This is a genomic window from Methylobacterium indicum, assembly GCF_001043895.1.
GTDB lineage: Bacteria > Pseudomonadota > Alphaproteobacteria > Rhizobiales > Beijerinckiaceae > Methylobacterium > Methylobacterium indicum.
The window spans coordinates 1-55537 of record NZ_JTHF01000185.1 but is presented as its reverse complement, the minus strand read 5'-3'; the positions used below and the strand labels follow the sequence as shown (position 1 = coordinate 55537).

Here is a 55537-nt window from a genome sequence, read left to right as displayed (position 1 = left end):
GCGATGGCGGAATCCGGCCTGCCGGCGAGCTACGCGACCTGGCTGATGTCGGCGACGCAGGTCGAGCGCGAGGTGGCGCGCAGCGGCGTCGAGGTCCGCCGCGTGCGGGTCGAGCCGGAGGCCTTCCTGGCCTGGTGCCGCGCGCGCGGCGACGCCCCCGACGCGAGGGCGCGGGCCGCCTTCGTGCAGGAGCGCCAAGGACACCAGGCCCCGGACGGCGCCTGAGCGCCCCCGGCGGTCAGGCGGCCGCCCCGGCCGGGGCGGGGTCGTGCGCCGACACCGCCATGGCGGCCGACAGGGCCGCCGCGATCGCGGCCTCGGTCTCGGGCCGTGGCCGCACCAGGGGCAGGCGCAGGTCCGGCGACACGCCCGGGCGCAGGAGCGCGAGGGCGAGCTTGACCGGGCCCGGATCGGTCTCGGCGGACAAGGCCGCGACCAGCGGCATCAGCCCGGCCTGGATGAGCCGGGCGCGGGCGTGGTCGCCCTCGCGCGCGGCCCGCTGCAGGGCGGCGCAGGCCCCCGGCACCAGGTTGGCGAGGACCGAGACGCAGCCCTGCCCGCCCAGAATGGTGAAGGCGGCCGCGGTGGCGTCGTCGCCCGACAGGAGCAGGAGGCCCGGGGCGGCCCGCTCGATCGTCGCCAGCCGGGCGAGATCGCCGGTGGAATCCAGGATCCCCCGCACCCCCGGCAGGGCGGCGAGGCGCGCCAGGGTCGCGGGCGCGAGGTCGATCCCGGTCCGGGCCGGCACGGTCTGGACCAGGAGCGGCAGGTCGACCGCCGTGACGATCGCCGCGTAGTGCCAGTAGAGCCCGTCCTGGGTCGGACGGTTGTAGTAGGGCGTGACCGCCAGGGTCGCGGCGGCGCCGGCCGCGGCGGCGTCCCGGGTGCGGACGACGCTCGTGCGGGTGCAGTTGCTGCCGGTGGCGGCGATCACCGGCACCCGCCCCGCCGCGGCCTCGAGGGCGACGCGCAGGACCCGGGCGCGCTCCGGCTCGGTCAGGGTCGGCCCCTCGCCGGTGGTGCCGGCGACCACCAGGCCTTCGCTGCCCTGCGCCACCTGCCAGGCGACGAGGTCGCCGAGCGCCCGCTCGTCGAGCCGGGTCCCGCCGGCCGCGAACGGCGTGACGAGGGCGGCGAGCGCGCCGCCGAGGCGGCCGGGCAGGCTCGACGTCGGGCGCGGGCGCCTCACGGGACGAGGGCCAGGGGCGCGCTGGCGAGGCGCACCGCGTCGGGCCGGCGGCCGGTCTCGGCGGCGGCGTAGGTCAGCGCGTCCCGGCGGGTGCGGAAGATGCCGCCGCACAGGCCGTGCGTCTCGACGGCGAGCCAGTGGCCCTCGGCGCTCTGGCCGACCAGGAAATCGAGCGGGAGACGGGCCGGGACCGGGGCCGGCGCGGAAACGTCCAGGGATCGGGGCATCGACGGGATCGGGTTCGCGCGGCCGTCCTTGGGCCGCACCCTCAAGGTGTCCCCCGCCCCGTAGGGATTCGAGGCGGACGGCGCGGGCGCCGCATAAGGATCTCGTTGGGATTCGCCCGCCGCGGGACCGGACGGGGTCGTTCGGCCGGCGGCTCAGGGGGCGAGGCCGTAGACCCCGTCGCCGAGCCGGTGGAAGACCGAGCCGCCCTGCGCGCGCTTCCACAGCCGGGTGTTGAGCGCCGCCACGGGATCGTGGCCCGGCAGGGTCAGGCCGCGGGCGGCGAGCCGCTCCCAGATCTCCGCGGCATGCATCGGCCGGCCGGCCGCCGCCAGGATCTCCTCCGCCGCCTCGATCAGCCGCCGCCCCTCGCGGCGCGCCGCGCCGCCGCCGACCGGACGAGGCTCCGCGGCGGGTTCGGCCCGCGGCGGCGCGGCGGGTGGGACGGGGGCGGCCGCGACCGGTCGGGATGCCGGGGGCACCGGATCCGGGTGCGGCGGGGCGGCCCGGGCCGGCTCCGCGACGGGGGCCGGGACGGGATCCGCGACGCCCGGCCGGGCCAGCCGGCGGCCGAGATCGAGGTAGAGCTCGTGCTCGGCGATGGCCCGGTCGAGGGCGGCGCGCTGGCGCCGCAGGTCGTCCAACCGGGCCTCCGTCTCCGCCTCCGACAGGAACATGCTTGCCTCTTGGAATATTCCATATTCCCAGACTGGAACGACATCCATCCAGAACAGTGAGAATAGGAATATTCCACGAATGAGCAAGCCCGCCGGATCGCCCTCCCCAGGGAATGCCGCTGCGGGCGATGGGACACCCTCCGCCCCCTCCCGCACGCCATCAATCCCGGTTTCGAGACCGAGACCAGGTGGATGAGATAGAATGAATTCGAAACATTCTATTTGCAGAAGGGGCATTCCATTGTTCCTCAGGATCATCGGCCGGCGCGAGGCCGACGAGAGGGGGATCGCCCTCCCCCGCCGGCGCTAGCCCAGTCACACGACCCAGGTCGAACGGCCTCCCGTCGAAGGTCCGTCGCAGGCGATCGCCGGGTCTCGGGCAGCCTCCCTGTACGTCCCGTCATGGACGCCGCAGGGACCGGAACGGCGCCAGCGCCCGGTGCACGACGGCCGCCATGGCGGCGAGCACCGCGAACAGAGCCGCCGGCGACGAGACGAGGGGGCTCGGGAATGTCGCCCGGCGCCAGGCCCGCTGGCGGCGGTCCGCCGCCACGGCGGTCCGGAGCCGAGTGCCGGCGCCGTCGATCGCGATCGGCTGCGACAGGGCGAAAAGCCGTCCACCAACCGGACCGGTGATGTCGGCGATGCCCGGCCCTGCGGTCGAGGATCACCGTCGGGCCCGAAGCCCGACAGCAGCAGCGCCAGGCCGACCAGACCGGCGGCGGCGAGGCCGATCCTCGCCCGCCCCTGCGCATGGGTGCCGAATCGGGTCCTCGGGCGCGTCAGCTGCCCGCACCGCGAGGGTGGCCAGGAGGCCGACACATGGGCCGGCACACGGGCCGTCGCCCCGGGAAGACGGTGGGACGGCACGAGGGCGATAGCGGCGCGCGACCCTGGCAGGCGTCGTCAGGGTGGCGGCGCTTGCTCGCGGTCAGCCCTCAGGCGGCTCCCGCCCCCGCCGCCGCGGCCTTGCGACGGGCGGCCTTCGGCGGCACCAGGAGCAGGCCCGGATCGGTCGGCATCAGCTGCAGGCCGGCCTCGTCGAGGCTGAGCGGGAGCTTCGGAAAGACTTCCTTGACGTGGGCCACGTCGGCCTTGAACGCCTGGCGGAAGCTGCGCAGGGAGGCGTTGTCGGCGCCGAACTGCTTGTGCACCGTGTCCCAGGTCAGGCGGAGGGGGCGCTGCAGGCTGCGCAGGCGGTAGCCGACCCAGAACAGCAGGTCGAGCTTGCGCGCCGAGCCCGAGAAGGCGCGGGCGGCCCGGATGTCGACCGGCAGGGCGTGCTGGACCAGGTTGTCGTAGAAATCCTGGTGGAACTGCACCGTCTTCGACCAGGCGATGCCGTCCTGGCCGTCGGCGCGCCAGAGGTCGAGCTGGCGGAAGGGCGGCATGGTGAGGGTCGAGGAGCGCGACTGCCCGTCCCACAGGCCGATCTGCATCGTGCAGGCGGCCAGCCGGTGCAGCTGCTCCTTGAACTGCCGGATCGTGCCGCGCTCGCCGCCGGTGACGGCAAATCCCATCTCGCGCATGAAGCCCGACAGGCTGTCGGCGACCTCGACCGTCGGGCTGCGCTGGCGCACCGCCTCGGTGCAGAGATGCAGGAGCACCAGCCGGGCCTTGGGGCCGTAGGGCAGCCCCTGCAGTTCCATCTGGCCGGTCGCCGGGTTCTTCAGCCGGCCAGCCAGGAGGCTCAGGGTGTTGCGCCCGTATTCCCGAAAGAATTCCCGCTCGTCGCCGGGGTCGCGGTAGGGCAGCCCGCAGAGCGCCAGCACGGAATGGATGTGCTGGATCGTGTCCGGGGTCACCGGCTCGGCCTCGATCACCAGGCGGACCGCGTCGCGGCGGCGCTGGTCGCGCCCCATCGCGGCGCGGGCATCCTGCTTGCGGCCGGCCTCCGCCCGCTCGGCGTCGCGCAGGGCCTGGCGGTGGGCGATGTGCTCGACGATGACCGCGTACAGGAACCCGCCGCGGGCCGCTTCCAGCTCGGCCAGCAGGTCCTCGTCGTGGATCGCCGCGATCTTGGCCTCGATGCTCATGCCTGACGGTCTTGCCTGACGCCTGCTTCGGGTTCCGCGGCCGTCCTCGCCGGCCCGTGGTCCAAACCGTCATGCACGATTCGGCTCCCGGGATTCCGTGCCCCGGGACGGGTTATCCCAAGATTCCGACGACTCGTCCCCGTTATCCCGCGCCGATTCCGGCACCGGCCCGCCCCGAGGGCGGTCCCAGGGCCGCCAGGAGGGCCGCCGGGAGGACCGTGCGGGCTCGAGCGGAGGCCCCGGCGCTCCCCCACTCCCCGGCCCGCCGCGGCCCTGTGGGCCGGCTGTGCACGACCCTGTGCACCGTCCTGGGGACCGGCGGTGGCCGGGCCGGCGCGCAAGCCTGTGGGCGGGGTGGGCAGGCCCCGGTGGAGCACCGGTGGAGGAGCGGCGCAGAGTTCGATACGGGGCCGGATCCCGGATCCGCCGGCCGCGCAGAGTTCGATACGCGAACGCGACTCGAAACCGACCGGATTCCGGGGACTTGGCCGGGCCCCGACGCCGAATCCGATGCGCGGGCACGCAGACTTCGATGCGCGAACCCCCGGAATCCCCGCAGAATCCGATGCGTCTCCACGCAGAGTCCGATGCCGAGCCACGCAGAGCAGGATACGCAACCGCCCCGCAAAGCCTTGTCACGGCGGGGAAATTCGCTCCTCCATATAATCCACATAACTGACTCTCTGAGAATCCATGACTGATAAGTCACCTATAGGGCCGAGACAGGGTTCGTTTTGAAGAACGATCGAGGGCGCCTCCGGCGTCGATCGGATACAATCCTCGAAAGACATGGAATTTATGGAATAAGCGAGCTTCTTCAGTGCCCTGCCCTCTCGCACCGGGCGCTTCCCCGGGGGCTTGGCGGCGCCTATGAGCGGGGTCGAGGCGCCGCCCGGGGCGGCGCGGACGGATGGCGAGCGACCATGAGCACCACCCCGATCGCGCGGCTTCTCGGGATCATGGCGCGCTTGCGCGACCCGGAGGGCGGCTGTCCCTGGGACCTGGCGCAGAGCCATGCCAGCATCGTCCCCTACACGATCGAGGAGGCCTACGAGGTCGCCGAGGCGGTGGAGACCGGCGACCCGGAGGAGCTGCGCGACGAGCTCGGCGACCTCTTGTTCCAGGTCGTGTTCCAGGCCCGGATCGCCGAGGAGGCCGGCACCTTCGGCTTCGACGAGGTGGCCACCGCCATCGCCGACAAGATGGTGCGCCGCCACCCCCACATCTTCGGCGACGCCAAGGACCTCGATCCGGCGGCGGTGAACGCGCAATGGGCGACGATCAAGGCCGAGGAGCGCCGCGCCAAGGCGGCCCGCGCGGCGGCGAGCGGGCGCCCGCCCGCCCCGGAGGGCATTCTCGACGGCGTGCCCCTGGCGCTGCCCGCCCTCGCCCGGGCGGAAAAGATCTCGCGCAAGGCGGCCGCCGTCGGCTTCGACTGGCCGGACGCGGCGGAAGTCGTCGCCAAGGTGCGGGAGGAGACCGACGAGGTCGTGCAGGCGCTGGCCGGCGAGGGCCCGGAGGCGGTGGCCGAGGAGATCGGCGACCTCCTGTTCTCGGTCGCCAACCTCGCCCGCCATGCCGGCGTCGATCCGGAGGAGGCCCTGCGGCGGGCCAACCTGAAATTCCAGCGCCGCTTCGCCGCCATGGAGGCGGAGGTGACGAAGGACGGCCGCCCCCTGGCGGGAGCCGGCCTCGCGACGATGGAGGAGGCCTGGGTCGCGGTGAAAAGGCGGGAGCGCCAAAACCCACCCTTATAGAGAGCGTCGGGCGATCGGCTTGACGGCCGATCGAATATGGGAAAATCTCTCATTCATGAGAGATGACCTCATGCCCGAGCCCGTGGCCGACTCGCGCGCCGCGCCCGGCGAGGCCGCGGCGATCGACCTGCGGCTGGCCGCCCGGCTCGCGTCCTTGCGCCAGGAGCACGGCCTGTCCCTCGACGCCCTCGCCACCGCGAGCGGCATCAGCCGCCCCACCCTGTCGCGGCTGGAGCGGGCCGAGACCAGCCCGACCGCCTCCCTGCTCGGCCGGCTCTGCACCGTCTACGGCCGGCCGATGTCGCGGCTGCTCGCCGAGATCGAGGCCGACCCGGCGGAGGTCATGCGCCACGACGCGCAGGCGGTCTGGGTCGATCCCGAGACGGGGTTTCGCCGCCGCGGGGTCTCGCCCCCGGCCCGGGATTTTTCCGTCGAGCTCGTCCACGGCACCCTGCCGGCCGGCGCCAGCATCGCCTACGCGGCCCCTCCCGTCGGCGGGCTCGAGCATCACCTCTGGATGCTGGGGGGCCGGCTCGACCTCGCCCTCGACGGTGTCGTCCATGCCCTGCTGCCCGGCGATTGCCTGCGCTACCGCCTCGCCGGCGCCTCCCGCTTCACCAGCCCGGGCCCGGACGAGGCCCGCTACCTGATCGCGATCGGCCGGCCGTGAGAGGACGCGACACGATGACGAGAATCGAGACCCTGTCGGCCGACGCGGCGGAGGCCGCCCTGCTCGACCTCGCGGCCCTGCTCCATGCCTGCGTCCTCGCCGGGGCCAGCATCGGCTTCGTGCTCCCCTTCACTCTCCCCGAGGCGGAAGCCTTCTGGCGCGACGGGCTGCCGGCTTTGCGCAGCGGCGCCCGCCGGCTGCTGGTGGCCCGCCACGAGGGGCGCGTCGTCGCCAGCACCCAAATCGGCCTCGCCGCACCGCCGAACGGTCGGCACCGGGCCGAGATCACCAAGGTGCTGGTCCATCCGCAGATGCGTCGCCGCGGCCTCGCCCGGGCCCTGATGCGGGAGGCCGAGGCGGTGGCCCGGGCGGAAGGCCGCTCGCTCCTGATCCTCGACACCCGCTCGCACGATGCCGGCGAGGCGCTCTACCGCTCGCTCGGCTACGCCGTCACCGGCGTGGTGCCGGATTACGCCTGCTCGCCGGAGGGCGTGCCGGAGCCCTGCACCTTCATGCACAAACGGCTTCAGGAAACCGAGCGGGACACCAGACCGAGCGGGACACCGGCGGCAGTCCGGACCCTGACGAAATTTTGATGCCCTGATCGCTTGCGCACAATCGAATGCTCGGGTCATGTCGCGCCGGGCCGAATCGGCCCCGCGAAGGGACGACCGACCATGACCCCCACCCCGATCCGGCGCACGCTCCTCGGCGCCGCCCTGCTGCTCGCCGCCATCCCGGCCGCCTCGGCGCAGGATGCCTCGTCCACGGCCGAGCAGACCATCGCGGCCATGACCAAGATCTTTGGCGACCATCCCGGCAAGCGCTCGAACCACGCCAAGGGCGTGGTGGTGGAGGGCAGCTTCACCCCGTCGAAGGACGCCAAGACGCTCAGCAAGGCGGGCGTCTTCTCCGGCGCCGCCGTGCCGGTGACCGTGCGCTTCTCCGACGCCACCGGCCTGCCGCAGATTCCCGACGGCGCCCCCGAGGCCAACCCGCACGGCCTGTCGATCAAGTTCAAGCCCGCCGACGGCTCCGAGATGGATGTCGTCACCAACTCGCTCAAATTCTTCCCCGTCGCCACCGGCGAGGAGTTCCGCGACCTTCTGGTGGCGATCACCAAGAGCGGCCCCGGTGCCGCGAAGCCGACCCCGGTCGAGCAGTTCATGGCCGCCCACCCGAACGCCCCGAAGGCGCTCGCCACCGCCAAGACCCCGTCGAGCTTCGGCCGCCAGGTCTATAACGGCGTCAACGCCTTCATCCTGGTCGATGCCGCCGGCAAGCGCACCCCCTTCCGCTACCGCATCGTGCCGGTGGCCGGCGAGGAGCTCCTGAGCGCCGACGACGCCAAGGCCAAGGGCCCGAACTACCTCGTCGAGGAGATGCCGGCCCATCTCGCCAAGGCGCCGGTGGCCTTCCGGATCGAGGCGCAGATCGCCCAACCCGGCGACACGACCAAGGACGCGACCGTGGCCTGGCCGGAGGACCGCCGCTTCGTCGATCTCGGCACGCTCACCCTGACCAAGGCGGTGCCCGACAGCCAGACCGCCGAGAAGGCGCTCCTGTTCATGCCCAACAACCTGCCGGACGGCGTCGAGGTCTCGGACGACCCGCTGATCGACGCCCGGGTCCAGGCCTACGCGATCTCGTTCGGGCGCCGCTCGCAGTGAGGTTTTTTGGCGCGCGGCGCGGCTCCAGGGCCGGCGCCGCGCGCCTCCCTCGGCCGCCTTGCGTCGGCCGGCCGACGCGAGGCGGCCGGGATTGGTCTCGCCGCAGATTTTCGCCGCAAAACCGGCCACCACTTTTGCGAAATCTGCTTATGCCGCTTCCCGCGCCAGGGGCCGGATGCGGTCGATCTCCGCCCCGATCGCCCGCTGGGCGCGCCGAAGTTCGTAATCGCCCTGCAGATTGATCCACACCTGGGGGTTCATCCCGAAGTAGCGCCCGAGCCGGAGCGCGGTATCGGCGGTGATCGGCGTCTCCTCCCGCGCGATCCGCTCGATCCGGGTGCGCGGCACCCCGCAGGCCTTGGCCACCGCGTAGGCCGTCAGCCCGAGCGGCACCATGAACTCCTCGCGCAGGACCTCTCCAGGATGGAGGGGGGGAAGCAGGTCTTCGGTTTCCAGTTCGATCGCCACGGGGCTGTCCCCTCCGATTGGGCCGGGTCGACACCCATGCCCGCGATGCAACTCTTCGCGTCAGTGATCGTCCGCGATCTCGACCGCTTCGGGCCCTTGACCGGTCCAGCGGACGCAGATGCGCCACTGATCGTTGATCCGGATCGCATGCTGCCCCGCTCGATCGTGCAGGATCGGATGCAGCTTGTTACCCGGTGGCAGTTTCAAATCGTCGAGTGACGTTGCGCTGTGAAGGTAGCGCAGCTTGCGACGTGCGACCTTCAGGATACTGGTCGGCAATCCCTTCGGCTGCTGATCGTTGAGCACCGCTTCGGTTCTTTCGTCGGAGAAGCTGCGGATCACGATGAGTCACCCCGACCACCTGATAGTATCATGATGCGATACCAACGACTGGGAAAGGCTTGATTTTTCGCGGTCGAAGCGCTGCCCTCCCTCGGCGTTGCCGGCCACGCTGATTCGCATTGCGTGCCTCCCGGCGGCGTCGCGCAAACCTCGCAGTCCACTCCCTCATGCCCCCCTTCCTCACGGCCAACCTGCGCTGGCTCGCGGCCGGGTTCCTGCTCCTGTTCTGCGGCTGCTTCGGCCAGACCTTCGTGGTCGCCCTGTCGGGCGGGGCGATCCGGCGGGAGTTCGGGCTGTCGGACGGGGCCTTCGGGACGCTCTATGCCGGCGTCACCCTGGCGGCGGCCCTGGCGCTGGCGGGGCTCGGCGGGCTCATCGACCGCTGGCCGGCGACCCGGGTGGTGAGCCTTGCCGCCGGCCTCCTGGCGGCCGGGGCCGCGCTCCTCGCCCTGTCGCCGAACCTCCCCGTCCTCGCCGCCGCTCTCTTCCTGCTGCGCCTCGCCGGCCAGGGGCTGATGCTGCAGACCGCCTACACGCTGCTGGGGCGCTGGTTCTCGGCCGAGCGCGGCCGGGCGGTGTCGCTCGCCGCCCTCGGGCTCAATGCCGGCCAGGCCTGCCTGCCCCTCGCCCTCGTGGCGGCCGCGACAAACCTCGGCTGGCGCGGCGCCTGGCTCGGGATCGCCGTGCTCCTGGTCCTCGTCGCCCTGCCCCTCGCCCGCCGTCTCGTGCGGCGCGAGCGGGTGCCCGTGGCGACGGGCGGCGCCGGGCCGAGCGAGGGCGCGACCCGGGCGCAAGCCCTCGCCGACCCGTTCCTCTACGGGTTGCTGCTGGCGATGCTGCCGCCCTCCTTCATCAGCAACACGATCTTCTTCCATCAGGTGCATCTCGCCGAGAGCCGGGGCTGGCCGCCGGAGGTGCTGGCCGCCGCCTTCCCGCCCTACGCGGTCGCGACCGTCCTGTGCCTGCTGCTCGCCGGCCGCCTGGTCGACCGGTTCTCGGGCCTCGCGCTGCTCCCGTTCTACCTGGTGCCGTTCGGCCTCGCCTGCCTGGTCCTCGGCGGGGTCTCCGCGCCGTGGTCCGCCTTCGCCTTCATGCTGCTCTACGGCGTCACCGACGGGATCTCGCTCACCCTGTTCGGCGCGCTCTGGCCGGAGGTCTACGGGACCCGCCATCTCGGGGCGATCCGCGGCGCCATCGTGGCGATCATGGTGCTGGGTACGGCTTTGGGCCCGTTCCTGGCAGGCGGGCTCATCGATGCCGGCGTGCCGTTCTCCGGCATCGTCACCGGGATGGGCCTCTATTGCCTGGTCGTCTCGGCCGCCTTCTGCCTCGTCCGGCGCCGGCTCGCGGCGCATCTGCGCGGGCGCCGGTTCGCGGCGGCGTGACCCGCGCCATGGACCGGGCCTACCGCTTGGGCCGGGACTATCGTTTGGGCCAGGTCCAGGACGGCGGGTCGTGGTCGGGCGCGAGGGTCTCGCCGAGGCGCTTCTCCAGGGTGATCCGCGCGGCGCCCTCCTGCTCCAGGGCCGCCACCAGGGCGGCGGCGTGCGACACCACCAGGATCTGCGTGTCCCGCGCGGCCCGGGCGATCAGCGCGGCCAGCGGCGCCAGGAGGTCGGCGTGCAGGCTGGTCTCGGGCTCGTTGAGCACCATCAGCGCGGGCGGGCGCGGCGACAGGAGTGCGGCGGCGAGCAGGATGTAGCGCAGCGTCCCGTCGGAGAGTTCCGCGCCGCGCAACGGGCGCAGCAGGCCGTGCTGGCGGAATTCGAGGGTGAAGTTGTCCTCGCCGCTCGCCACCGACAGCGCCGCCCCCGGAAAGGCCTCGGCGATGGTCGCGCCGAGGGCGTCCCGGTCGCCGATCTCCAAGATGGTCCGGATCGCCGCCGCGACGTCGGCCCCGTCGCCGGCGAGCACCGGCGTGCGGGTTCCGATCTGCGGCCGGCGGGCCGGCGCGTCGCGGTCGGTGCGGAAATGGTCGTAGAAGCGCCAGGCCCGCATCCGCTCGCGCAACATCAGCACGTCGAGGGCGTCGCGGGGATCGGCGCCGTGGGTCATCAGGCTGTCGAAGGCGGGCAGATCGTGCAAGGCCTCGGTCCAGGTGCCGGTGCCGTCGCGCAGCCGCACCAGGGGCCCGCGGCGCTCGGCGAAGACGTTGGCCCGCCCGACGATCGGCCCGGTCCAGACGCTCTCGGCCTTGATCTCGGGATCGTGGGAGAAGAACGTGCCGGCGAAGGACGGCGGCGGCAGGCCGAGGGCGATGGCGTAGCCGACCTCGTCGTCCGAGAAGCCGAGCTTCAGCTCGACGGGGCGGCGCCGCACCGTGCCCTCGACCCGCTGCGAGCCGTCGAGGACCCGGCGCCCGAAGGTCTCCGGCCCGGCCCAGAGCGCCGAGGCAAAGCCCCCTTCCCGGGCGAGCGACGGGATCGCCCGCCCTTGCGCGACCTCGGCGAGGAGCCGCAGGGCGCGGTAGAGGCTCGACTTGCCGCTGCCGTTCGCCCCCGTCACCACGGTCAGCCGGTCGAGGCCGAGCACGATGTCGCGCAGGGAGCGGTAGCCGGAGATGGCGAGGCGGTGGATCGGCATGGGCGACCTCTGGCTGATCCGTGCCGATCTACGCGCAACGCGGACACGGTCGGATCTGAGAGGTCACAGGTCAAAGTTTGCCGCAATATGACGCGAGAGGGCGCGACACAGGATGCCGCGCCCTTTCTCATCGTCGAATAGAGTCGGGCGCGCGACAGCGCCTTATCCGCCGCCCCGCAACCGCCGCGCCGCCCCGAACCGGTTGAGGAACCGCGGCTCTTTCTCCGGCGCGACCCGGACCACGAGATGCATCGCGCCCTCGGCATCCTCGCGGCGGTCGAGCACCTCGGCATTCTCGTAGAGCCAGTGAAGCTCTGCCCCTTGCGCCGGGTCCAGGATCACCGCGAAGCTCGTGCGGGTCGCGGCGATCCGGGCCTCGATCCGGCTCATCAGGCGGTCGATGCCCTCGCCGGTGAGCGCCGAGAGCAGGACGGGCTTCGGCCCCTCTTTCCCGTTCGGCCGGCTCAGGTTCATCAGGCGCTCGCGCTCCGCCTCGTCGAGGAGGTCGGCCTTGTTCCAGACCTCGATCACCCGGTCGGTGTTCGGCTCGATGCCGAGCTCGGTCAGCACCTGGGCGACGTCCGCTCCTTGCGCCTCCGCGTCCTCGTGGGCGATGTCGCGCACGTGGAGCAGGATGTCGGCCTCGATCACGTCCTCCAGCGTCGCCCGGAAGGCGGCGATCAGCATGGTGGGCAGGTCGGAGATGAAGCCGACGGTGTCGGACAGGATCGCGGTCTCGCCGTGCGGCAGCTTGATGGCGCGGGCCGTCGGGTCGAGGGTGGCGAACAGCATGTCCTCGGCCAGCACCTCGGCCCGGGTCAGGCGGTTGAACAGGGTCGACTTGCCGGCATTGGTGTAGCCGACGAGCGCGACGATCGGGTACGGCACCCGGCGCCGGGAGCGGCGGTGCAGGCCGCGGGTGCGGGTGACGGTCTCGAGATCGCGCTCGATCCGGGTCATCCGCTCCTGGATCATCCGCCGGTCGGCCTCGATCTGGGTCTCGCCCGGGCCGCCGAGGAAGCCGAAGCCGCCGCGCTGGCGCTCGAGGTGGGTCCAGGACCGCACCAGCCGGCTGCGCTGGTAGGCCAGATGCGCGTGCTCGACCTGCAGCGTGCCCTCGCGGGTCGAGGCGCGCCGCCCGAAGATCTCCAGGATCAGGCCGGTCCGGTCGATGACCTTGACGCCCCAGGCCTTCTCCAGGTTGCGCTGCTGCACCGGCGAGAGCGCGCAATCCATCACCACGAGGCGGATGCCGTCGGCCTCGATCCGCCCGGCGATCTCCTCGACGCGGCCCTTGCCCAGGAAGGTCGAGGGCCGGATCTGCTGGACGGTGACGAGGAGCCGGTCGGCGACGTCGAGCTCGATCGCGGCGGCCAGGCCCACCGCCTCGTCGAGGCGGGCGAGCGGGGCCCGGGGCTCGCCGCCATGGTCGCGCCGGGTCTGGTAGGGGCCGATCACCAGCGTGCGGGTCTCGGCCGCGATCGCGGCTTCCGGCTCGGCCTGGCGTTGCAGGCGGATCTCGCCCGGTGTCCGCGGTTCCATCGTGTCTCCGGCTGCTCCCGAAAACAGGCCGGGAGTCCATCGGATAGAGGTTGGATGGAGCGGGGCCGGAATCAAGCGCCGGAGGGCGTGCGGACGACGAAAAACAGGCCGCACGAGGCGGCCTGGATGAAGTCGACGTGCCGAGGGCGGCACGGATGCGCGCGGCGGGCCGGCGAGGCCCGGCCGCGCGGGGTGCAGGCTGCGAGCGTGCGGCGGATCAGGCCTTCTCGGCCCCCTCCTCGCCCTGCTCGAACAGCTGCACCGGATGGCCCGGCATGATGGTCGAGATCGCGTGCTTGTAAACGAGCTGCGAGTGCCCGTCGCGCCGCAGCAGCACGCAGAAGTTGTCGAACCAGGTCACGACACCTTGCAGCTTCACGCCGTTGACCAGGAAGATCGTCAGCGGAATCTTGTTCTTGCGAACGTGGTTGAGGAAGGTGTCCTGCAGATTCTGAGCGCGTTCGCCCGCCATTCTTCTTGTCCTTTGAACCCGCTGCCAGTCCCTGTTGACGGGTCGGTCCGTGTTGTTGTGCTGCGGGAGGCGCGACGCGCCGCCCCGGGAACCGGCCGCCCCATTACACGGTGAAGCTCGTCCGGGCGCAAGTGCAGACTGGCCGCAGGGAAAGCTCCCCGGACCGTCGCACCCGCCGCAACCGTCCTTTGCCCGCGCTCCGTCGCGTCCCGGCCACAGGCCCGCCTAGCAGAAAGCCCCGGGCGGGGCACCGTCGCAAGCGGACCGGCGCGACCGCGGCGCCGTCAGGCCCCGTCAGGCGCCGATGCCGAGCGACTTGAGCTTCCGGTGCAGGGCCGAGCGCTCCATGCCGATGAACTCGGCGGTGCGGGAGATGTTGCCGGAGAACCGGGCGATCTGCGCCACCAGGTATTCGCGCTCGAAGATCTCGCGCGCCTCGCGCAAAGCCAGGCTCATCAGCTTCTCGCCGCCCGCCCCGCTCGGGGTGGTGGGCACGAGCGCGCCGACCTCGCTCGGCAGCATCTCGGTCGTGACCTCGGTCTCGGGATCGCCCTGCGTCAGGATCATCAGCCGCTCGACGTTGTTGCGCAGCTGGCGGACGTTGCCGGGCCAGTCGTGCGACTGCAGCACCGCCATGGCGTCGGCGGCGATGCGCCGTTGCGGCAGGCCGGTGGCGGCCGAGATCTGCTCCATGAAGAACGTGATCAGCTCCGGCACGTCCTCGCGCCGCTCGGCGAGCGAGGGCACCCGGATCGGCACGACGCTGAGACGGTGAAAGAGGTCCTCGCGGAAGCGCCCGCCGGCGATCTCCTCCGCGAGGTCGCGGGACGACGACGAGATGATCCGCACGTCGACATGGACCCGCGTGGTGCCGCCGACGCGCTGGAAGTTCTGGTCGACGAGGACCCGCAGGATGCGGTTCTGGGTCTCGCGGGGCATGTCCGCGACCTCGTCGATGTAGAGGCTGCCGCCATGGGCCTCCTCGAGCGCGCCCACCCGCCGCGGCTTGCCGTCGGCGGCCTCGACGCCGAACAGCTCCGCCTCCATCGTCTCGGGGGTGATCGTGGCGGCGTTGATCACCACGAAGGGGCCGTTCGCCCGCGACGAGGCGGCGTGGATGGTGCGGGCCGAGAGCTCCTTGCCGGAGCCCGGCGCGCCCGCGATCATCACCCGGGCGTTGGTGGGCGCCACGCGCTCGACGGTCTGGCGCAGCTGGTTGGCCGCCACCGAGGCGCCGACGATGCGGCTCGCCTGGCCCGACCGCGCCTTGAGGTCGCGCACCTCGCGCTTGAGCCGCGAGGCCTCCAGCGCCCGCTCGGCCACCAGGATCAGCCGGTCGGCCTTGAACGGCTTCTCGATGAAGTCGTAGGCGCCCGCCTTGATCGCCGAGACCGCGGTCTCGATGTTGCCGTGGCCCGAGATCATCACCACCGGCAGGTCCGGGGCCTGGGCCTTGATCGCGTCGAGCACCTGGAGCCCGTCGAGGCGCGAGCCCTGGAGCCAGATGTCGAGGAAGACGAGGTGCGGGCGGCGCGCCTCGATCGCCGCCAGCGCCTCGTCGGAGGAGCCGGCGGTGCGGGTGCGGTGGCCCTCGTCGTCGAGGATGCCGGCGACGAGCTCGCGGATGTCGGCCTCGTCATCGACGATCAGAATGTCGGCGCTCATGGCTTCAAGGCCTCCCCCGCGACGCGGGCGGCGGGCCTGAGGCCCCGCACCCGGTGCTGTATCGAATTGGGCTGTCGGATTGGGCGTTCGTGAGGTCCGGCGCTTCCGGCGGCGGGCCGGGGCGTCACGCGGCGGGCTCCGGAGAGGTCGCCGGGGAGGTGGGTGTCTCCGGGGTCTTGACCGGCCGGGCCCGGCCGGCCTCCGCCGGCTCGTCGCGGCGCATCTCCCGCAGGACCCGCATCCGCACCTGGCCGCCGCGCCCGCGCGGGTTGTCGTTCAGCTCGATGCCGCCGCCGTGCTCTTCCAAGACCTTGCTCACGATCGCCAATCCGAGGCCCGTGCCCCCCTCGCGGGTGGTCATATAGGGTTCGAGGAGCCGCTGGCGCCCTTCGGCCGGGAATCCCTTGCCGGTATCGGTGATCTCGATGACGGCGGCCTCGCCCTCCTCGTAGAGCCGCACCGCGACCAGGCTCTCGCCCCGGGTCTCTTCCGGCACCGCCTGCACCGCCTCGACGGCGTTCTTGAGGATGTTGGTGATCGCCTGCGACAGGAGCCGCGTGTCGAAGGCGGCGCTGACGCGGTTCACCCCCTCCTCCAGGGTGAAGGCCACGTCGGGATGGGCCACCCGCATCATGAACAGGTTCTGCTTGACGATCTCGGTCAGGTCGTTGCGGGCGATGGCGGGCTTGGGCATCCGCGCGAAGGACGAGAACTCGTCCACCATCCGCTTGATGTCGTCGACCTGGCGCACGATCGTGGCGACGCACTGCTCGAAGATGTCCTTGTCGACGGTGATGACCTTCCCGTACTTGCGCCGGATGCGCTCGGCCGAGAGCTGGATCGGGGTCAGCGGGTTCTTGATCTCGTGGGCGATGCGGCGGGCGACGTCGGCCCAGGCCGAGGTGCGCTGCGCGGTCACGAGGTCGGTGATGTCGTCCAGCGTGACGACGTAGCCCCGGTCGCCGTCCTGCGACTGCTCGCTCGTGGTGCGCACGTCGATGGTGCGCTCGCGGCCGTTGCGGGCGATCTGGATCTGCTGCTGGGTCGGGCGGGCGCGGGCATCCCCCGGCAGGCCGCCGAGCTCGGGCATCGCCACCGCCAGCGGCTCGCCGACGAGGTCGGCGACGGAGCGCCCGAGCATCCGCTCGACCGACGGGTTGGCGATGGTGATGACGCCGCGCCCGTCGACGCCGATGACCCCGGCCGGCACCCCGGCCAGCACCGCCTCGGTGAAGCGGCGGCGGCTGTCGATCTGCTCGCTCTGCTCGATCAGGGTGGTGCGCTGGCGGCTGAGCTCCTGGGTCATCTTGTTGAAGCTCTCGCCCAGGTGCTGGAGGTCGCCCTCCGTCTTCCGGAACGGAACTTGAGCGTAGTAGTTGCCCGACGCGACCTGGTCGGCGGCGTTGATCAGCCGGCGGATCGGCGCGACGAAGCGGTTGGCGAAGTTGAGCCCGAACCACACCGCCGACAGGAGCGCGATCAGCGCGATGAGCGCGAACATCGTCGCGAAGGCGATCTGCACGCTGCGCCGCCCGGCATCGATGGTCAGGAACTCGGTCGCGGCGGCCCGCGACACGCCCGGGAACTCGACCGCGAGCCGCGTCACCTCGCGCTCGACCAGCAGGAAGGCGTCGTCGTAGGCCGGCAGCTTCATCAGCGTGCCGAAGACCCGCCCCTCCCGGGGCAGCAGGCAGGTGGCGTCGGGGGATTTCGCCGCCTCCTCGAAGTCGCTGGCCGAGGGCAGCGGCGGGTCCTTGAGGATGTCGATGTTGGCCCGCGCCACGGTCTCGGTCGGCGAGCGCATGATCCGGGCGATCGGCAGGCCGAGCGAGGCGGCGCGCGCGGTGAGGAAGCTCTCGAACCAGGCCCGCTCGACGTCGAAGGCGGGGCGCGCCCGAGTCAGGTCGTCGGAGAGGATGCGCGCCTCGCGGGCGAGGCTCTGGCACTGGTTGGTCAGGTAGGCGTCGGCGACGTCGACCGACATCAGCACGACGTTGCGCATCCGGTCCGAGAACCAGGGCGACAGGCCGCGCTCGAGGGTGATCGACGCCACCACGGCGAGGAGCACCGTCGGCAGGGTCGCGATCAGGCTGAACAGGCCGACGATGCGGGTGTGGAGCCGGGCGGCCGCCGCGTTGGTGCGCCGCGCCCGCAGGAAGACTCGCGCCTCCCAGGCGATGACCACGACGAGCAGCAGCACCAGGGCGACGTTGCTGAGGAGTAGCGCCACCACCACGGTGTGGGTCGGCGCGATCGCGGTGGCGCCGACCAGGATCAGGAAGGTGACGAGCGCCAGCGCCAGGGCGACGATGACCGCCAGCGCTCCGAACCAGCCCGGACCCCGCGGCGCGGCGTCCGGAACCGACCCGGGCGGGAGCGGCCTGTCGGGATGACCGGCCGGGCCGGAAGCGGGCGCCGGAGCCCGGGGGCGTCGTGTGAACAGCATCCGTGGTGCAAGGCCACTACAGTGTGGCGAAATTAATACGGATGCCGCCGCGGCGGCAATCGGTGCCGCCGGCGGCGATGGGTCGGCGCGGGGTCGGGCCTGGCCGGATCCGGAGTGCCGGGTCGGGGCCCGCGGCGCGTCAGGCCGCCTGGTTCGAGCGCGGGCGGCGGACCACCGGCTTCTGGCCGAGCCCGATGCTCTTGGCGAGCTCGGAGCGCTGGGCGGCGTAGTTGGCGGCGACCATCGGGTAGTCCGGCGGCAGGCCCCACTTCTGGCGGTACTGCTCGGGGGTGAGCCCGCGGCCGGCGAGATGGCGCTTCAGCGTCCGGTACCGGCGCCCGTCCTCCAGGCTGATCAGGTAGTCGGGCGAGACGGTCTTCTTGATCGGCACCGGCGGGGTCAGCCGCTCGGGCTCCGCCGGGGCGGCCGTGCCGAGACGGGCGACCGCCTCGTGGACGCTGCGGATCAGGCTCGACAGCTCGCCCACCGGCACGCTGTTGTTCGACACGTAAGCCGACACAATATCGGACACCAGGCCGATCATCTGGGGCGTTTCGACGTGGTCATCTGAACTCATTGTGGTCCTCGAGAAATGCGGCCCCCGGTCCGAGGTGATGGATGTTACGCCGGTCTGCGTCAACTGCAAGCTGTCCCGGTCAACATAAGAGACCGTTCTGCTTTGGAGGTATTTTCCCGGAGCAGCGGACACCAGGGTGGTCGCCGTCGCGGCGGGCTGCCGTCCGACCCCGCCGGGGCACCGGCCCGCCGATCGATCGATGATGAAAAAACGATTTTTATCAATAGCTTGTCCATAAAGACGACGCATCGTCAGCGGTCCGAGGCGAGCGCCATCCAGGGGGCTCGGCATACCGGCGCCGCTCCGCCGGTACCAGTTAACAATCGGTAAAAACTACAAAACAATAGTTCGCGGGCCGGGCAAACGCTGCGCAGAGGCCCAATCCACGCGCCGCTGGGCCGACCGTCGCGACCGCGGCTGATCGCTCGAAACCGTGTCATTCCGCGGAGATTTCGCGCGTGGGCGACGGCGATCACGGTCCGGTGCCGCATTCGATAGATCTAACGGCGCTTCGGTCGCCGATGGCTGGCCGGATCGACTGAAGAATATACCTGCTTCGGACGATGTTCTATTGTCCAGAGAGCGCCATGCCGCATCGGAAACGCAGGGCATACGACGCGTGGCAAGGTTTCGTGCCGGTCGTGCCCAAGAATACGCCTATACTGTGGGCGGCCGATACCGGGTGCGACAGGCTCTCATCGGGCCGTCGGCAGGCCGGCCTTGCCGAATTGTCCCGGATCTTGGTCTTTGGTACCCCCCTCGTCCTGCGGGGAGCCAGGATATGCGTCGCAATGTCGCGCATGAGCGAGGGGGTTTTCCCCTCGCTTCTCCCGTCGATCGTCCCCGTCGCCAGCCTCAGCGCGGGGTGCGGAAGACCTGCAGGTCGAGGTCGCGCACCTTCTTGCGCAGGGTGTTGCGGTTCACGCCCAGCAATTCGGCGGCGCGGATCTGGTTGCCGCGGGTCGCCGCGAGTGCCGCGCCGATCAGCGGGCCCTCGATCTCGCGCAACACGCGGTGGTAGAGGCCGGGCGGTGGCAGCGTGTCGCGGTAATTGGAGAAATACTCCGAGAGGTGCCGCTCCACCGCCGCCGACAGGCCTTCCGCCTCCCCGTTCCCCTTGCGCCCCGTCCCGCCTTGCGCGGGGGCGGCGAGCGGCAGGGTGTCGAGCTCGGCCTCGATCACCGGGCCGGTGATCGTCTCCTGGGGGTAGAGCGCCGCGAGGCGCCGCACCAGGTTCTCGAGCTCGCGCACGTTGCCGGGCCAGCGGTAGCGCTTGAGCTTCTCCATCGCGTCGCCGTCGAGCTGCTTGCGCGTCAGGCCCTCGCGCTCGACCAGCACGAAGAAGTGGCGCACGAGGTCCGGCACGTCCTCGGAGCGCTCGCGCAGCGCCGGCAGGCGCAGCGGCACCACGTTGAGGCGGAAGAACAGGTCCTCGCGGAAGATCCCCTGCTGGATCGAGACCCGGAGGTCCTTGTTGGTCGCCGCGATGATGCGGACGTTGGTCTTGATCGGCACCCGGCCGCCGACGGTGGTGTACTCGCCCTGCTGGAGCACCCGCAGCAGCCGGGTCTGGGCCTCCATCGGCATGTCGCCGATCTCGTCGAGGAAGAGCGTCCCGCCCTCGGCCTGCTCGAAGCGGCCGGCCGAGCGCGCGGTGGCGCCCGTGAACGCCCCCTTCTCGTGGCCGAACAACTCGGATTCGATCAGGTCGCGGGGAATCGCCGCCATGTTGACCGGCACGAACGGGCCCGAGCGGCGGCGGCCGTAATCGTGGAGCGCGCGGGCCACCAGTTCCTTGCCGGTGCCGGATTCACCCGTGATCATCACCGTCAGGTCCGTCGGCATCAGGCGGGCGAGCGAGCGGTAGATCTCCTGCATCGCCGGCGAGCGGCCGACCAGCGGGATGTCCTCGTTCTCCGGCGGCGCGCCCGGCGCCGCGGCGCCGCGCGGGCGCGACAGGGCGCGGCCGACGATCGCGGTCAGTTCCTTCAGGTCGAAGGGCTTGGGGAGATACTCGTAGGCGCCGCGCTCGGAGGCGCGGATCGCCGTCATGAAGGTGTTCTGCGCGCTCATCACGATGATCGGCAGGTCCGGCCGCACCCGCTTGATGCGCGGCAGGAGGTCGAAGGCGTTCTCGTCGGGCATCACCACGTCGGTGATGACGAGGTCGCCCTCCCCCTGCGCCACCCAGCGCCACAGGGTGGCGGCGTTGCCGGTCGAGCGGACCTCGTAGCCAGCGCGGGACAGGGCCTGGTTGAGCACGGTGCGGATGGCGGCGTCGTCGTCCGCCACGATGATGTGTCCGTTCGGCATGGCGCTCACTCGGTCTCGGCGGAGGATTCGCGCCCGTCGCGCGCGTGCGACATCGGCAGGAGGACGCGGAAGGCGGTGCGGCGGGGGGCGGGATCGCACTCGACGATGCCGCCGTGGTCGCCGACGATCTTGGCGACCAGCGCGAGGCCGAGGCCCGACCCTTGCGCCTTGGTGGTCACGAAGGGGTCGAACAGGTCCGGCAGCAGCTCGGCGGAGACGCCCGGTCCGTTGTCGCGCACCGCCACCTCGATCGGCAGGCTGACCCGCTCGCGCGAGCCCGGCACCTGGAGGCGCAAGCCCGTGCGGAAGGCGGTGGAGAGGACGATCTCGCCGTCGACCGCATCGGCGCCGATCGCTTCCGCCGCGTTCTTGACGAGGTTCAGGATCACCTGGACCAGCTGGTCGCGGTTGCCGAGCACCGGCGGCAGCGAGGGGTCGTAGGTCTCGACGAAGCGGATGTGGCGAGCAAAGCCCGACTGGGCCGAGCGCTTCACCTGGTCGAGCACGCCGTGGACGTTGACCGGCCCGCGCTCGACCGGGCGTTCGTCGCCGAAAAGCTCCATCCGCTCGACGATGCGCACGATCCGGTCGGATTCGTCGCAGATCAGCCGGGTCAGAAGGCGGTCGTCCTCGGCGGCCGACTGCTCGAGGAGCTGGGCGGCGCCGCGGATGCCGGCGAGCGGGTTCTTGATCTCGTGGGCGAGCATCGCGCCGAGCGCCACCATCGAGCGGGCCGCGCCGCGATGGGTGAGCTGGCGGTTCATCTTGTCGGCGATGGTGCGCTCCTGGAGCATCAGCACCACGAGGTCGTCGTCGAGATGGGTCGCGAACACGTCGACGCTGCGCTCGACGCCGGTGCGCGGCGAGGCCAGTTCCACCCGGTACTCGCTGACGCTGGCGCGGCGCCGCCGCACCTCGTTCACGAGCGCGATGATCGGCGAGGAGAACGGGATGATGTCGCGCAGGCGCTGGCGCTGCATCATCCGGCGCGAATAGTCGAAGAAGTGCTCCGCCGCCATGTTGACCCGGAGGATCCGCTCGTCCGGACCGATGGTCAGGACGGGCAGCGGCAGGGCGTTGATGATCATCTCGCTCGTCGGGTCGCTCATGGACGAGGCCTTCCGGGTGCGGGCGGCAGGGGGGGCATCGCTCATCCTTACGCGGCCTGCTGCTCGGGCCGTGCGGCGGGCTGTGCGGACGGGGCCTCGAAGGCGCGCCGCAGGAGCCGCGCCGCCTCCGCCGGGTCGCCGGTGGTGAGAAGCCGGGTCCGCTCGTCGGGGGTGAGCCCGCCGGCATGGTCGGCATAGGCCGCGAGGTGCTTGCGGGCGTGGCGCACGCCCATCCGGGCGCCGTAGAGGGCGATGAGCCCGTCGTAATGCTCGGCCGCCAGCGCGGCCTTTGCCGCGGCGTCCGGCTCCGCCAGGGTCTCGCCGGCGAGGCCCGCCGCCACCGCGGCGACGAGCCAGGGCCGCCCGACCGCCGCCCGGCCGATCATCACCGCGTCGGCGCCCGACGCCTGGAGGCAGGCCCGCGCGTCGTCGAGGCCCGCCACGTCGCCGTTGGCGACGAGCGGGATCGCCACCGCGTCGCGGACCAGGCGGATCGCCGCCCAGTCGGCCCGGCCGGTATAGAATTGCTGCCGGGTGCGGCCGTGCACCGTGACGGCGGCATAGCCGAGCCGTTCGGCCCGGCGGGCGAGGTCCGGGGCGTTGCGGGTGGCGTCGTCCCAGCCCAGCCGCATCTTGACGGTGACCGGCACCGAGACGGCCTCCCGCACCGCGGCGAGCAGGCGCTCGGCATGGTCGAGGTCGCGCATCAGGGCCGAGCCGGCCTGGCCGCCGGTCACCGCCTTGGCCGGGCAGCCCATGTTGACGTCGATCACGTCGGCGCCGTTCGCCTCGGCCAGCCGCGCGCCCTCCGCCATCCAGCGCGGGTCGCAGCCGGCGAGCTGGACGATGTGGGGCAGCACGCCCTCGCCCTCGGCCCGCAGGCGCGCCTCCTCGGTGCCGCGGGCGAAATCCTCCGCCGCCACCATCTCGGAGACGGTCGCGGTGGCGCCGAGCCGACGTGCGATGCGGCGCATGTGCAGGTCGGTGACGCCGGACAGGGGCGCCAAGAGCGCCCCGCGCGCCAGCAGCGGCCCCCGCGCATCCGGACGCGGCACCCGCAGCGCGCTCCGCGCGTGCAGCGCAGCGCCGTCCGCTCCCGCCGGTGGCAGCGCTGCCGGCGACGCCCCCGAGGCCGCCCCCGGCCCCTCGGCGCTCAAATAATGGTCAGTCGTCATTGTGCTCAGCAAATAGCCAAAACCCGGTCATACGCAAGCGCGTTCGACCCCCGTTCCCCGATTCGCTCCCGATTTACGCGTCGGATGGCCGTTCCTCGCGCCCCGGGGGGGCCTTCGCGGGCCCGGCGGGTGTCGCGCGATGGCGTGCCGCGTCGATGGGACGGTGTGCGGCAGGATAGCGGGCACGAGCGCGGGAATGGAAGCGCCGGGATCCTGTCTTTGCTGCAGTGCGGGGTAGCGCCCGGCGCCGTCATCGGCCGGCGGCGGCCGCCAAGCCCTGCCCGCCAAGCCCCGACCGACCCTGACCTGCATGCGCCGCGCGCAACCCCGCGTCCCGGCTCCGGCGGGCCCTCGCGCGCCGGTCCGTCCGCATGACCGTAAGTTGCCCCCTTCCCGCGCGGCACCGCCCTTCCCCCAGTGCATTTGCCTCGAAGGAGGACCGTCGCTAAGGAGCGGGCAATCCCGGGAGCGACCTCTTTGACATTTCCCAAGATCGCCGCGGTGGTCGTCGCCGCGGGGCGCGGCATCCGCGTCGGCGGCGACACGCCCAAGCAGTATCGCCGCGTCGGCGGCCAGGCGGTCCTGACCCGGACCCTGGCGGCGCTCGCCGCCCATCCGGGCATCACGCGGATCCAGGTGGTGATCGCGGCCGATGCCGCCGCCTTCTACGACGAGTGCCTGGGCGACCTGCCGCCCGGGATGCGCGCGAAGCTCGCCCGGCCGGTCGCCGGCGGTGCCACCCGGCAGGCCTCGGTCCGGGCCGGGATCGCGGCCCTCGCCGGCGGCGACGCCCCGGAACTGGTGCTGGTGCACGACGCCGCCCGCCCCTTCGTCGACGAGGCGCTGATCGACCGGGCGATCGCGGCGGCCGGGACGCACGGCGCCGCGGTGCCGGGCGTGCCGGTGAGCGACACGATCAAGGTGGTCGAGCCGGACGGGCGGGTGCGCGAGACCCCGAAGCGCGAGGACTTGCGCGCCGTGCAGACCCCGCAGGCCTTCCGCTTCGCGCTCCTCGCCGAGGCGCATGCGCGCGCCGCGGCGGAGGGGCACGACGGCTTCACCGACGACGGGGCGCTCGCCGAATGGGCCGGCCTCCCGGTGGCGGTCTTCCCCGGAGACCTGCGCAACCGCAAGATCACCCAGGCCGCCGACCTCGTCGAGGCCGACCGCGCCTTTTCGCCCACCTCCGAGAGCGACCCCGCCATGACCCTCCTGACCCGCCTCGGCACCGGCTTCGACGTGCATGCCTTCACGGAGGGCGACCACGTCTGGCTCGGCGGCGTGCGCATCCCGGCCGATCGCGGCGTGCTCGCCCATTCGGACGGCGACGTGGTGCTGCACGCGCTCACCGACGCGATCCTGGGCGCGCTCGCCGACGGCGACATCGGCGTGCATTTCCCGCCGAGCGACCCCCGCTGGCGCGGCGCCTCCTCCGACCAGTTCCTCGCCGACGCGGTGCGGCGAGTGAGCGAGCGCGGCGGCGTCATCGACCACCTCGACATCACGGTGCTCGCCGAGGCGCCCCGGATCGGCGCCCATCGCGAGGCGATCCGCACCCGGATCGCCGAGATCGCAGGCGTGCCGCTCTCGGCGGTGTCGATCAAGGCGACGACGACGGAGAAGCTCGGCTTCGTCGGCCGGGCCGAGGGCCTCGCCGCCCAGGCGGCGGCCACCATCCGCCTGCCGGAGGCGCGCGCCTGATGTTCGATGCCGCCCTCATCACCCGGGCGAGCGTGCTGATCGCCGCCTATCGCGAGCGCCAGGCCCGCCTCGTCACCGCGGAATCCTGCACCGGCGGCCTCGTCGCCGCCCTGCTCACCGAGGTGGCGGGCTCCTCGCAGGTGGTGGAGCGCGGCTTCGTCACCTATTCCAACGAGGCGAAGGCCGAGATCCTCGGCGTCGACTTCAACCTGATCTCGGCCCACGGCGCGGTGAGCGAGCCGGTGGCGCGGGCGATGGCCGAGGGGGCGCTGGCCCATTCCCGGGCCGACGTGGCGCTCGCCATCACGGGCATCGCCGGCCCGAGCGGCGCGACGCCGACGAAGCCTATCGGCCTCGTTCATTTCGGCCTCGTCGCGGCCGGCCGGGCGACCCGGCACATCGAGCGCCGCTACGGCGATCTCGGCCGCTCCGAGGTCCGCCGCTGCGCCGTCGAGGACGCGCTCGGCTTCCTCGAGATGGCGCTGGAGAAGGTGTGATATGGGATCCGGAAGATTGCTTCCGGATCCCATATCACCAGCCGGCGCGGTGGAGCCGCAGGCTCCACACGCTTGAGCGAAGCCGAAATCCGCATTGCGAAGCAATCAATCGGATTTCGTATGAGGGCGCGCCCTCACAGGTCCAGCATCCAGGTCTCCCCCACGAGGTCCTGCCCGAACGAGCGGTGCGGCGCCGACTCGACCAGGCGGAAGCCCGCATCGCGATAGATCCGCCGGGCGGCGCCCAGCACGTCGTTGGTCCAGAGCGTCAGCTGCCGGTAGCCGCGGTCCCGGGCCCCCGCGATGCAGGCCTCGGTAAGGCGCCGGCCGAGGCCCTGGCCCCGGGCCGAGGGCTCGACGTAGAGCAGGCGCAGCTTGCCCACCCCCTCGGCGCCGCCCGCGGGCACCAGGAAGACGCTGCCCGCCACCGCGCCGTCCCGCTCGGCGATCCAGGACGCGGCCCGGGCCGGGTCGAAGTCCCGCACGAAGCCGGCGAGGATCTCTGCCACCAGGGCCTCGAAGCCCGTGTCGAAGCCGTATTCGGCGGCGTAGAGCAGGCCCTGGCGGTGGGCGATCCAGCCGATATCGCCGGGCTGCAGGGCGCGCAGGACCGCCGGCGCGTCCGGCGACGGATCGCCGAGCAGGCGGCGCACCCGCCCCATCGCGCCGACGAGCGCCGCCCGGTCGGCGGCGGGCAGCCGCGCGAGGAGCGCCCGCACCTCGGCGCGCGAGGCCGCGTCCAGCGGCGCGAAGGCCGCCCGTCCGGTCTCGGTCAGGGCTAGGACCTGGCGCCGTCCATCCTCCGGGGCGGCCCGGCGGATCACCAGCCCCTGGTCCTCGAAGCGCTTGAGCAGGCGGCTGAGATAGCCGGCATCGAGGCCGAGATCCCGGCCCAGGATCGAGGCGGTCAGGCGGTCGCGGTGGGCGAGCTCGTAGAGCACCCGCGCCTCGGTGAGCGAGAAGGCGCTGCGGTGGAGCCCCTCCTCCAGGAGGCCGATCTGCCGGGTGTAGAACCGGCCGAAGGCCCGCACCGCCCCGATCGCGCCCTCGTCGACGTCGCCTTCGGCCTCGTCACGCATCGTCCCGCCTCCGCTCCATCGGCAGGATCGGTCAATCGGTTGACTCCGTCAACCATCTCCGTCGCGGGTCGCGACCAGCGTCGCGACGAGGTCGCGCACCTGCTTGAGCCGGAAGGGCTTGCGCAGGAAGGCGGCGTGGCCGGCGGCGCGCTCGCGCACGGTCTCCTCGGGCATCGAGCTCATCAGCACGACCGGGATGGCCCGCGTGCCGGGATCGCCCGCGAGGGCGGCCAGCATCGCGGGCCCGTCCATCACCGGCATCATGAAGTCGAGGAAGATCAGGTCGGGCGGGTGCGCGGCGACGCGGGCGAGCCCCTGGCGGCCGTTGGCGGCGGTCGCCACGGTGTGGCCGTCGTCGGAGAGGACCGCGTCCAGCAGCTCGGCGATGCCGAATTCATCGTCTACGATGAGCACCGTCGCCACGGGCCTACTCCCCGCCGTGGCGCGGGGCGTCCCGATCGGCCAGGATCGCCTCGGCCCGCTCGGGGCCGTCGTCGATGTCCAGGCCGCCCGGGCGGATGTCGAAGAGGCGCAGGCGAGGATCGATTCGGGCGTCCCGGACCTTGGCGACGGCGATCAGGCGGTGGCGGCCGGAGCGCAGGGCGCAGGAGCGCATCAGCACCACGTTCTCGGCGACGCTGGAGGTCTGCCGCAGGGAGCCGCTGCCGGAGGGTGCTTCCACGAAGGTGCCGCGCAGATCGGTTTCTCGGGTGTACATCGCCGTCACGCCCAGCGCCCTCAGCTCCGCCGTGAGAGCGGCGAAGATGCGGACGATCCGGTCCTGATCCCCTGCGATCCGGCTCATCGCGTCCAGACCGTCGATGAACACGCGCCGGACCCCCCGGTTCCGGATCTGGCTGAGGAGATCGTCGCAGACCTCGTCGATCAGCCCCTCGGTGGCGGGCTGCCACATCACCCCGATCCGGCCCGCCGCGATCAGCCCGGCGACCGGCAGGCCGAGCGCACGCGCTTTGGCGAGGAGCGCGGCCTCGCTCTCGTAGAAGCCGCAGAGCAGGCCCGGCGCATCCGGATCGGCACCGAGGAACTGGAGGCCCAGCGTGGTCTTGCCGATGCCGGCGGGGCCGCCGACGAGGGTGGTGGAGGCGTGCGGCAGGCCGCCGCCCAGCATCGCGTCGAGGGAGGGCAGCCCGGTGGTGAGCGCCGGGCCCTCGACGTGGTCGTGCCGGCTCGGCAGCCGCAGGCGCGCCTCGATGCGGGGAAAGACCCGCACCCCGTCGTCGGTGATGCGGAAGGCGTGGCGCCCGCGCAGGAAGCCGCCGCCGCGGAACTTGCGCACCTCGAGCTCGCGCTCGGCCCGCCACCCGGTGAGCCGGCTCGACAGGGCGATGAGCCCGTCCACCATCGTGTGCTCGGCGGCCACCAGGTCGGCCCCGGCGGACGCGCTGGTGAGGAGCAGCACGGTGGCGCCGGTGGCGGCGGCCTGGGTCTGCAATTCGTGGATGAAGGTCTTGAACTCGAGGGTCGAGGCGGCGGTCTCCTCCGCCGCCACCAGCCCGTCGAGGACGACGAGGCTCGCCTCGCGGTCGGCGGTCTCCCGGCGCAGCAGGGTCAGGAGGCCGGCGAGCCCCTCGTCCTGCAGGGTGCGGAAGGCGCTGAGATAGGTGATCCGGTCGGGGATCAGGTCGGGCCGGAAGAAGCCGAGCGGCGCGATGTGGCCGAGCATCCGCGCATGGCTCTCGGCGAGCAGCGTGACGTAGAGCGCCCGGTGCTCCGGCGAGGCGCCCGCATCACCTTTGGCGGGCGAGGCGCCCGCATGCGTGTAGCAGGCCTGGTTGCCGAAGATGGTCTTGCCCGAGCCCGGCGTGCCCTGGACGATGTAGACGCCGCCGCGAAACAGCCCGCCGCCGAGGATCTCGTCGAGGCCGGCGATCCCCGTCGGAACCCGCTCCAGCCCGCCATAGGCCCCGGCCCGCCCCATGCTCGGTCCCGCCCCCGTCATCCGCGCTCTCGGCCTCGTCTAGGAATTCGTCGACCCGTGCCGGGATCGTCGAGCCGTGGAAGGATCGCCTACCCGTGAAGGGGAAGCGTTACCGTGAAGGTCGCGCCTTCGCCAGGGCGGCTCTCGAGGGCGACGCCCCCGCCCATCGCCTCGGCGAGGCGGCGCACCAGCCACAGCCCGACCCCGAAGCCGGTCGGCGCCGTCCCGGGATCGGCCACCGCGCGCTCGAACCGCTCGAAGATCCGGGCCTGGTCGGCCTCCGGGATGCCGACGCCGCGGTCGCTCACCCGGATCCGCGCCACCGCGCCGTCCCGCAGGCCCACGACCGCGATGGCGCCGCCGTCGCCGTACTTGATCGCGTTGGTGATCAGGTTGTCGAGGATCTGGTCGAGGGCGAGGCGCTCGCAGGACAGGACGAGGTCGTCCGGCACCGCGACCGCGATCGTGCTGCCGGCATGGGCCGCCATCGGCCGCAGGCTCTCCACCACCTCGTCCACCACCCCGGCCAGCGGCACGGGTGTGGCCAGCAGCGCGAGCTGCCCGGCCTGCGCCCGCGACACGTCGAGCAGGGTCGTCGCCCGGCGCATGTAGCGCTCGACGAGCCAGTGCAGCTGCGCCAGCCCCTGCGCCACCCGGCCCTCGGGCGCCTCGCGCTCGGCGGCGGCGCGCAGGCGCTCGACCTGGCCGAGGATCGGGGTCATCGGGTTGCGCAACTCGTGCGCCACGCCGGCCAGGAACGCGTCGCGCTCGGACAGGGCGCGCCGCAGGGCGCCGACCTCCCGGCGCAACGCGGCGGCCTCGTCGGCCTGCGCCACCTCGGCCAGGATTCGCTCCGCCCCGCTCATGCGCGCGGTCGCCCGCTCCCGACGGGGGGCGTCCGGCCGGGGGACCGGCAGGCTGTCCGGTTCGACGGCGTGGGGGGCGAGGTCGGCATCACCCGCACGGCATAACAAATCGCGGCCGGGCAGGCGAGCGCCCGCCCCCGCTCCGAAAAGCCCTTCCCGCTCCGGTTCCTGCGAGAGAAGGTCGCGGGTCAGCGCCGCGGCGCGTCGACCGAGATCACCCGGGCCCCGCCGACCCGCCGCTCGCCGCCGTTGATGACGTAGAGCACCGGATCGGCCTTCGGCTGGGGCGGGATGCCGGCGACGGTCGGAATGCCGTAGGTGCCCTCGCCCCAGGCCGACGGGACGAGCTCGCTCGGGCGCGGCAGCTTGAAGTAGGGCTCGGCGACGAGGCCGGGCTCCAGCACGCCGTTGGCGCCGTAGAGCCCGAGGGGGCCGGCGAAGGTGGTGCCGCCATAGGCGACGAACCGCCGACCCGCAAAGCCCCTGCCTGCGAAGCCCCGCTCCCGCAGCGCCCCGATGCGCCCGTGCCGCCCCCGCACGTCGTAGACCGCGGCGCGGCCGCCCTGCGGCCCGACATGCGGCTGCCCGGCTCCTGCCCGCCCGGTTCCGCCGAGCGGTTGCGCCACGGCGCCCGTCCCCGCGAGGGCCGCGGCGGCGAGGGTGAGGACGATCAGGTCGCGACGCATGGTGTGTCTTCCCGGCTCCCGGCAACTCGCAGGTTCAATGCCGGGGTGCCATCCTCGTTCCCGCGGGGGAGCCGCGCCAGCCGTGGCAGAGTGCGGACGCGGCATGGTCGTTTCCGGTCGGAAGACCCTGGGAAAGTCCGTGTCCGATGGCCGCCGCCAGCTCAATCCGGGCAGCGGTAAATATCCAATCCCGGCCGCAATCCCCGATCGACCAGCATCGACAGCACCTGTGGCTGCAACTCCGCGCCCTCTTTGCTGTCCTGCATGAACAGACCACAGAACATGTCGCACCGGTAGCGCTCGTTCAGGTCGCGCCAGACGGCCGGATCGTGCGGGAGCTTGCCCAGGAGTGCGCCGATTCCCGCGTCGAGGCCGTCGGGCGTATCGGTCGAGAGCACCCATGATCCGACCTGGGCGATCACGTCGCGACCGGACGCGATGCGGCGGACGTCGCCCTTGCAGGTGCATCGCGTGGGTTCGATCCCCAGGAGACGGGTGATCTCCTCCGGGTCGAGCATGTCCCCGGTGATGCGCAGGCTGACGGTCGCGCGGGCGATGTCGGGCATGCTGCCGATCCTGGCGTGACTGCTGATATCCGCCAAGTATTTCGTCGCGTCATGTTTCGCAGCGTCATGGGCCATGGAGGCTCTCCAGAACGGCCCCCCGACGGAAGTCTCACGACCTAAGTCTCACGACGAATTGTCGAATGGGCTCCGGGATAAGGCTGGCTTAACGATTCGTGCGAGCGGCGCGGATCACGTGCGAGCGGGCGGTTCCCATCCCCCGCCCGGCATCGACGGCGCCGCCCGAGACCCGGTTCACCTCGAAACGCGACGATCCCGACGCGGCGAAGATTCGCGCGGGCGCGGCGTGCCGTCACCCAGGAAACGCTCCCCAAGGAGGATACACCCCATGGCAAGCTCAGCCGCCCTCGGGTCCGCCGGCGATGCCGCGCGCCCGATGACGCGGGAGGAGAAGAAGGTCATCCTGGCCTCCTCCCTCGGCACCGTGTTCGAGTGGTACGACTTCTACCTCTACGGCTCGCTCGCCGGCATCATCGGCGCGCAGTTCTTCTCGTCCTACCCGCCGGCGACCCGGGACATCTTCGCGCTGCTCGCCTTCGCGGCGGGCTTCCTGGTGCGGCCGTTCGGCGCCCTGGTGTTCGGGCGCGTCGGCGACATCGTCGGGCGCAAATACACCTTCCTGGTCACCATCCTGATCATGGGCCTGTCGACCTTCATCGTCGGCATCCTGCCCAATGCCGCGCAGATCGGCATCGCGGCGCCGATCATCCTGATCGTGCTGCGCCTCGCCCAGGGCCTGGCGCTCGGCGGCGAGTATGGCGGGGCGGCGACCTACGTCGCCGAGCACGCGCCGCAGGGACGGCGCGGCTTCTACACCAGCTGGATCCAGACCACGGCGACGCTGGGCCTGTTCCTGTCGCTGGTGGTGATCCTGGCGGTGCGGAGCATCACCGGCGAGGCCGCCTTCGCCGAGTGGGGCTGGCGCATCCCGTTCCTGGTCTCGGTGCTGCTGCTCGGCATCTCGCTCTGGATCCGCCTGCAGCTCAGCGAGTCGCCGGCCTTCCAGCGGATGAAGGAGGAGGGCAAGACCTCGAAGGCCCCGCTGACCGAGGCCTTCGGCCAGTGGCGCAACGCCAAGATCGCGCTGATCGCGCTGCTCGGCCTCGTCGCCGGTCAGGGCGTGGTCTGGTACACGGGCCAGTTCTACGCGCTGTTCTTCCTGCAATCGATCCTGAAGGTCGACGGCTATACCGCCAACCTCCTGATCGCCTGGGCGCTGCTGCTCGGCACCGGCTTCTTCGTGGTCTTCGGCTGGCTCTCGGACAAGATCGGCCGCAAGCCGATCATCCTGGCCGGCTGCCTGATCGCGGCGCTGAGCTTCTTCCCGGTGTTCAAGCAGATCACCACGCTCGCCAACCCCGCCCTCGAGAAGGCGATCGAAAACGTCAAGGTGACCGTGGTGGCCGATCCGGCCCAGTGCGGCAGCCTGTTCAACCCCGTCGGCACGCGGGTGTTCTCGGCGCCCTGCGATCTCGCCCGCGACTACCTCGCCAAGTCCTCGGTGCGCTACACCACCGAGGCCGCGCCTGCCGGCCAGCCGACTCTGGTGCGGATCAACGGCACCGAGGTCCCGTTCGCGGTCGGAGCCCCGGCGGCGGAGTTCAACAAGGCGGCGGCCTCCGCGCTCCAGGCGGCGGGCTACCCGAAGGCGGGCGACGCGCAGGTCGTCAAGATGGCGAACCCGTTCGACATCTTCCGGCCGCAGGTGGCCGGCGTGATCGGGCTGCTCTTCGTCCTCGTGCTCTTCGTCACGATGGTCTACGGCCCGATCGCCGCGGCCCTGGTCGAGCTCTTCCCGACCCGGATCCGCTACACCTCGATGTCCCTGCCCTACCATATCGGCAACGGCTGGTTCGGCGGCCTCCTGCCGGCCACCGCCTTCGCGATGGTGGCCCAGACCGGCGACATCTATTACGGCCTCTGGTACCCGATCGTCATCGCGCTGATGACCTTCGTGCTCGGCCTGCTGCTGGTGCCCGAGACCAAGGACCGGGACATCTTCGACGAGCGGGACACCGCCGCGCACTGACGTCGCGGATGATGGAATAAGAGGGGCGTCCGCGGCGAAGGCTGCGGGCGCCCCTCTCGTTTTCAGGACATCCCCGCAGGGGGAAGGACGCTGCCCTCGTCCTCGACGTCATCCTGGGGCCCGGCTGCTCCGGAATGACGCGGAGGGGTCCAGGACCGTCGCGCGAGGTCGGGACCGGCGACGGCGAGGGACCGGCCCATCCACGAAAAAAGGCCCGCCTCCCCGAGACGGGCCCCGAACACCGTTCAGGCGCGTACGGTCACCGGCAGGTCGTGATCCGCCGCACGATCCAGCCCTCGCCGTCGACGAAGAGCTTTCGGCGCGCGGTGAAGCACTGGGCGTCGTCGGCCTCCGGGGTGGTGACGCTCGCGGTGGCGGCGACGTCGCGGGTGGTGCCCGGGGCGGCCTTCGGCGCCTTGTCGACCGCCGGCGCGGCGCTGGCGCCGGACGGGGCGACGCCCGCGGCCAGGGCGGCCAGGGCGGCCAGCACGGCGAGCAGGGGCAGTCGGGCGCAGGGGCGCGCACGCATGATCGGTGATCCCATCGGTTGAATGCCGAGCGGCAACGTCCGGCGGAGTGGCTCTGGACCGCTCTCTCTTGCCATGGATAAGTCGCGAGCGCCCGAAGAGTTGCGCCGCCAAGGCGCGTCCATTCGCAAAACGGTAAACACGGGGGTGCGACGCCGCGGTGACATTCCGCACCCGGTCTGGAAATTGACCCCACGGCAGTGGCGGACCGGCCCTCGACTGTCGCGCGGCCGCGGATCGACTGGACTGGACCTCGAACGGCGCAAGTCCCGGCGAGTTCCCTGCCCCGGCGGCGACAGACGAGGCGGCCCTCGACTGTGCCCCGGATCGCGTCCGTCAGGCCGGGACCGGCCGGCCCTGCCCGGCCTGGCGCTGGACCAGCCACAGGGCGATGGCGACGTTGAGCAGGTTCCAGCCGATGCCGTTGGCGAAAGCCGCCGCGTAGGTGCCGCTGAGATCGAAGATCACGCCCGAGAGCCACCCGCCGAGCGCCATCCCGAACAGGGTCGCCATCAGGACGACCCCGACCCGGCCGCCGGCCTCGCTCGCCGGGAACAGCTCGCGCACGATGATCGCGTAGGCCGGCACGAGGCCGCCCTGGAAGAGGCCGAACAGGGCCGAGATCACGTAGAGCGAGGTCAGCCCGTCGAAGGCGAGGTAGAGGAGCAGCGCCACGCCCTGCAGCACCGAGCCGACGAGGAGCGTGCGCAGGCCCCCGATCCGGTCGGCGAGGAAGCCGGAGGCGATCCGGCTGACGATGCCGAAGCCGAGCATCAGGGAGAGCATCTCGGCACCCCGGGCGACGCCGTAGCCGAGGTCGCCGCAATAGGCGACGATGTGGACTTGCGGCATCGACATGGCGACGCAGCAGGCCAGCCCCGCGACGACGAGCAGGCCCTGGAGCAGGTTCGGCGGCAGCCCCAGCGTCCCGCCCGACCCCGCCTCCCCGGCGCGCACGACCGCCGCGACCGGCGGGCGCCGGCGCATCAGGAGCGCCAGCGGCAGCATGGTGGCGAGGCAGAACACCCCGATGCCGGCTTGCGTGGCGCGCCAGCCATAGGCCGACACCGCGTGCTGGACGAGCGGCGGCCAGATCGTGCCGGCGAGGTAGTTGCCCGCGGCGCAGACCGAGACCGCGATGCCGCGCCGGCGCGCGAACCACAGCGAGATGTCGGCCATCAGCGGCCCGAAGGCGGCCGACGAGCCGAGGAGGCCGATCAGCAGCCCGTGCGCCAGGGCGAACTGCCACAGGCTCGTCGAGAGCGCGGTGGCGCCGTAGCCGAGGCAGAGGCAGACCGCGCCGAGCGCCAGCGGCGCCAGGATGCCGAACCGGTCGGCCAGCTTGCCCATCAGCACGCCCCCGAAGGCGAAGCCGATCATGGTCAGCGTGTAGGGCAAGGCGGCGGCACCCCGGGCGGCGCCGAACTCCGCCTGCACGGCGGGCAGCACCACCACCACCGACCACATCCCGACGCCCCCGATGGTGGTGAGCAGGACGGAGACGGCGAGGCGGCGCCAGGCGGCGGCGGAATCGAGCCCGTCGGCGGGCATCGGGCGGGTCACGGGCGTTTCCTCGAATCGCTTATGGCTTTGCCGGGGCTGTAGCAGCTGGGCCGCTTGCCGAGGAGCGACCGGAATGCAACCCCCTGCCCCGTTGCGCGACGTAATCAAATCCACTCCCTGCCGGCTCATACCGTGATGTGTTCAGGATGATTGCGTCGTCAACAATATGCCAGTATAAATCGAGCTGCCGATAAGAAATTGTCGTATTGATTTTAGCGAGAGCCTAGGGGGTGGGGTATGATTATTTAATGATCAACATTTTACTATCATCTTACAAATGCAGGATTTCGACTTAAATTTTTGAAAAATTTATATGTATCAGCGAAATATGTTATCAAATATTTATAATAAACTAGAAGTTGTTTTTCTTCAGGATAGATGATAATGCAATGAGAAAGTTGTCGCTGAAGACACCTTTTTCAATCGCTTCTTGTATCAGCGGAAGAAGCTCGTCCTCCGTGACATCAAGAGGGCGTGGCTGAAAATGTCCGTTCTTCCACCATGAAAACCTAATTTCTACTGTTCCCAACTTATGTATATGTATCCGCTCAATACGGCCACCCTCATCGCCCGCCGATACCAGTTCGTCTGCGTAGCGAGTAGATCGTAGCGCCATTGCTATCTCCTGCATTGCGCCAGCGGATACGTCACCCACAAGTGATTCGCAAGAAAAATATAGACATGTCAATAATTACGATAAAAAATATAATATAAAACTATGGTATGATATTTTTAATAAATAAAAATACTAGACTGGATGTGTAATTATTCTGCTTATCAGATCACCATGAGCACAAGCTGGCTATATCAAAGCATTCCGATAAGCGCCATGTTTGATGAGGAATTTCACCTCAGCCGGACCGAACCGATCTGATGCGGATAGATTGTCGCGAGCGCGTGGATGGGAGCTTCGAACTCGACCCCGAACGCGACCGCGTCGCCGTAGACCGCAACGATCGTTCCCGTTGCACCGGCCGGTACCGTCCCCCCGTCATCGCTCGCGGCGGGAGTCTTCAATGTCACCACGTCGAGTTCCGCCGGGCTGACGAGCGCCCGGTCCTCGGAGGCGAAAAGGGTGAAGGCGGGTGCGGGCATGGCGGCTTCGAGGGGCTGTGAGGGAAGAAGATAATCGACTCGCCTTGCCACTCAAGGCCGGGCCCTCCGCAGGGTCACCCTTCCGCGACCGTTCCGGGAAATTTCGCCGCGAGGTCCCGGCGCGTCGCCTCCAGCCAGTCGCGCCCGCGCTCCGCCCGCGGGGTCGGCAGCGCCACCTCTCCCGCGAGGCGCGCCGGCCGGCCGGAGAGCAGCAGCAGCCGGTCGGCCACGGCCAGCGCCTCCGGCACGTTGTGGGTCACCATCAGCACCGCCGCGCCGCGCGAGCCTGCGCTGCCGAACACCGCCGCGCGCAGGGACGCGGCCGCCGCGTCGTCGAGGGAGACGAAGGGCTCGTCGAGGACGAGGAGGCCCGGCGCCAGGGCGAGCGCCCGGGCGAGCGCGACCCGCCGGGCCATGCCGAGGGAGAGCGCCCGCGGGTAGCGGTCGCGCCACTCGGCGAGCCCGAGCTCGTCGAACAGCGCGTCGAGGGAGCGCCCGCGCTCGGGCCGCGGCAGGGAGAGGCGCACGTTCTCCTCGACGCTGCGCCAGGGCAGGAGCCGCGGCTCCTGGAAGACCATGCCGATGCGCAGGTCCGGTGCGGTCGCCAGGCTGCCCTCGAAGTCGCGGTCGAGGCCGAGCAGGATGCGCAGGGTCGTGGTCTTGCCGGCCCCCGAGGGACCGATCAGGCACAGGGTCTCCCCCGCCCGCACCGACACCGCGAGGTCGCGCACCGCCTCGACCGGCGCCGCATCCGCCGGGCGGTAGACCTTGCGGCGCACCGTCAGGGTGAGGATCGGGGCCGCCGCCTCGCGGCGCAGCCCGGCGGCGGACGGTATCTTATCGCCAGCGGCGGGCATGGGCGTCCAGGGGCTGGAGCAGCAGGGCGTCGACCGCCAGCATCACGGCGCTGAACACGAGGCTGTAGCCGATCAGCGCCGCGACGTCGAAGAGCTGGAAGTAGTACGAGATGGCGTAGCCGACGCCGTTCGGCCGCCCGAGCAGCTCGACCACCAGCACGATCTTCCAGGCGAGCGAGATCCCCGAGCGCGTCGCCGCCACCGCGAAGGGCTCGAGCTGGGGCAGGAGGACGTGGCGGATCCAGGTCCGGCGGTCGTACCGGAAGGCCTGCGCCATCTCCTCGAGGCCGGGATCGAGCCCGCGGGCGCCCTCGCGCAGGATCACCGCGACGTTCGGCATCTTGTTGAGCGCCACCGCCAGGATCGCCGCGGTCTCGGTCAGGCCGAGCCAGATATAGGCGAGCACCGTGACGATCAGCGCCGGGGTGTTGAGGAGCACGAGCAGCGGGGTGTCGAGGAGCCGGTCGGCGGTCCGCGAGCGCCCGAGCGCGATGCCGAGCACCGCGCCCGTCGCCATGGCGAGGACGAACGAGGCCACGACCCGCCACAGCGTGATGCCGATGTTGCGCAACAGGTCGCCCGAGGCCGCCTCCCGCCCCACGAACGCCGCCACCGCCTCGGGCGACGGCAGGGTGCGGGGATCGACGAACCGGCTCGCCAGCCACCAGCAGGCGAGGAGGATGAGGGCGGAGGCGAGGCGGGCGAGGAGGGCCATCAGGCGGCGGCCGGCCCGCAGGGGCACCGCTCAGCCATTCGGCCCGCCGTCCCAGTACAGCCCCTCCGGCAGGGTCGTGGCGGACCCGACCAGGCGCTCGCCGCCGAGCCGCGCCAGCACCGCGTAGAGGCGTTCGGCGTCCTTGCGCTCGGCGGCGGCGGGCCGGCGCGGGATGCCCTCCAGGAAGGCGCGCTTGAGGGTGGCGTAGGTCGCCTCGTCCTCCGCCGCCATCAGCGGGCGCACGGGTGCCCAGGCGGCGTCGCCGGCCTCCAGGGCGCGCTTGGCCCGCGACGAGGCCCGGGCGAAGCCCGCGATCGTGTGCGGCGCGCGCTGCAGCAGCGCCTCGTCGAAGACGTAGCCGAGGAGCGCGATCGGGCCGGTGACGCCGAAGGCCTCGGCGATGCCGTCGGCGCCGATCAGGCGGCGGAAGCCCCTGGCCTCGAGCCGGGCGCAGAAGGTCCAGTAGAGGAGCGCCGCGTCGAGCTCGCCGGTCTCGAGCTTGCGCATCAGGAGCGGCGGTGCGCCGAAGACCGGCTGCGCCTCGCGCTCGAGGTCGCGCCCGTCCTTCTCGCGGGCCCGGGCCCGCAGGAGCAGCCAGTTCTTGTCGAGCGGGCCCCCCGCCACCCCGAGGCGCTTGCCCGCGAGGTCGGCCACCGAGCGCACCGGGCTGTCGCCCGGCACCATCAGGGCGCCCTCGGTCGAGGAATAGGGCAGGAACTTCACCGCCCGGCCCTCCGCCCGCAGGCGCGCGGCCCAGAGCAGGTCGGAGACGATGGTGTCGACCTGGCCGCCCTGGAAGGCGATGCGGGCGGCGTCGCTCCCGGCCAGCCGCACGCCCTCGAGGCTCAGGCCCTCCGCCGCGTCGATCCCCTCCGCCTTGATCACCGCCGCCTCCCACGAGACGGTGCCGAACGGCAGGAGGCCGACCTTCAGGCTGGCCTGCGCGGAGGTCGTCTGGCCTACGGCCCCCCGGAGGGCGAGCGGCCACAGCCCGGCCGCCGCCATCAATCCGCGCCGTGAGAGCATGGGCCCCCTCCTCCTGTCCGGCCGGTTCGTCCGGCCTTGGTGCCGACCGTTGTCGCCGAGAGAGGTAGGCGGCGCAGGCGGCGGCGTCCACCGCTTGCGCGCGGGGGCGCGAGGCCGCACCCTGGGCGGGTCCGCCGCCGCGGTCACTTGTACTCTCGTCGGGACGATGACGACACGGACATACAGGACGACACGGACATGCCGAAAGACCAGGTTCTCGACCCCGACGCGATCGCCGCCCGCCTCGCCGACCTGCCGGGCTGGAGCGAGGCCGACGGCTGGATCACCCGCACCTACCGGACGAACAGCTGGAAGGGCACCCTGATGGTGATCAACACCGTCGGGCACCTCGCCGAGGCGGCCTGGCACCACCCCGACCTCACCGCCTCCTATGCCTGGGTCGAGGTGCGGCTCACCACCCACTCGGCCAAGGGCCTGACCGAGAAGGACTTCGCCCTGGCGAGGAAGATCGAGGAGGTGGTCGGCTGGCAGCCGGGGCTTGAGGGCGGCGCGCTGGAGGGGACGCCCACGGATCCGCGCTTCGCCTACATCAAGCACGACCGCTGAGGGCGGCGCGGCGGGGGCGGCGCGCGGGGTGTTCGTGACGGGCCCGGGCGTCCCGCCCGGCGCGCTTGGCGCCGTAGAGCGCCATGTCGGCGGCGTGGACGAGGTCCTCGAAGGCCATGCCCGGCCGGTGCCCGGCGACGCCGCAGGACATCGAGAGCAGGAGCGGCGTGCCGTCGTCGAGGGCGAGCGGCGCGCGGCGCAGGGCCTCGCGCAGGCGCGCCGCCACGACCTCCGCCCGGTCGGGATCGGTCCCGGGGAGCAGGACCAGGAACTCGTCGCCGCCGACGCGCCCGATCGCGTCGGGCGCGCGCAGGACCGTGCGCAGGACCGCCACCAGGTGGACCAGGGCCCGGTCCCCCACCCGGTGGCCGTGCCGGTCGTTGACCTGCTTGAACAGGTCGAGGTCGATCGCGATCAGGCTCACGGCCGCACGGGGGTCCTGGATCGTCGCCAGGGCCGCCTCGCGGAACGCCGCGCGGTTGAGGACGCCGGTCAGGCCGTCGGTGGCGGCGATCCGCGCCAGCTCGGCCCCCCGTGCCCGCAGGGCCTCGGCGCTCTGCGACAGGGAGTCGAAGCTCGCACCCCGGGCGGCGAGCGCCGCCGCCACCGGCAGGCAGGTGAGCAGCAGGATCGCGAGAAAGCCCTGGAACAGGGCGGCCTGCTCGTGCGGATCCGGCGTGATCGTCACGATCGGCCCGTGGCCGCGCAGGGTCGCGATCGTGCCGATCACCGCGATCACCATCACGGCGGCCTTCGTGCCGAGCCGCCCGACCCGGAACGTCACCAGCATCACCGGACCGAACAACGCGAACAGCAGCGGCCGGACGGCGACGAAGAACGCCCCGTAGGCCGCGGCCGCCACCAGGACCTGGAGCCCGGCGGCCTCCGCGCGCTGGCGCCAGTCCTTGCGCGCGAAGCAGCGCCCGTAATCGCCCCGCAGGAGCGCGAAGAAGAACGGCGTGAAGATCAGGAGGCCGAGCCCGTCGCTCAGGACCCAGGTGCCGAACGCGGCCGCCAGGTCCTGCCCGAACAGCAGCCGGGCGGTGGCCGCGCCGCCGAGCCCGCTGAGTATCGGGGCGACGAGGCCGCAGACCACGATGAAGCGGCCGACGACGGCGGGCGTGACCAGGAGGTCGTCGCCCGCGGGGCCTTGGTCCGATAATCCTTGACTTGACGATCCTGCGCCCTTGAGCGCGGGCCGGAGCAGGCTCGCCGCGACGTAGACCTCCAGGAGGTTGCACGCACCGTAGAGGAGCGGGCCGGCGCCGAGGCCGCGCGTCACCGCGTTCGCGGCCACGCCGGCGAAGTAGCCGGCGCCGAGCAGGCCCGTCCACGCCCCGGGGCGCCGGTCGAGCAGGGCGGCGAGGACGACCGCGTTGGCCGGCCACACCGTGGCGATGTCGCGCCCGTCGCTGGTGAGATGGATCGTGCCGGCGGCCAGCATGAAGGACAGGAGGCCGACGATGCACGCAGTCCGTCCGTCCGTCATCGCAGGCCTCATGGGGCGACGTGCGGGTCGCACCCACGGCGTGGGCCAACCTCTCGTCCATAAGATGATAGTGCATCCGTTGAGGGTTATCTAACGATGCCGCAATCCTGATATCGGCCGTATTGTATAGAAATATAACAGTGAAATGGAGAAGGGTGGTACTGTCGTGTCTGTTGCAACCGCCGCTCTATAATACGAAGTGCTGATCGTCGCCGCGAGACGGGGCGATGCGGCGGGCGGTGCCGCTCAGCCGCCGGTCTTCACCCGCCGGCACTGCGTCTTGAGATAGGCCGTCTGGCCGATGCCGTCGCGGACCTCGGAGCGGGCGATGATCTCCTGCCAGCCGGTGGCGCAGCCGATCTCGCTCGCGACCTTGGTCTTGAACACGTCGGTGGCGCTCGCCTCCTCGCATTCCTGCACCGGGACCGTGTTGGCGCAGATCAGCACCACCGCCAGGAATCCGTTCATGACCCGTATCCTCCGCCGAGACGGGTCATGATGGGGCGCGGCGGCGCAGAACCAACCCGTACCTTGGCCAACCCGGATACCGGTCTCAGGCCGGAACCGCCGCCACCCGCCCCGGATCGAAGCTGCGGCCCTCGACCGGGTTGGCGAGGCAGCGCGTGCCGTACAGCGCGAGGTCGTGGGCGGCGTGGAAGTGGCCGGAGATCCAGAGGGCCGGCCTGTGGGATGCCGGCAGATCGGCGAGCAGCGTGGTGGCGTAGAAGGCCGGCACCCACCAGGGCACGCCGGGGGCGTCGCGAAACCGGTCGGCGGCCTCCGCGATCGGCGGGTGGTGGGTGACCGCGACGGTCGGTCCGGGATGCGGCCGGGCGAGCGCCGCCATCAGGGCGGCCCGGTCGGCGTCGTGGGCCTCCATCGCGGCGCGCGGCGACCACGGCGTGCCGTCGGACAGCCGGATTGCCCGGTATTCCCGCGAGCCGGTGGCCGGATCGGTCATGCGGGCGGCGGCATAGGCCACCGGGTCGTCGGGCCGGTCGGGGGTCTCGGGCGACAGCCAGCGCCCGGCGAGGCGCCAGTCGCTCCACAGGGTGGCGCCGACGAAGCGCACGCCGTCGATCACCCGGGCCTCGCCGCTTTCGAGCAGCACCACCCGCTCGCGGGAGGCCTCCCGGTTGATCGCCTCCACCCCGGCCCGGAGCGCCGCCAGCAGGTCCGGGGCGGTGCGGGGATCGCCGGCGGGCGCGTAGCGCTCGTGGTTGCCCGGCACCAGCACGATCGGCCGCTCGCCGGCGAGATGCAGGAGCGCGGCGAGCCCTCGCTCCGGCTCGCCCTCCCAGACGTCGCCGGCACAGACCATCACGTCGAAGGGCTCGGCCGGGACCGGCACGGCAGCGAGGGGCCGGCGCTCGAGATGGAGGTCGGAGAGTGGGAAGAGACGCATCGCTCAGGTGCCGAACAGCGACAGCACCACCGGGCGCCGGTCGAGGTTGTAGACCTGTGCCTCCCGGGCGGCCTTCGCGGCGCGCTCGGCGGCGTCGGCCAGCGCGGCGAGGCGGGCCGGCGGCTCGCCCTGGCGGCGTTCGATCTCGGCGGCGAGCCGGCGCTGCACCGCGTCGAGGGCGGTGGCGTAGAGGGCGTCGGCGTCGCGGCCGGCGAGCCGCTCGGCGAGCTTCAGGGCGCGGCGCCAGTCCGGCCGGTCGCCCTGGTCCATCAGGGCCTCGACCTCGTCCACCACCCCGATCGTGTCGGGATCGAGGAGTTCGATCGCGCGGGCGACCGAGCCCTCGCTCAAGGCGGCGGCCCGCTCGATCAGTTCCGGCGGCCGCGTGGAATGCGGCGCCCCGAGGCCGCGCAGCACCTGCGCCACCGCCCCGGTCGGCAGCGGCCGGAGGGCGAGGCGGCGGCAGCGCGAGCGGATGGTCGGCAGGAGGCGCCCGGGGGCGTGGCTGACGATCAGGAACAGCGAGCGCGGCGGCGGCTCCTCGATCACCTTCAGGAGGGCGTTGGCGCTGGCGAGGTTCAGTTCGTCGGCGCAGTCGACGATGCAGATCCGGTAGCCGGCATCGGCGGAGGTCGCCGAGAAGAGGTGCAGCGCGCGCCGCGCCGCGTCGACGCCGATCTGGGTCGGGATCGTCTTGGCGCCGGGGGCCTTCTGGCGGCGCAGCAGCACGAGGTTGGGATGCGCCAGCCCGGCGACCTGGCGGGCGACCGTGTGGCCGGGGGGCAGCGCCAGGGTGTCGGGCGTGCCGTGACCGTCGCCCCGCGCCAGGAGGTGGCGGGCGACCCGGAAGGCCAGCGTCGCCTTGCCGATGCCCTTCGGGCCGCCGATGAGCCAGGCATGGTGCAGCCGTCCGGCGCCGATCGCCTCGCGGAAGGCGCGCTCCGCCGCCTCCTGGCCGAGCAGGTCCTGGCGGTCGCGCGGGCGCGGCACGCCTGGGACCTCGCCGATCTCGGCCTCGTCGTCCCGGATCTCAGGCGGCATCGGAGACCCCCGGGGCGAGGTGCGGCAGCCGCGCCGCGACCGCCGCCCGGACCGCCCGCGCCACGGCATCGGGCGTGGCTTGCGCGTCGATCACGACGCAGCGACCCGGCTCGGCCTCGGCGATGGCGCGGAAGGCCGCCCGCAGGCGCTGATGGAAGTCCAGGGCCTCGGCCTCGAACCGGTCGGGCGCGCTCGCGGCGGCGCGGTCGCGCTGGCGGGCGCGGGCGAGCCCGATCTCGGGGGCCAGGTCGAGGATCAGGGTCAGGTCCGGCCGGGTCGGGCCGACCACCACCCGCTCCAGGGCGGAGAGCGTCTCGGGCTCGAGGCCCCCGGCCGCGCCCTGGTAGGCCCGGGTCGAGTCGCTGAAGCGGTCGCACACCACCACGGCGCCGCGCGCGAGGCTCGGGCGGATCAGGGTCGAGAGGTGGTCGAGGCGGGCGGCGGCGAAGAGCAGCGCCTCCGCGAAGGGGCCGTGCGGCTTGGCGATGCCGGAGAGCACCGCGGCGCGGATCCGCTCCGCCCGGGGCGAGCCGCCGGGCTCGCGGGTGGTCACCACCTCGCGGGGGCCGCCCTCGGTGCCGGCCCGCAGCCAGGCGGCGAGCCGCGCGATCTGGGTCGACTTGCCGGCGCCCTCGCCGCCCTCGAAGGTGATGAAGCCGCCGGCACGACCGGTCGCGATGGGCGCGTCGGTCACGACTTGCTGGTGATCCGGCTGAGGGCCTGGCGGAACCAGCCGGTACCGACCTCGAGCGCCGCGTCGAGGGCGCGCTGGGTCATGGTGCCGGCGGGCACGGCCTCGGCGGTGTAGAGCGGCATGTCGAGTACCACCTGCTCGCCGCGGGTGACCTTGAGCCGGCCGACCTCGCGGCCCTCCTCCACCGGCGCGGTCAGCGGGCCCTGGTAGACGGCCCGCGCCACCAGCCGGTCGCTGTTGCCCCGCGGCAGCATCAGCCGCACCGGCTTCTTCGTCACGAGGGGCACCCGGCCCTTCTCGGCCCCGAAGGTCTCGGCCTCCGCCACGGTCTCGCCGGCATTGAAGATCTGGCGCGCCTCGAAGGCGCGAAACCCCCACTCGATCAGCTTGCGCGATTCCGCGGCGCGGTCGCGGGCGGTCTTGAGGCCGCTCACCACCAGGACGAGGCGCTGCCCGTTCTGCACCGCCGAGCCGGTCAGGCCGTAGCCCGATTCCTCGAGGTAGCCGGTCTTCAGCCCGTCGGCGCCGATGTCGAGGGTGAGGAGCGGGTTGCGGTTCTGCTGGCGGATCTTGTTCCAGGTGAATTCGCGCTCGGAGAAGAGCTTGTAGTTCTCCGGGTAGGTCTCGATCAGGTGGATGGCGAGCTTCGACAGGTCGCGGGCCGTCACCTTCTGGTCGGGGGCCGAGTAGCCGGTGGCGTTGCGGAAGGTCGAGCGCTCGAGGCCGATCTCCTTCGCGTGCCGGTTCATGATCTGGGAAAAATTGTCCTCGGTGCCGGCGACGCCCTCGGCCGCCGCGATCGCCGCGTCGTTGCCGGACTGCACGATGATGCCGCGCAGGAGGTCGGGCAGCTTCACCTTGCTGTTCAGCTGGGCGAACATCGACGAGCCGCCGCCGCCCGCGCCGCCGCGGCGCCAGGCATTCTCGCTGATCGTAAACTCGGTGTCGGGGCCGAGCTTGCCCTTGCGCATCTCGTCGAAGAGCACCTCGACGGTCATCAGCTTGGCCATGCTGGCGGGCGAGAACGGCTCGTCGGCGCCCTTCTCGAACAGGATCGCGCCGGTATCGGCGTCGATCAGGATGGCGTGCGGCGCCAGCGTCTGGAAGGCGGGAGTCTGGGTGGCCTGCGCCCGCGCGTCGGTGACCGCCAGCGACGTCCCGAGGAGGGCCGCCAGGGCCAAGGCGGCGGCACGGCGCGTAAGCGCCCTGCCCGCTCCGGTGGTCGCTGTCACACGCATGAACCTGCCGCCTTGCCGCTACCGCACGAAACCCGGGCAGATCGGGAGACCTGCCGACCGGGACACCTGCCGCACTGTGCCGCTCCGCTCCGGCACGCGCAACCGCGCCTGTGCCGCAGTGCGGGATGGGGAACCGTTTTGGGTGTGGGCGCCGGCGGGCGAAGCGCAGGCTGCGTCGAGCCGACACGCCTCGCATCCGTCGATTCACGCCACGGCATCCCCCGCACCGCGTCGGTCCGGAGCGGCGCAGCGGACCCGGAACGACGATGGAGGACGGGAGACCGCTCCCGAGACCAAAAACGGCTCTCGCGCCGGTCCGCCCTCAATACATTCCCGCCACCTTCGAGCGCGTCGGCATGCCGGGCTTGCGGCCGGTGTTCTTGGTGTCGGTGTTCTTGGTGTCCTCCCGGTCGCCCTTCTGGGCGCCGGCGAGACGCAGGGGCGGCGCGATCGGCAGCGGTCCGGTCTTGGTGGCGGTCTTGACGGCAGCCTTGGCGATCACGGTCGTCTTCGGCGCGGCCGGGTGCGCGGCGGCGTGCATCGCCTGCGCGAGCGAGGCGCGGTCCGTCGCCGGGTGGCTCGCGAAGGCGAGGGCTTGGCTCGGCGCGGCGGGCTTGTGGGTTGCGGCAACCGCCGGGGCAGCCGCCGCCTTGGGCGTGCGCGGCGCGGAAAGGCCGGGATTCAGGCCCTCGACGGCGGCGACGCGGACGGGAGCCGGCAGGCGGGCGCTCGGCGCCCGGGGCGCCTCGGCGATCCGGACGGGGGCCGGTGCGTGCGGGGCCGCCCGGACGGGCGCCGGACGGCGGGATTCGGGCTCGGCCTCGGCGAGCTGGACCGGGGCGACGACCCGCGGCGTCTCGACGATCGGGCGCACCGGCTCCGGCTCGGGCTGGCGGAACGCGAACGGCTTCGCGTCGTCACCCGCATCCGCCACCATGATGTTGGCGCCAAAGGGCGAGCCCGCGGGCGTGCCGTCGGTGCGCAGGGTCGCCATCAGCTTGCGGTCGTCGCTGCCGCCGACCGAGGCCTTGCCGACATACTCGACCCGGACCTTGGTGGTGCCGCGGCGGCGGAAGTCGAGCGCCTCGGCCACCGCCTGCGACACGTCCATCAGCCGGTCGGCGTGGTAGGGCCCGCGGTCGTTGACCCGCACCACCATCGAGTGGCCGTTCTGGAGGTTGGTGACCCGGGCGTAGCTCGGCAGCGGCAGGGTCGGGTGCGCGGCGGCGACCGAGAAGCGGTCGAAGATCTCGCCGTTGGCGGTCTGGCGGCCGTGGAAGGCGGTGCCGTACCAGGAGGCCAGGCCCTCGCGCACGTAGCCCCGCGCGTCCTGGCGCGGCACGTAGGTGCGGCCGGCCACCACGTAGGGCTTGCCGGTCATCTGCCGGCCGCCGCCCTTGGGGATCTTGTCGTTCTCGCCGTAGAGCCGCGGGCTCGCGGCGACGCCGTATTTCGGGTCGATCTCGCGGCCGCCGCTCCGCACCGCCAGGTTCTTGGGCGCCGGCCCGGCGCAATTGGCCGCCGCGAGCGCGATTCCCGCCACCGCGGCCCACTTGACGACCGGCACAGGCCGGAGGGCCCCCCGCTCCGTCGACGGACGCGGAGAACCGCTCTTCGAAGATCCCGCCATCGATCCCTCGGATCCCGCGCCGCTCCGAGGCTGCCCACCCGGTCCGGGGAGCAGGCCTCAGGGCCGCACGGGGTTACGCTGCACTCGAGCGAAACCCTGCCGGCCCTGCGTAAACGAAAGCGTAACGGTGACCTTTGCGCGAGTCCCGTCCACACCCATCCACAGGCGGGCGGCCCTACTCCGCCGGATGCGCCACCCCGCGCGGGCCCTCCCCGGCCTTGCGCCCGCGCCGCGCCACCAGCCGCTCGGCCGCGACGTAGAAGACCGGGGTGACGAACAGGGTCAGCAGCGTCGCGACGAGGAGCCCGCCGATCACCACCGTGCCCATCGAGATGCGGGCATTGGCGCTCGCGCCGCTCGCGACGGCGAGCGGCACCGAGCCGAGGATGAAGGCGAAGGAGGTCATCAGGATCGGCCGCAGCCGCAGCCGCACCGCGTCCCGGGCCGCCGTCACGGGATCCTCGCCCTTGGCGCTGAGGTCGCGGGCGAAGGAGACGAGCAGGATCGCGTTCTTGGCCGCCAGCCCGACGAGGAGCAGGAGCCCGATCTGCCCGAAGATGTCGAGGGGCAGGTCGCGGAGCGCCAGCGCGCCGACGGCCCCGAACAGGGCGAGCGGCGTCACCAGGATCACCACGAAGGGCAGCCGCAGGCTCTCGTACTGGCCGGCGAGCAGCAGCACGATCATCACCACGCCGAGCCCGAAGATCAGCGGCGCCCAGCCGCCGGCGATCTTCTCCTGGTAGGCGACCTCGGTCCATTCCACCGTGTAGTCGGTCGGCAACGCCGTGTCGGCGAGGCGCTCGATCGCCGCGATCGCCGCGCCGGAGCTCGCGCTCTCGGCGGTGTCGACCGCGATCTCGATCGCCGGGTAGGTGTTGTAGGACAGGACCGCCGTCGGCCCGCTGACGAAATGCGGCGTGACGAGCGCGCCGATCTGCACCGGCTCGCCGTTCTTGTTCGGCACCGTCAGCCGCGCGAGGTCCTGGATCGTGCGCCGCCCCTGCGACTCGCTCTGGACGTAGACCTGGTAGACGAAGCCGAATTTGTTGAAGAGGTTGACGAAGGACGAGCCGACATAGGTGCCGAGCGCGTCGAACAGCGATGGCAGGCTGACGCCGAGTTGCTCGGCCTTGGCCCGGTCGATGTCGAGGCGCAGCTGCGGCACGCCGTAGCTCGTGGTGGCGGTGGCGCCGCCGACCTCGGGCAGCCTCTTCAGCTCGGCGATGAAGTCCTCGGCGGTCTTGGCGAGGGTGAGGCCGCCCGCGCCGCTGCGATCCTGCAATTCGAGCGTCAGGCCGCCGCGGGAGCCCAGCCCCGGCAGCGGCGACGGGTCGACGATGCGCAAGACCCCGTCCGGGTGGTTCTTGAACTGCTTCCTCAGCCGCCCGATCACGTCGGCGACCGTCTCCTCGCGCTGGTCCCAGAGCTTCAGGGTCGGGATCTGGAAGCCGTAGAACGGCGCGGTGACGTCGGCCAGGATGCCGCGTCCGGCGACCCCGATCGTGCCGGCGACGGAGGGCTCGGCCAGAGCCGCACGCCCCACCTCCTCCACCATCGCGGCGGTACGGGCGACGGAGGCGCCCTTCGGCATCGCGATGTCGGCGAAGAAGTAGCCCTGGTCCTCCTGCGGCACGAAGGCGCTCGGGCGGCTCGTCACCATCCAGGCCGTCAATCCGGCAAAGACCAGGAACACGAGCCCCGTCGCGACGAGGTGGCGCGACAGGCGCCCGACCGAGCCGACCGCGACCCCGGTCGCCCGGTCGAGGCCGGCGTTGAACCAGCGCAGCGGCGCCCGCCAGCGGCTCCGGTGGGCCGCCTTGTCGTGGGGTCGCAGGAGCAGGGCGCACAGGGCCGGCGTGAGGGTGAGCGAGACGAGGGCCGAGATCAGCACCGAGATCGCGATGGTGAGCGCGAACTGGTTGTAGAGCTGGCCGGTCAGCCCCGGGATGAAGGCGACCGGCACGAACAGGGCGGCGAGCACCAGGGTGGTGGCGATGACCGGGCCCGCCACCTCGTTCACCGCCTCCCGGGCGGCCGCGCGGGGCTCCTGGCCCTCCTCCATCAGCCGCTCGGTGTTCTCGACCACGATGATCGCGTCGTCGACCACGAGCCCCACCGCCAGCACCAGCCCGAGCAGGCTCAGGGTGTTGAACGAGAAGCCGAGCGCCGCCATCGGCCCGAAGGTGCCGACGAGCGCCACCGGCACGGCGATCGCCGGGATCAGGGTCGCGCGCCAGCTCTGCAGGAACAGGTAGGTGATCACGACGACCAGCACGATCGCCTCGATCAGGGTCTTGATCACCTCGTGGATCGAGGCGGTGACGAACTCGGTGCGGTCGAGGGCGATGCGGTAGTGCAGGCCCGGGGGAAAGCGCTTGGCGAGGTCCTTCATGGTGGCGTGGACGCCCTTCATGACCTCGACGGCGTTGGCCTCCGGGTTCTGGTACAGGCCGAGCGAGGCGGCGGGCGCGTTGTCGTAGGTCGAGCGGCTGCCGTACTGCTCCGAGCCGAGCTCGACCCGGCCGACGTCGCGGATGCGCACCACCGAGCCGTCGGGATTGGCCCGGATCACCACGTCGGCGAATTCCCTGGGCTCCGTCAGGCGGCCCTTGGTGACGATCTGCAGCTCGAAGGCGGGGGCGTCGCGCACCGGCTCCTTGCCGAGCGAGCCCACGGTGATCTGGGCGTTCTGCTGCTCGACCGCCTGGACGATCTGGCTCGGCCCGATGCCGAGCGATTCCATCCGGGCCGGGTCGAGCCAGACCCGCATCGCGTAGCGCTTGTTCGAGAAGTTGACGATGCGGCCCATGCCGGCGACCCGGCGCAGGGGCTTGATCACCTGGGTCTCGGCCCAGTTCGACAGGAAGAGCTCGTCGTAGCGGTCGCCGTCGCTGTAGAGCACCACGTTGCCGAGGCGCTGGCGCGACGATTTCACGATCTCCAGGCCCTGGTCGCGCACCGCCTGCGGCAGGCGCGATTCGGCCCGCTGGGCCCGGGTCAGCACGTCGGCGGCGGCGGCGTTGAGGTCGGAGCCGACCTCGAAGGTCGCGTCCATGCCGACGCTGCCGTCGGCGTTGCTGGTCGAGCTGATGTAGATCAGGTTCTGCGCGCCGTTGATCTCCTGCTCGAGCGGGATCGCGATCGCCTCGTAGGCCTGCTGCGCCGTGGCGCCCGGATAGGTCGCCTGGATGTTGATGATCGGCGGCGCGATCTCGGGGAACTGGGCGATCGGCAGGGAAAAGCCCGCCACGGCCCCGATCAGGGTGATGAGCACCGAGATCACGCCCGCCAGGACGGGCCGGTCGACGAAGGTGGCGAACATCCCGTGTCCCGGTGCGCCGCCGACGGCCGGCGGGGCCGCCGCGAGCCGCCGGGCCCTGGAGACGGCCGCCTCGGGGCCCGCGACGGGAATGTGAAAAGCTCTCGTGCAACGCGATCGTGTCCGAGGGTGTTCCCCCCGGCAGGCCGGCGCCCCGCCCCTGCGCCGGCAGGATCGCCGCAGGGCAGCCCCGGATCCGGAACCCGGGACTCGCTCCGGGTCTTCTGGTCCCTGCGGGCCGCCCGTCGGCGGGTCCCGCGCCGGCGGATCGTGCGTCGTCGAAGGAGCCCGGTATCGTGCGCGCAGGTTTTCGCTACGGCCTCGTCGGTCTGGCCGCGCTCGCGGCGGGCGCCGGCCTCTGGTGGGGCCTCGGCCATCCGCTGCCCCGGGGCGTGTCCGGGGCCCTGCCCGGCCCGGTGGCGCAGCTCCTGGCGCCGGCGGCGGCCCCGAAACCCCGTGCGCCCGAGGCGCCCGAATTCGCCGTCGCGGTGGCGCGGGCGGCCACCCGGACCGTGCCGGTCGCCTTCTCGTATACCGGCACGGTGATCTCGCCGAAGGATGCCGCGCTCCAGCCCCGGGTCACCGGCGTGGTGACGGAGCGCCCCTTCGAGCCGGGCGGCCACGTCAAGCAGGGCCAGGTCCTGTTCCGCATCGACCCTCGGCCCTTCGAGGTGGCCCTGCGCACGGCGGAGGCCCAGCGCGCGCAGGCGGCGGCGCAGCTCGACTTCGCGGATGCCGAGGTCGACCGCACCCAGCCTCTCGCCGACAAGGGCTACGCCTCCGAGCAGCGCTTCCAGCAGCTCGAGAGCAACCGCCAGGTCGCCCGCAGCCGGGTGCAGGAGGCCGAGGCCGCCATCGCCCGCGAGAAGCTCAACCTCGACTACGCGGTGATCCGCGCGCCCTTCGACGGGCGCTCCAGCCTCTCGGACGTCAATGTCGGCGACCACGTCAACGCGAACACGACCCAGCTCGTCAGCGTGGTCCAGGTCGACCCGATCGAGGTGCAGGTGGCGCTCTCGGCCGAGGATTCGGAGGCGGTGCGCGCCGCCCTCCGGGAAAACCGCGCCTTCATCCAGACCCTCGACGGCCAGGGCAAGCCGGAGCGCAGGGCGACCGTCTACAAGCTCGACAACCGCTTCGACCCCCGCACCGCCCGCCGGCTGATCCGGGCCTGGCTCGCCAATGCCGACGAGCGCTACCTGCCGGGCGAGTTCGTGCGCACGCAGGTGCAGGTGGGCACCGAGGAGCGCCTGCTGGTGCCGACGGTCGCCCTGTCGGCCCAGCTCGACCAGCGCATCGTCTGGCGCGTCGACGACGACGGCAAGGTGGCGATGGTCCCGGTCACGACCGGGGAGGAGTTCGGCGACCGCACGGCGATTCTCAAGGGCCTGAAGGCCGGCGACCGGATCGCCACCGACCACCTCCAGCTCCTGCGCCAGGACCAGCGGGTCGGGATCGGGGAGGAGGACGCGCCCGCGCGTCAAGCCGCGAACGAGCCCGCCGGCCCCCCCGGCCGCGCCGTGCGCTGACGCACGGCGCCGGAGCTTGCCGCGGCGAAAGTCCGGACGCTACGGTTGGCGGGAGCACCCCGCCACGGCACGCGAGCGACCGCCCCCGCATGATCTCGTCCGAGACCGCGTCTCCCGATGCCGCCGATCCCAGGACGCCTCGGGACGAGACGCCCCCTCGCGAGGCTGCGACCGAGGCCCCCCCGCCCCGGACGTCGTTCGGCGGTGCCCCGCGCTTCTCGGTCGTGACCGCCGGGCCGGACGAGGTCGAGCTCGTGGTGGCGTTCGGGCCGCGGGACTACGCGGTGCGCCTCGCCCCCGCGGAGGCCGCCGAGCTCGGCGTGGCCCTGCTCGCCACCGCCTCGGTGGCGGCGGATGCGGCCCAGACCGTGCCGGCGGGCACCCGGGTGGAGAACTGCTTCTTCCCGGTCCTCGGCTGGACGGCCGGCGAGGTCGGCCCGGGAATGCCGGCGCTCGCGCTGCGGCTCGCCGAGGGCACCGAGATCGCCGTCCAGTTCGACCGCGCCGCCGCCCGGGCCTGCGGCCGCGACCTCGCCCGCAGCGGCCGGGTGCCGTTCCGCGAGCGCCTGCGGCGCATCCTCCGGCGCCGCGCACCGGCCGGTCCTCAGGGCGCCTGAGCGCCCGCCCGCCAGGCGAGATCGAGGGCGAGGCCCCGCGGCAGGGTATCGAGGAGCGGCGTCACCGGCAGGCCGGCCGCGTGGAGGAGTCCGGCGCTCCAGTGGTTGCAGACGTGGAAGAGGCCGAAACGCCCTTGCGCCTCGTAGAAGAGGCTCGGGCCGTAGAGCCCGGGCCCCGCCTCGACCGGGCGGCCGTCCCGCAGGGTGAAGGCGGCGGCGAGCGCCGCGGCGAGGCGCCCGAACCCCGCCCGCGACAGGTGCAGGGTCACGATTCCGGCGCCCCGAAAGGTGCTCGCGTCCGCGATCCCGACGACGTGCAGCACCGCCGGGCGCCCGCCCGGGGTGAACAGGGCCCTGAGGGCCAGCCGCCAGTCGAGGGCGCCGAGCGTCGGCACGGCGCGGTAGAAGCCGGCATCGCCCCAGCCGATCTCGAGCGCCGGGTAGGCGCCGAAACGCTCGGTCACCCCGACGAGGGCGCCGCTCCCGGCCTGCGCGGCCGCCCGGGCCAGCGCCTCGCGGGGCAGGAGCAGGCCGGAATGCCAGGCATTGGCGACGAGCCGCACCGTGACGGCGTCGTCGCCGGGGGGCGGCGGGTAGAGGGCGGGATCGCCGGCCTTCGCGGTAAGCCAGGCCGCCAGGGCGAGGCCGGCGGCGAGGACGAGGACGAGCGGGGCGGTGCGCCGCAGGGTGCGCAGGAGGAGGCGCAGGCCGCGTCGCATGCGTCAGGCCGCCTCGACGAGCCGCCGCAGCTCGCGGTCGATCGTCGGGCCGCCCGCGGAGGCGGCAAGAATCTCGATCCCCGCGACGGCGCCGGCGGCATCGTAGGCGACGCGCAAGCCCGGCCGGACCTCCCGGCTCGCCACGGCCTCCGCATCGCCGAAGCGGACGGACAGCACGTCGGACCGCGTGTCGTAGCGGCCGGTCACCGGGCGGCGGGAGGGTTCCGGCGAAGACGGAGGGGCGAGCGTCTGGCTCATGCCTGTGCAGGTTTCCGGGGTGGCGGTGATGCTCGCCCTCTTCGTTCGCCGCGCGGATGCCCGATCCCCCGGATCGGGCGCCGCACGGGCGTCTCTCTCCCCCATCGCCTCGTCCGGGCGATCGTCCGGTTCCGGTGCGCGCGAATCGACGGCCCGCACCGGATCGTGCGTCCGATCAGCCCTGCAGCCGCGTCAGGGCGTCCCGCACCTTCTCGCGGCGGGCGATGGCGGCGTCGCGGCGCTCGCGCTGCTCCTCGACCACCTCCTCGGGGGCGCGGGCGAGGAAGTCGGCATTGCCGAGCTTGGCGTCGATCTTCCCGATCTCGCCGTCGAGCTTGGCATCCTCCTTCTTCAGCCGCGCCACCTCGGCGGCGAGGTCGACCACGCCTTCGAGCGGCAGGGCCGCGACCTCGCCGCGCACGATGAGCTGCACCGCGTTGCGCGGGCTCGTCTCGACGGTCTCGATCGAGGCGATGCGGCCGAGCCGCCGCACGGTGTCGCCCCATCGCGAAAGGCGCTCGCGCACCGCCTCGCCCGGGGCCACCAGCACCAGGGGGATCTGGGCGCCGGCCGGCACGTTCGTCTCCGAGCGGGCCGAGCGGATCTCCGACACGAGGTCGACGACCCAGCCGATCTCGGCCTCCGCCTCGGGCTTCGCGAGCCCGCCGAGATCCGGCCAGGCGGCGAGCGCCAGCAGCGGACGCGTGAGGCCCGCCTCGCGCGCCTTCGTCGCCCACAGTTCCTCGGTGAGGAACGGCATGAACGGATGCAGCAGCACGCAGATCTGGTCGATGATGAAGGCGATGGTCCGGCGCGTCTCCTCCTTCGCCGGCCCGTCCTCGCCCTGGAGCACGGGCTTGGCCAGTTCCAGGTACCAGTCGCAGAACACGTTCCAGACGAAGCGGTAGGCGGCGTTGGCGGCGTCGTTGAAGCGGTAGGCCTCGATCGCGCCGGTCACCTCGGCGACGGCCCGGGCGGCCTCGCCGAGCGCCCAGGCGTTCAGCGTTTGGGTCACGCTCCCCGGCGCGAAGGCGGGATCGAGCCGGCAGCCATTCATCTCGGCGAAGCGCGCGGCGTTCCAGAGCTTGGTGGCGAAGTTGCGATATCCCTCAACGCGTTGCACCGAGAGCTTGATGTCGCGTCCCTGCGCCGCCATGGCCGCGAGGGTGAAGCGCAGGGCATCGGCGCCGTAGCGGTCGACGAGGTCGAGGGGATCGACCACGTTGCCCTTCGACTTCGACATCTTGGCGCCCTTCTCGTCGCGGACGAGGGCGTGGATGTAGATCGTGCGGAACGGCACTTCATCGAGCGCGTGAAGGCCGAGCATCATCATCCTGGCAACCCAGAAGAAAATGATGTCGAAGCCCGTCACCAGCGCGCTGGTCGGGTAGTAGCGGGCGAGCTCGGGAGTCTGCTCCGGCCAGCCCAGCGTCGAGAACGGCCACAGGCCGGACGAGAACCAGGTGTCGAGCACGTCCTCGTCGCGGCGCAGGGTCACCGGACGGCCGTGCTTCGCGGCGGCCTGGGCGAGGGCCTCCTCCTCGCTGCTCGCGACGAAGCAGTTCCCGTCCGCGTCGTACCAGGCCGGGATCTGGTGGCCCCACCAGAGCTGACGCGAGATGCACCACGGCTCGATGTTCTCGAGCCACTGGAAGTAGGTCTTTTCGTAGGTCTCGGGCACGAAGCGGGTGCGGCCGTCGCGCACCGCCTGCAAGGCCCGCTCGGCCAGCGGCTTGACGTTCACGTACCACTGGTCGGTGAGATACGGCTCGATCACCACGCCCGAGCGGTCGCCATGCGGCACCGCGTGGGTGTTGGGCTCGATCGTCACCAGCCGGCCGCGCTCCTCCATGAGCGCGACGACCTTGGCGCGGGCCTCGAACCGGTCGAGGCCGTGGAGCGCCAGGGCCTCGGGCTCCGGACTCGTGCCGTCCAGAAAGTCTGCATTGCCGTCGAGGCTTATGCGGGCTTCCTCATCCAAAATATTGATCTGGGCGAGCCCGTGCCGGCGGCCGACCTCGAAGTCGTTGAAGTCGTGCGCCGGGGTGATCTTGACCGCGCCGGTGCCCTTCTCGGGGTCGGAATACTCGTCGGCGACGATGGGGATCAGGCGGCCGACGAGCGGCAGGCGAAGCCGCTTGCCGACGAGCGCCCGGTAGCGCTCGTCCTCCGGGTGCACCGCCACGGCGGTGTCGCCCAGCATGGTCTCGGGCCGGGTGGTGGCGACCGTGATGGTCTCACCGGTCTCGGTGCCGGCCTCGTCCACCACCGGATAGGCGAAGTGCCAGAGATGGCCCTTCACCTCGACCTGCTGCACCTCGAGGTCGGAGATCGCGGTCTGGAACTTCGGGTCCCAGTTCACCAGGCGCTTGTCGCGGTAGATCAGCCCCTGCGCGTGCAGGTCGACGAAGACCTTCAGGACGGCCTTCGACAGGCCCTCGTCCATGGTGAAGCGCTCCCGCGACCAGTCGCAGGAGGCGCCGAGCCGCTTGAGCTGGTTGACGATGGTGCCGCCGGATTCTGCCTTCCACTCCCAGACCCGGCGGACGAATTCCGGCCGGCCCAAGCTGCGCCGGTCGGGCTGCTGCTGCTCCATGAGGCGGCGCTCCACCACCATCTGGGTCGCGATGCCGGCGTGGTCCGTGCCGGGCTGCCACAGCACGTCCTTGCCGCGCAGGCGCTCGAAGCGGGCGAGCACGTCCTGGAGCGTGTTGTTGAGGGCGTGGCCCATATGCAGCGAGCCCGTCACGTTCGGCGGCGGGATCATGATGCTGTAGGGCTCGGCGCCGGCGCGGTCCGGGCGGCCGGCCCGGAAGGCCTGCGCCTCCTCCCATTCGGCGGCGATGCGCGCCTCGACGGCGGCGGGATCGAAGGTCTTGTCCATCATCGCGGGAAGCAGCCACTCGCCCGGCGCCCGCGGCGCATCCCGTCCGGCGGGACGCGCGCCCGCG

General features: G+C 72.1%; 52 protein-coding genes (1 of these 52 cut by a window edge). 12 read left to right on the top strand and 40 right to left on the bottom strand.

From position 1 onward, the window contains the following. Positions 1-225: the 3' portion of a hypothetical protein gene (locus tag QR78_RS21360; protein WP_048429582.1), read on the top strand. The gene continues 66 nt to the left of window position 1, outside the view; only the last 225 of its 291 coding nucleotides appear in the window; its start codon lies off the left edge, out of view; its stop codon occupies positions 223-225. 13 nt (positions 226-238) lie between these two features. Here the strand turns inward: QR78_RS21360 and dapA are convergent, their stop codons facing one another. From dapA to QR78_RS21340, 5 genes are all read right to left on the bottom strand, one after another. Continuing rightward, a complete protein-coding gene (gene dapA / locus QR78_RS21355) occupies positions 239-1189 on the bottom strand; it encodes a 4-hydroxy-tetrahydrodipicolinate synthase (protein WP_089504104.1) in 951 nt (316 codons plus the stop codon). After that, positions 1186-1416, bottom strand: coding sequence for a hypothetical protein (locus tag QR78_RS21350; RefSeq protein ID WP_048429614.1), 231 nt, complete (start codon positions 1414-1416; stop codon positions 1186-1188). Before QR78_RS21350 ends, dapA begins: the two co-directional genes overlap by 4 nt. A gap of 153 nt (positions 1417-1569) precedes the next feature. Continuing rightward, entirely contained in the window at positions 1570-2091 is a 522-nt protein-coding gene (locus QR78_RS21345) for an HTH domain-containing protein (protein ID WP_048429581.1), read from the bottom strand. Between the two features lie 400 nt (positions 2092-2491). Further along, positions 2492-2644 carry a hypothetical protein gene (locus tag QR78_RS35050; protein WP_158004060.1) on the bottom strand — a complete coding sequence of 51 codons (153 nt, stop codon included), beginning with the start codon at positions 2642-2644 and terminating at the stop codon, positions 2492-2494. Between the two features lie 385 nt (positions 2645-3029). After that, positions 3030-4127, bottom strand: a complete 1098-nt coding sequence (locus QR78_RS21340) for a replication protein RepA (RefSeq protein WP_048429580.1) — start codon at positions 4125-4127, stop codon at positions 3030-3032. Between the two features lie 923 nt (positions 4128-5050). On the opposite strand from QR78_RS21340, the gene mazG reads away from it, so the two are divergent. From mazG to QR78_RS21320, 4 genes are all read left to right on the top strand, one after another. Next, positions 5051-5884 carry a nucleoside triphosphate pyrophosphohydrolase gene (mazG, locus tag QR78_RS21335; RefSeq protein WP_048429579.1) on the top strand — a complete coding sequence of 278 codons (834 nt, stop codon included), beginning with the start codon at positions 5051-5053 and terminating at the stop codon, positions 5882-5884. Positions 5885-5954: 70 nt separating this feature from the next. Continuing rightward, on the top strand, positions 5955-6554 hold the full coding sequence (locus QR78_RS21330; protein WP_048429578.1) for a helix-turn-helix domain-containing protein: 600 nt from the start codon (positions 5955-5957) through the stop codon (positions 6552-6554). 14 nt (positions 6555-6568) lie between these two features. Next, positions 6569-7150 (top strand): GNAT family N-acetyltransferase, encoded by a 582-nt coding sequence (locus tag QR78_RS21325; RefSeq protein ID WP_082171578.1) that lies wholly within the window; start codon positions 6569-6571, stop codon positions 7148-7150. Between the two features lie 81 nt (positions 7151-7231). Beyond that, entirely contained in the window at positions 7232-8224 is a 993-nt protein-coding gene (locus QR78_RS21320; protein WP_048429577.1) for a catalase family peroxidase, read from the top strand. 147 nt (positions 8225-8371) lie between these two features. Here QR78_RS21320 and QR78_RS21315 read toward each other — a convergent pair whose 3' ends face one another. Together QR78_RS21315 and QR78_RS33075 are read right to left on the bottom strand one after the other, a co-directional pair. Continuing rightward, positions 8372-8692, bottom strand: a complete 321-nt coding sequence (locus tag QR78_RS21315) for a HigA family addiction module antitoxin (protein ID WP_048429576.1) — start codon at positions 8690-8692, stop codon at positions 8372-8374. A 60-nt stretch (positions 8693-8752) separates the two neighbouring features. After that, positions 8753-9034 carry a type II toxin-antitoxin system RelE/ParE family toxin gene (locus tag QR78_RS33075; RefSeq protein ID WP_082172198.1) on the bottom strand — a complete coding sequence of 94 codons (282 nt, stop codon included), beginning with the start codon at positions 9032-9034 and terminating at the stop codon, positions 8753-8755. A gap of 167 nt (positions 9035-9201) precedes the next feature. Between QR78_RS33075 and QR78_RS21305 the strand changes: the two genes are divergently transcribed. After that, entirely contained in the window at positions 9202-10419 is a 1218-nt protein-coding gene (locus QR78_RS21305; RefSeq protein WP_048429574.1) for an MFS transporter, read from the top strand. Positions 10420-10456: 37 nt separating this feature from the next. Here the strand turns inward: QR78_RS21305 and QR78_RS21300 are convergent, their stop codons facing one another. The 9 genes from QR78_RS21300 to dusB form a co-directional block, all read right to left on the bottom strand. After that, a complete protein-coding gene (locus QR78_RS21300) occupies positions 10457-11617 on the bottom strand; it encodes an AAA family ATPase (RefSeq protein WP_048429573.1) in 1161 nt (386 codons plus the stop codon). A 162-nt stretch (positions 11618-11779) separates the two neighbouring features. Next, on the bottom strand, positions 11780-13159 hold the full coding sequence (hflX, locus tag QR78_RS21295) for a GTPase HflX (RefSeq protein ID WP_048429572.1): 1380 nt from the start codon (positions 13157-13159) through the stop codon (positions 11780-11782). 217 nt (positions 13160-13376) lie between these two features. Continuing rightward, positions 13377-13631 carry an RNA chaperone Hfq gene (gene hfq, locus QR78_RS21290; RefSeq protein WP_048429571.1) on the bottom strand — a complete coding sequence of 85 codons (255 nt, stop codon included), beginning with the start codon at positions 13629-13631 and terminating at the stop codon, positions 13377-13379. Between the two features lie 294 nt (positions 13632-13925). Next, a complete protein-coding gene (gene ntrX / locus QR78_RS21285; protein ID WP_048429570.1) occupies positions 13926-15296 on the bottom strand; it encodes a nitrogen assimilation response regulator NtrX in 1371 nt (456 codons plus the stop codon). Between the two features lie 124 nt (positions 15297-15420). Then, on the bottom strand, positions 15421-17742 hold the full coding sequence (locus QR78_RS21280) for a sensor histidine kinase NtrY-like (RefSeq protein WP_048429569.1): 2322 nt from the start codon (positions 17740-17742) through the stop codon (positions 15421-15423). A 139-nt stretch (positions 17743-17881) separates the two neighbouring features. After that, on the bottom strand, positions 17882-18319 hold the full coding sequence (locus QR78_RS21275) for a Ros/MucR family transcriptional regulator (protein ID WP_048429568.1): 438 nt from the start codon (positions 18317-18319) through the stop codon (positions 17882-17884). Positions 18320-19174: 855 nt separating this feature from the next. Next, entirely contained in the window at positions 19175-20632 is a 1458-nt protein-coding gene (gene ntrC / locus QR78_RS21270; RefSeq protein WP_048429567.1) for a nitrogen regulation protein NR(I), read from the bottom strand. A 5-nt stretch (positions 20633-20637) separates the two neighbouring features. After that, entirely contained in the window at positions 20638-21741 is a 1104-nt protein-coding gene (locus tag QR78_RS21265; RefSeq protein ID WP_089504226.1) for a two-component system sensor histidine kinase NtrB, read from the bottom strand. 47 nt (positions 21742-21788) lie between these two features. After that, positions 21789-22916: a tRNA dihydrouridine synthase DusB gene (dusB, locus tag QR78_RS21260; RefSeq protein WP_082171965.1), complete on the bottom strand. Its 1128-nt coding sequence runs from the start codon at positions 22914-22916 to the stop codon at positions 21789-21791. Between the two features lie 492 nt (positions 22917-23408). Between dusB and QR78_RS21255 the strand changes: the two genes are divergently transcribed. Further along, positions 23409-24617 carry a bifunctional 2-C-methyl-D-erythritol 4-phosphate cytidylyltransferase/2-C-methyl-D-erythritol 2,4-cyclodiphosphate synthase gene (locus QR78_RS21255; RefSeq protein WP_048429611.1) on the top strand — a complete coding sequence of 403 codons (1209 nt, stop codon included), beginning with the start codon at positions 23409-23411 and terminating at the stop codon, positions 24615-24617. After that, complete coding sequence (locus QR78_RS21250) at positions 24614-25114, top strand: CinA family protein (protein ID WP_048429610.1); 501 nt, start codon at positions 24614-24616, stop codon at positions 25112-25114. Before QR78_RS21255 ends, QR78_RS21250 begins: the two co-directional genes overlap by 4 nt. Before the next feature lie 134 nt (positions 25115-25248). On the opposite strand, the gene QR78_RS21245 is transcribed toward QR78_RS21250, so the two are convergent. From QR78_RS21245 to QR78_RS21220, 6 genes are all read right to left on the bottom strand, one after another. Next, complete coding sequence (locus QR78_RS21245; protein WP_048429565.1) at positions 25249-26193, bottom strand: bifunctional helix-turn-helix transcriptional regulator/GNAT family N-acetyltransferase; 945 nt, start codon at positions 26191-26193, stop codon at positions 25249-25251. Between the two features lie 48 nt (positions 26194-26241). Further along, a complete protein-coding gene (locus QR78_RS21240) occupies positions 26242-26616 on the bottom strand; it encodes a response regulator (protein WP_048429564.1) in 375 nt (124 codons plus the stop codon). A gap of 4 nt (positions 26617-26620) precedes the next feature. Further along, positions 26621-28153, bottom strand: a complete 1533-nt coding sequence (locus QR78_RS21235; RefSeq protein ID WP_048429563.1) for an RAD55 family ATPase — start codon at positions 28151-28153, stop codon at positions 26621-26623. A gap of 68 nt (positions 28154-28221) precedes the next feature. Then, positions 28222-28998, bottom strand: a complete 777-nt coding sequence (locus tag QR78_RS21230; RefSeq protein WP_048429562.1) for a sensor histidine kinase — start codon at positions 28996-28998, stop codon at positions 28222-28224. A gap of 188 nt (positions 28999-29186) precedes the next feature. Then, on the bottom strand, positions 29187-29684 hold the full coding sequence (locus QR78_RS32050; protein WP_053221025.1) for a hypothetical protein: 498 nt from the start codon (positions 29682-29684) through the stop codon (positions 29187-29189). 161 nt (positions 29685-29845) lie between these two features. Next, a complete protein-coding gene (locus tag QR78_RS21220; RefSeq protein ID WP_053221024.1) occupies positions 29846-30325 on the bottom strand; it encodes a DUF4279 domain-containing protein in 480 nt (159 codons plus the stop codon). Positions 30326-30644: 319 nt separating this feature from the next. On the opposite strand from QR78_RS21220, the gene QR78_RS21215 reads away from it, so the two are divergent. Then, positions 30645-32297 (top strand): MFS transporter, encoded by a 1653-nt coding sequence (locus QR78_RS21215; protein ID WP_048429607.1) that lies wholly within the window; start codon positions 30645-30647, stop codon positions 32295-32297. Between the two features lie 259 nt (positions 32298-32556). Here QR78_RS21215 and QR78_RS21210 read toward each other — a convergent pair whose 3' ends face one another. The 7 genes from QR78_RS21210 to QR78_RS21185 all read right to left on the bottom strand — a co-directional run bounded on the left by QR78_RS21210 (position 32557) and on the right by QR78_RS21185 (position 38080). Beyond that, a complete protein-coding gene (locus tag QR78_RS21210; protein ID WP_048429561.1) occupies positions 32557-32826 on the bottom strand; it encodes a hypothetical protein in 270 nt (89 codons plus the stop codon). A 334-nt stretch (positions 32827-33160) separates the two neighbouring features. Beyond that, positions 33161-34375 (bottom strand): MFS transporter, encoded by a 1215-nt coding sequence (locus QR78_RS21205; protein ID WP_048429606.1) that lies wholly within the window; start codon positions 34373-34375, stop codon positions 33161-33163. Between the two features lie 364 nt (positions 34376-34739). Continuing rightward, on the bottom strand, positions 34740-35003 hold the full coding sequence (locus QR78_RS34290; RefSeq protein ID WP_125940046.1) for a hypothetical protein: 264 nt from the start codon (positions 35001-35003) through the stop codon (positions 34740-34742). Positions 35004-35233: 230 nt separating this feature from the next. After that, complete coding sequence (locus tag QR78_RS21200; protein ID WP_048429560.1) at positions 35234-35482, bottom strand: hypothetical protein; 249 nt, start codon at positions 35480-35482, stop codon at positions 35234-35236. Positions 35483-35556: 74 nt separating this feature from the next. Then, complete coding sequence (locus QR78_RS21195) at positions 35557-36339, bottom strand: ATP-binding cassette domain-containing protein (RefSeq protein WP_048429559.1); 783 nt, start codon at positions 36337-36339, stop codon at positions 35557-35559. Further along, positions 36320-37054, bottom strand: a complete 735-nt coding sequence (locus tag QR78_RS21190) for an ABC transporter permease (RefSeq protein WP_048429605.1) — start codon at positions 37052-37054, stop codon at positions 36320-36322. The genes QR78_RS21195 and QR78_RS21190 overlap by 20 nt, the downstream gene beginning before the upstream one ends. Positions 37055-37084: 30 nt before the next feature. After that, positions 37085-38080 (bottom strand): ABC transporter substrate-binding protein, encoded by a 996-nt coding sequence (locus QR78_RS21185; protein ID WP_048429558.1) that lies wholly within the window; start codon positions 38078-38080, stop codon positions 37085-37087. Between the two features lie 198 nt (positions 38081-38278). On the opposite strand from QR78_RS21185, the gene QR78_RS21180 reads away from it, so the two are divergent. After that, on the top strand, positions 38279-38647 hold the full coding sequence (locus QR78_RS21180; RefSeq protein WP_048429557.1) for a 4a-hydroxytetrahydrobiopterin dehydratase: 369 nt from the start codon (positions 38279-38281) through the stop codon (positions 38645-38647). Here the strand turns inward: QR78_RS21180 and QR78_RS21175 are convergent. From QR78_RS21175 to QR78_RS21140, 8 genes are all read right to left on the bottom strand, one after another. Next, complete coding sequence (locus tag QR78_RS21175) at positions 38631-40136, bottom strand: GGDEF domain-containing protein (protein ID WP_053221023.1); 1506 nt, start codon at positions 40134-40136, stop codon at positions 38631-38633. The genes QR78_RS21180 and QR78_RS21175 overlap by 17 nt on opposite strands. A gap of 246 nt (positions 40137-40382) precedes the next feature. Beyond that, complete coding sequence (locus QR78_RS21170; RefSeq protein ID WP_048429555.1) at positions 40383-40604, bottom strand: hypothetical protein; 222 nt, start codon at positions 40602-40604, stop codon at positions 40383-40385. An 85-nt stretch (positions 40605-40689) separates the two neighbouring features. Then, the gene (locus tag QR78_RS21165; RefSeq protein WP_048429554.1) at positions 40690-41541 is read right to left on the bottom strand and encodes a metallophosphoesterase; all 852 of its coding nucleotides are present in this window, start codon (positions 41539-41541) and stop codon (positions 40690-40692) included. Between the two features lie 3 nt (positions 41542-41544). After that, complete coding sequence (locus QR78_RS21160; RefSeq protein WP_048429604.1) at positions 41545-42582, bottom strand: DNA polymerase III subunit delta'; 1038 nt, start codon at positions 42580-42582, stop codon at positions 41545-41547. After that, complete coding sequence (gene tmk, locus QR78_RS36180; protein ID WP_048429553.1) at positions 42572-43276, bottom strand: dTMP kinase; 705 nt, start codon at positions 43274-43276, stop codon at positions 42572-42574. Before tmk ends, QR78_RS21160 begins: the two co-directional genes overlap by 11 nt. After that, positions 43273-44514, bottom strand: a complete 1242-nt coding sequence (locus QR78_RS36175) for a D-alanyl-D-alanine carboxypeptidase family protein (protein ID WP_082171550.1) — start codon at positions 44512-44514, stop codon at positions 43273-43275. The genes tmk and QR78_RS36175 overlap by 4 nt, the downstream gene beginning before the upstream one ends. A gap of 322 nt (positions 44515-44836) precedes the next feature. After that, complete coding sequence (locus QR78_RS21145; RefSeq protein WP_082171551.1) at positions 44837-46144, bottom strand: septal ring lytic transglycosylase RlpA family protein; 1308 nt, start codon at positions 46142-46144, stop codon at positions 44837-44839. A 175-nt stretch (positions 46145-46319) separates the two neighbouring features. Next, complete coding sequence (locus QR78_RS21140) at positions 46320-49466, bottom strand: efflux RND transporter permease subunit (RefSeq protein ID WP_048429552.1); 3147 nt, start codon at positions 49464-49466, stop codon at positions 46320-46322. 293 nt (positions 49467-49759) lie between these two features. On the opposite strand from QR78_RS21140, the gene QR78_RS21135 reads away from it, so the two are divergent. Both QR78_RS21135 and QR78_RS21130 read left to right on the top strand, forming a co-directional pair. Further along, the gene (locus QR78_RS21135) at positions 49760-50992 is read left to right on the top strand and encodes an efflux RND transporter periplasmic adaptor subunit (protein WP_048429551.1); all 1233 of its coding nucleotides are present in this window, start codon (positions 49760-49762) and stop codon (positions 50990-50992) included. Positions 50993-51081: 89 nt separating this feature from the next. Then, positions 51082-51609 (top strand): hypothetical protein, encoded by a 528-nt coding sequence (locus QR78_RS21130; RefSeq protein ID WP_053221021.1) that lies wholly within the window; start codon positions 51082-51084, stop codon positions 51607-51609. Here the strand turns inward: QR78_RS21130 and QR78_RS21125 are convergent. The 3 genes from QR78_RS21125 to QR78_RS21115 form a co-directional block, all read right to left on the bottom strand. Beyond that, positions 51597-52328 carry a DUF2459 domain-containing protein gene (locus QR78_RS21125; protein ID WP_048429550.1) on the bottom strand — a complete coding sequence of 244 codons (732 nt, stop codon included), beginning with the start codon at positions 52326-52328 and terminating at the stop codon, positions 51597-51599. The two genes, QR78_RS21130 and QR78_RS21125, sit on opposite strands and share 13 nt — an antisense overlap. A gap of 3 nt (positions 52329-52331) precedes the next feature. After that, positions 52332-52586 carry a DUF2283 domain-containing protein gene (locus QR78_RS33065; RefSeq protein ID WP_048429549.1) on the bottom strand — a complete coding sequence of 85 codons (255 nt, stop codon included), beginning with the start codon at positions 52584-52586 and terminating at the stop codon, positions 52332-52334. A gap of 175 nt (positions 52587-52761) precedes the next feature. Next, entirely contained in the window at positions 52762-55473 is a 2712-nt protein-coding gene (locus tag QR78_RS21115) for a valine--tRNA ligase (protein WP_048429600.1), read from the bottom strand. Between the last annotated feature and the right edge of the window lie 64 nt (positions 55474-55537).

Excerpts from the sequence above, each read along its gene's own strand:
- QR78_RS21350 (WP_048429614.1), bottom strand. The coding sequence starts at position 1,416 with ATGCCCCGATCCCTGGACGTTTCCGCGCCGGCCCCGGTCCCGGCCCGT.
- QR78_RS21345 (WP_048429581.1), bottom strand. The coding sequence starts at position 2,091 with ATGTTCCTGTCGGAGGCGGAGACGGAGGCCCGGTTGGACGACCTGCGG.
- QR78_RS21340 (WP_048429580.1), bottom strand. The coding sequence starts at position 4,127 with ATGAGCATCGAGGCCAAGATCGCGGCGATCCACGACGAGGACCTGCTG.
- mazG (WP_048429579.1), top strand. The coding sequence starts at position 5,051 with ATGAGCACCACCCCGATCGCGCGGCTTCTCGGGATCATGGCGCGCTTG.
- QR78_RS21330 (WP_048429578.1), top strand. The coding sequence starts at position 5,955 with ATGCCCGAGCCCGTGGCCGACTCGCGCGCCGCGCCCGGCGAGGCCGCG.
- QR78_RS21325 (WP_082171578.1), top strand. The coding sequence starts at position 6,569 with ATGACGAGAATCGAGACCCTGTCGGCCGACGCGGCGGAGGCCGCCCTG.
- QR78_RS21320 (WP_048429577.1), top strand. The coding sequence starts at position 7,232 with ATGACCCCCACCCCGATCCGGCGCACGCTCCTCGGCGCCGCCCTGCTG.
- QR78_RS21305 (WP_048429574.1), top strand. The coding sequence starts at position 9,202 with ATGCCCCCCTTCCTCACGGCCAACCTGCGCTGGCTCGCGGCCGGGTTC.
- QR78_RS21300 (WP_048429573.1), bottom strand. The coding sequence starts at position 11,617 with ATGCCGATCCACCGCCTCGCCATCTCCGGCTACCGCTCCCTGCGCGAC.
- hflX (WP_048429572.1), bottom strand. The coding sequence starts at position 13,159 with ATGGAACCGCGGACACCGGGCGAGATCCGCCTGCAACGCCAGGCCGAG.
- hfq (WP_048429571.1), bottom strand. The coding sequence starts at position 13,631 with ATGGCGGGCGAACGCGCTCAGAATCTGCAGGACACCTTCCTCAACCAC.
- ntrX (WP_048429570.1), bottom strand. The coding sequence starts at position 15,296 with ATGAGCGCCGACATTCTGATCGTCGATGACGAGGCCGACATCCGCGAG.
- QR78_RS21280 (WP_048429569.1), bottom strand. The coding sequence starts at position 17,742 with ATGCTGTTCACACGACGCCCCCGGGCTCCGGCGCCCGCTTCCGGCCCG.
- QR78_RS21275 (WP_048429568.1), bottom strand. The coding sequence starts at position 18,319 with ATGAGTTCAGATGACCACGTCGAAACGCCCCAGATGATCGGCCTGGTG.
- ntrC (WP_048429567.1), bottom strand. The coding sequence starts at position 20,632 with ATGCCGAACGGACACATCATCGTGGCGGACGACGACGCCGCCATCCGC.
- QR78_RS21265 (WP_089504226.1), bottom strand. The coding sequence starts at position 21,741 with ATGAGCGACCCGACGAGCGAGATGATCATCAACGCCCTGCCGCTGCCC.
- dusB (WP_082171965.1), bottom strand. The coding sequence starts at position 22,916 with ATGACGACTGACCATTATTTGAGCGCCGAGGGGCCGGGGGCGGCCTCG.
- QR78_RS21245 (WP_048429565.1), bottom strand. The coding sequence starts at position 26,193 with ATGCGTGACGAGGCCGAAGGCGACGTCGACGAGGGCGCGATCGGGGCG.
- QR78_RS21235 (WP_048429563.1), bottom strand. The coding sequence starts at position 28,153 with ATGACGGGGGCGGGACCGAGCATGGGGCGGGCCGGGGCCTATGGCGGG.
- QR78_RS21230 (WP_048429562.1), bottom strand. The coding sequence starts at position 28,998 with ATGAGCGGGGCGGAGCGAATCCTGGCCGAGGTGGCGCAGGCCGACGAG.
- QR78_RS32050 (WP_053221025.1), bottom strand. The coding sequence starts at position 29,684 with ATGCGTCGCGACCTGATCGTCCTCACCCTCGCCGCCGCGGCCCTCGCG.
- QR78_RS21220 (WP_053221024.1), bottom strand. The coding sequence starts at position 30,325 with ATGGCCCATGACGCTGCGAAACATGACGCGACGAAATACTTGGCGGAT.
- QR78_RS21215 (WP_048429607.1), top strand. The coding sequence starts at position 30,645 with ATGACGCGGGAGGAGAAGAAGGTCATCCTGGCCTCCTCCCTCGGCACC.
- QR78_RS21210 (WP_048429561.1), bottom strand. The coding sequence starts at position 32,826 with ATGCGTGCGCGCCCCTGCGCCCGACTGCCCCTGCTCGCCGTGCTGGCC.
- QR78_RS21205 (WP_048429606.1), bottom strand. The coding sequence starts at position 34,375 with ATGCCCGCCGACGGGCTCGATTCCGCCGCCGCCTGGCGCCGCCTCGCC.
- QR78_RS34290 (WP_125940046.1), bottom strand. The coding sequence starts at position 35,003 with ATGGCGCTACGATCTACTCGCTACGCAGACGAACTGGTATCGGCGGGC.
- QR78_RS21200 (WP_048429560.1), bottom strand. The coding sequence starts at position 35,482 with ATGCCCGCACCCGCCTTCACCCTTTTCGCCTCCGAGGACCGGGCGCTC.
- QR78_RS21195 (WP_048429559.1), bottom strand. The coding sequence starts at position 36,339 with ATGCCCGCCGCTGGCGATAAGATACCGTCCGCCGCCGGGCTGCGCCGC.
- QR78_RS21190 (WP_048429605.1), bottom strand. The coding sequence starts at position 37,054 with ATGGCCCTCCTCGCCCGCCTCGCCTCCGCCCTCATCCTCCTCGCCTGC.
- QR78_RS21185 (WP_048429558.1), bottom strand. The coding sequence starts at position 38,080 with ATGCTCTCACGGCGCGGATTGATGGCGGCGGCCGGGCTGTGGCCGCTC.
- QR78_RS21180 (WP_048429557.1), top strand. The coding sequence starts at position 38,279 with ATGCCGAAAGACCAGGTTCTCGACCCCGACGCGATCGCCGCCCGCCTC.
- QR78_RS21175 (WP_053221023.1), bottom strand. The coding sequence starts at position 40,136 with ATGACGGACGGACGGACTGCGTGCATCGTCGGCCTCCTGTCCTTCATG.
- QR78_RS21170 (WP_048429555.1), bottom strand. The coding sequence starts at position 40,604 with ATGAACGGATTCCTGGCGGTGGTGCTGATCTGCGCCAACACGGTCCCG.
- QR78_RS21165 (WP_048429554.1), bottom strand. The coding sequence starts at position 41,541 with ATGCGTCTCTTCCCACTCTCCGACCTCCATCTCGAGCGCCGGCCCCTC.
- QR78_RS21160 (WP_048429604.1), bottom strand. The coding sequence starts at position 42,582 with ATGCCGCCTGAGATCCGGGACGACGAGGCCGAGATCGGCGAGGTCCCA.
- QR78_RS36175 (WP_082171550.1), bottom strand. The coding sequence starts at position 44,514 with ATGCGTGTGACAGCGACCACCGGAGCGGGCAGGGCGCTTACGCGCCGT.
- QR78_RS21145 (WP_082171551.1), bottom strand. The coding sequence starts at position 46,144 with ATGGCGGGATCTTCGAAGAGCGGTTCTCCGCGTCCGTCGACGGAGCGG.
- QR78_RS21140 (WP_048429552.1), bottom strand. The coding sequence starts at position 49,466 with ATGTTCGCCACCTTCGTCGACCGGCCCGTCCTGGCGGGCGTGATCTCG.
- QR78_RS21130 (WP_053221021.1), top strand. The coding sequence starts at position 51,082 with ATGATCTCGTCCGAGACCGCGTCTCCCGATGCCGCCGATCCCAGGACG.
- QR78_RS21125 (WP_048429550.1), bottom strand. The coding sequence starts at position 52,328 with ATGCGACGCGGCCTGCGCCTCCTCCTGCGCACCCTGCGGCGCACCGCC.
- QR78_RS33065 (WP_048429549.1), bottom strand. The coding sequence starts at position 52,586 with ATGAGCCAGACGCTCGCCCCTCCGTCTTCGCCGGAACCCTCCCGCCGC.
- QR78_RS21115 (WP_048429600.1), bottom strand. The coding sequence starts at position 55,473 with ATGATGGACAAGACCTTCGATCCCGCCGCCGTCGAGGCGCGCATCGCC.